This is a genomic window from Janibacter melonis (assembly GCF_020567375.1).
Taxonomy (GTDB): domain Bacteria; phylum Actinomycetota; class Actinomycetes; order Actinomycetales; family Dermatophilaceae; genus Marihabitans; species Marihabitans melonis.
This window is the reverse complement of record NZ_JAJBZM010000001.1, coordinates 727,935-784,071: the sequence shown is the minus strand read 5'-3', so window position 1 is coordinate 784,071 and position 56,137 is coordinate 727,935. Positions and strand designations below refer to the sequence as shown.

The following is a 56,137-nucleotide window of genomic DNA, read 5'->3' as shown; positions in this document are numbered from 1 at the left end:
AGCGCCTGTCGGGCAGCCCGGTCGCCCCGCCGCAGGAGCAGGGCGCGGTCGACCTCCCGCCGGAGGCGCGCGACGCGATCGGGGTGGGTCACCCCTTCGTCACCGTGTCAAAGGCCCCGACCGGCTGGGTGGTCCACGTCTACGACCGCGACCGGCACGGGCTCTTCGCCGACACCGCGGGCGTCCTCGCCGCGCAGGGTCTCACCGTGCGCAGCGCACGGCTGGCGACCCAGGACGGGATCGCGGTCGACCAGTGGGTCGTCGAGTCGCCCGGCGGCGACGCGCCCGAGCCGCGCCGGCTCGCCGCGTCGCTCACCCGGCTCGCCGGGGGTGACCGGGGTGCCCTCGGGGCCCTCGCCCGCAGCCGCTCCACCCGGCCGGCCTTCCCCTCGGCAGCCGGCGCCACCCGCGCCTTCGTCCTGCCCTCCGGCAGCGCCGCGGCGAGCGTGCTCGAGGTGCGCACCCAGGACCGGCCCGGTCTGCTGCACGACCTCGGCATGTGCCTGGCCCAGCAGGGCGTCGGCGTGCGCTCGGCGCACATCGCCACCCACGCGGGCCAGACGCTCGACACCTTCTACGTCACGCTGCCCGGCGGCGGGCCGCTCAGCCCGGCGAAGACGGCCCAGGTCCTGTCCGCCCTCATCGACGCCTGCGACCTCGACGACCGGCCGGTCGGCGGCTAGCGCGCGGGCGACTACCCTGGGCCCGTGTTCACCAGCCTGTCCGACCGCCTGACCGGGACCTTCGCGAACCTCCGCGGCAAGGGCCGCCTGTCCGAGTCCGACGTCAACAAGACGATCCGTGACATCCGGATGGCCCTCATCGACGCCGACGTCGCCCTGCCGGTCGTCAAGGAGTTCACCAGCGCCGTCCGCGAGCGGGCGACCGGTGCCGAGGTCAGCGGGGCGCTCAACCCCGCCCAGCAGGTCATCAAGATCGTCAACGAGGAGCTCGTCGGCATCCTCGGCGGCAACACCCGTGAGCTGACGCTGGCCAAGCGCCCGCCGACCGTCATCATGCTCGCCGGCCTCCAGGGCTCGGGCAAGACGACCTTCGCGGGCAAGCTCGGCGCGCGCCTCAAGGAGCAGGGGCACACCCCGATCCTCGTGGCCGCCGACCTCCAGCGGCCCAACGCCGTCACCCAGCTCGAGGTCGTCGCCGAGCGCGCCGGCGTCTCCGTCTTCGCGCCCGAGCGAGGCAACATCGGCGGGCACGACGCCGGTGCCGCCGGTGAGGGCACGCGCTCCTTCGGCGACCCGGTCTCGGTCGCCCGTGAGGGGATCGCGCACGCGCAGAGCCGCCAGCACGACGTCGTCATCGTCGACACCGCCGGTCGTCTGGCCGTGGACGCGGACCTCATGCAGCAGGCCGCCGACATCCGCACGGCGATCTCGCCCGACGAGGTCCTCTTCGTCATCGACGCGATGATCGGCCAGGCCGCGGTCGAGACCGCCCAGGCCTTCCAGCAGGGCGTCGACTTCACCGGTGTCGTCCTCTCGAAGCTCGACGGCGACGCCCGCGGCGGTGCCGCGCTGTCCGTGGCGCGCACGACCGGCCGCCCGATCATGTTCGCCTCCACCGGCGAGGGGGTGCGCGACCTCGAGGTCTTCCACCCCGACCGCATGGCCAGCCGCATCCTCGACATGGGCGACGTGCTCACCCTCATCGAGCAGGCCGAGCGCGCCTTCGACGCCGGTCAGGCCGAGGAGATGCAGCGCAAGTTCCTCGCCGCCGAGGACTTCACCTTCGACGACTTCCTCCAGCAGATGGCCGCGCTGAAGAAGATGGGCTCGCTGAAGTCGATGCTCAAGATGATGCCGGGCATGGGGCAGATGGCCGCCCAGCTCGACAACCTCGACGAGCGCGAGTTCGACCGCGTCGAGGCCATGGTGCGCTCGATGACCCCCTTCGAGCGCAACCACCCCAAGCAGATCAACGGCTCGCGCCGCGCGCGCATCGCCCGCGGCTCCGGGGTGCAGGTCTCCGAGGTCAACCAGCTGCTCGAGCGCTTCGGCGAGGCGCAGAAGATGATGAAGCAGCTCGCCCGCGGCGGCGGCATGCCCGGCATGCCGGGCCTGCCCGGGATGGGCGGCGGCAAGAAGGCGCGCCAGCCCAAGCAGGTGAAGAAGAAGGGCAAGTCCGGCAACCCCGCGAAGCGGGCCGAGCAGGAGCGCGCGGCGGCGGACCGGGCGGCCGGCAAGGGCCCGGCCGGCAGCGCCTTCGGTGCTGGGAGCGGCCCGGGCGCCGCGCCCGACCTCGACCCGAGCCAGCTGCCGAAGGGGTTCGAGAAGTTCCTCGGGCAGTGAGCGAGATGGGCAGCCCGGTCCTCCACCACGTCTCGAAGGGGGAGCACGGCCCCCGCGTCGCCTTCTTCCACGGACTCTTCGGCCAGGGCCGCAACTGGGGGACGATCGCCAAGGCGGTCGGCGACATCGCCCGCCCGACCCTCGTCGACATGCCCGACCACGGGCGCTCGGGCTGGAGCGAGCGCTTCGACTACGTGCGTGCGGCCGACACCGTCGCCGACACCCTGATGTCCATCGCTGACGACGAGCCGTGGGTCGTCGTCGGGCACTCGATGGGCGGCAAGATCGCCATGCTCCTCGCCCTGCGCCACCCCGAGCTCGTCGAGCGGCTGTGCGTCGTCGACGTCTCGCCGGTCGCCTACCGCGAGGGGCGTGAGTTCGAGGGCTTCGTCGCGGCCATGCGGGCGATGGACCTGCGCAGCACGGGCAGCCGAGAGGAGGCCGACGCCGCGCTCGTCGAGGCGGCGCCCGACCCGGGCGTGCGCGCCTTCCTGCTGCAGAACCTGCGCCGCGAGGGCCAGGGCTGGCGCTGGCAGATGAATCTCGAGGTGCTCGGCGAGGCTATCCCGGCCCTGCGCGGCTGGCCGGCCGAGGCCGTCGAGGGACGCACCTACGACGGTCCCGTGCTGTGGGTCGCCGGCGCCGAGTCGGCCTACGTCCGCGACGAGATGGGACCGGCGATGCGGGGGTACTTCCCGCGCACCCGTCTGCTGACCATCAAGTCCGCCGGGCACTGGGTGCACTCGGAGCAGCCCGAGATCTTCGTGCAGGCGCTGCGCCGCTTCCTCACCGCCTGACCGCCCCGCCCCGCGCGGCGGGCCGGCGACGGCGCGGATAGTGTCGAGGTCCGCTACCGAAGGGGACATGACGTGCACCTGGATCGCACCGCCCACGCCGAGGACCTCGCCGACTTCGTCGAGGCGTCGCCGTCGAGCCACCACGCCGCCGCCGAGGTGGCCCGCCGGCTGCAGGAGTCCGGCTTCACGGCGCTCGACGAGAGCGAGGCCTGGCCGAGCGCGGCCGGGCGCTACCTCGTCGTGCGCGACGGCGCCGTCATCGCGTGGGTCGTCCCGGCCTCGGCGACCGCGACGACGCCGGTCCGCGTCTTCGGCGCCCACTCCGACTCCCCGGGCCTCGTCCTCAAGCCCCAGCCCAGCACCGGCGCCCACGGCTGGCTGCAGGCCGGTGTCGAGGTCTACGGAGGGCCGCTGCTCAACTCCTGGCTGGACCGCGAGCTGCGCCTGGCCGGACGGCTCGTCCTCGACGACGGCTCGAGCGTGCTCGCCGACTCCGGGCCGCTGCTGCGCCTGCCCCAGCTGGCGATCCACCTCGACCGCGACGTCAACGAGGGCCTCGCGCTGGACCGTCAGCGTCAGACCCAGCCGGTCTGGGGCCTCGGCGCGGCGGCCTCGGCCGACCTCGTCGGCGAGATCGCGTCGACCTCGGGCGTCGACGCGGCCCGCGTGCGGGGCTTCGACCTCGTGACCGCCGACGCGGCCCGGGGTCGCATCTTCGGGCAGGACGACGTCTTCTTCGCCTCCGGCCGTCTCGACGACCTCGCGAGCGTCCACGCCGGCGTCGTCGCGCTCGACGAGGTCGCCGGGGCCGACGCGGACCACGTCGCCGTCCTCGCTGTCTTCGACCACGAGGAGGTCGGCTCGGCGAGCCGCTCGGGAGCGGCCGGTCCCTTCCTCGAGGACGTCCTCGCCCGGATCGGCATCGCCCTCGGGGCGAGCCCCGAGGAGCGCCTGCGCGCGACGGCCGCGTCGTGGTGCGTCTCGAGCGACGTCGGGCACTCGGTGCACCCGAACTACCCCGAGAAGCACGACCCGGTCGTGCGTCCGGTGCTCGGCTCCGGCCCGATCCTCAAGGTCAACGCGAACCAGCGCTACACGACCGACGGCCCCGGGACCGCCGCCTGGCACGGGTGGTGCGCGCAGGCGGGGGTGACCTCGCAGACCTTCGTCTCGAACAACTCCGTCCCGTGCGGGTCGACGATCGGCCCGATCACCGCGACACGGCTGGGCATCCGCACCCTCGACGTCGGCATCCCCCTGCTGTCGATGCACTCGGCGCGCGAGCTCGCCGGCACGAGCGACCTCGTCGACCTCACCCTCGCCGCGGCAGCCTTCCTCGGCGGCGACGGCCGCTCGTCCGCGGCGCGCTGAGGCCGACGATGACGACGCTGCACGTCACCGGACGGGTCCTGCTCGACGAGCACGAGGTGGTCGACGAGCTGTGGGTCGTCGGGGGACGCATCACCTTCACCGCCCCGACGACGTCAGGGCCGTGGGAGCACGTCGAGGGCTGGGTCGTGCCCGGATTCGTCGACGCGCACTGCCACGTCGGGCTCGACCGGCACGGCGCCGTCGACGAGGGGACGACGGAGCAGCAGGCGCTCGCCGACCGTGACGCCGGCACCCTGCTCATCCGTGACGCCGGGTCGGCCGCCGACACGCGGTGGGTGGACGAGCGCGACGACCTGCCGAAGATCATCCGGGCCGGGCGGCACATCGCCCGGACCCGGCGGTACATCCGCAACTACGCGTGGGAGGTCGAGCCCGAGCAGCTCGTCTCGCGGGTGCGGGCCGAGGCCCGCGCCGGCGACGGGTGGGTCAAGCTCGTCGGCGACTGGATCGACCGCGAGGTCGGCGACCTCACGCCGTGCTGGCCCGTCGACGTGCTCACCGAGGCGATCGCCGCCGCGCACGAGGAGGGGGCGCGGGTGACCGCTCACTGCTTCGGCGAGCAGTCCCTCCACGACTTCGCCGCAGCGGGCACCGACTGCATCGAGCACGCGACCGGTCTCGACGACGAGAGCATCGCCGCCTTCGCCCGGCAGGGCATCACGGTCGTGCCGACGCTCGTCAACATCGAGACCTTCCCCGCCATCGCCGAGCCGGCCCGCGAGAAGTTCCCCGACTACCACCGGCACATGCTCGACCTCCACCGTCGTCGCCTGCAGACCGTCGCGGCAGCGCACGAGGCAGGGATCCCCGTCATGGTCGGCACGGACGCGGGCGGCTCCATCGCGCACGGCCTCGCGGCGCAGGAGATGCAGCTGCTCACTCAGGCCGGCATGACGCACACCCAGGCCCTGTCGGCGGGCACCTGGGCCGCACGCCGCTGGCTCGGCCGCCCGGCGATCGTCGAGGGCGAGGACGCCGACCTCGTCGTCCTCGCCGCCGACCCGCGCGAGGACGTCCGCGCCTGCGCCACGCCCCGTCACGTCGTCCTGCGGGGCGCCACCGTCGCCTGAGCAGGGGAGCGCTCGCCGTCGCGCCGCGGGTCGCGCGACCCCTACGGTGAGCGCATGTCGAGGATGTGGCGGGACCCGCTGAACGACCTCACCCGGCCCCTGGCACTCGTCCTGGCGGCGCTCATGGCCCCGGCCGGAGCCATGCTCGGACTCGTCCTCGCCGTCGTCGTCAGCGACCGCGTCCCCGGCGTCGAGATGGTCGTCGTGCCGACGCTCTCGCTCGTGCTGCTCGTGGCCGTCGCCACCTGGTACCTGGTCAGCCTGCGCCGCGAGGACGCCCGGATGGCTGCCTCCCTCGCGGCGGGGGCCGACGAGCTCGTCCGCGGCGAGGTGGCCGGGACGACCGTGCCCGCCCGGGTCGTGCAGAGCCTGCCCGACCGCTCGGGCCGGCCGGTCGCGGCGCTCGGCGGTCCTCGCGCCGAGCGGGGCCGCAGGGTCCTCGCCACCGCGCTCACCCCCGCGGGACCCCGCCGGGTGGCGGCCCTCGTGCCCGACCTCGGCCCCCTTCGCCGCGGTTCGCCCGTCGCGCTCGCCCTGCACCCGACCCGCCGCGACCTCGCGGCCCTCGACGCACGCGTCGACGCCGCCGCGCTCGCCGCGGGAGACGCCGACCCGCGCTGGTCGGGCCCGCTGCCGACGCACGGCTCGGTCACCGGCGGCTGGGGCCCGAAGCTCGTTGCGGTCGTCGGCTCGCTCGCCCTCTTCGCCGTGCTCTCGGCAGCGGTGACCGTCACGACCGGCTCCGAGCCCGTCGACCGCTACGGAGCGGCAGCCGCCCCCACCACGTGAGAGCGACCCACCGGCACGCGGGGCGTGGCGGTGGGTCGCTCTTGGACGGCGCGGGGATCAGGCGGGGGAGCCGACCCGCTCGCGCTCGTCCTCGTGCGGGCCCTGGGCCTGCTCGGCGGCCCGCTCGCGACGGTGCTCCTTCGTGCTCCACGCGACCGCGCCGATCCAGGCGGCCCACACGAGGCCGTAGACGACCCACTTCGCGGTGCTGTCGAGGGCGAAGCCGTCCTTGCCCATGAGGGTGCGGGCGTTGGTGAGGACGATGAGACCGCCGACGAGGCTGCCGAGGATGCGCGGGGGCACGATGCGCACGATGTACGCGGCGATGGGGGCGGCGATCGCGCCGCCGACGAGCAGGACGATGACCCAGGACCACTCGATGCCCTGCGAGCCGAGCGCGAAGAGGAAGCCCAGGCTCGCGGCGAGGGCGACGAGGAACTCGCTGGTGTCGATCGAGCCGATGGTCTTGCGGGGCTCGATGCGGCCGCTCGCGAGCAGCGCCGGGGTGCCGACCGGGCCCCAGCCGCCGCCACCGGTCGCGTCGACGAAGCCGGCGAAAAGGCCGAGCGGGCCGAGGAAGCGCTTGCGCAGCGGCTGGCCGAGGCGGTCCTTGCGCAGACCCTTGACGGTGAAGCGGACGAGGACGTAGAGGCCGAGGACGAGCAGGATCCCGCTCATGACCGGCTTCGCGGTGCCGGTGTCGAGCGAGGACAAGAAGGTGGCGCCGGCGAAGGCGCCGACGGCGCCGGGGATGCCGATCTTGGCGACGACGCCCCAGTCGACGTTGCCGAAGCGCCAGTGCGAGGCGCCGGAGAAGAGCGTGGTGCCGATCTCGGCGAGGTGGACGGTGGCCGAGGCCGCGGCCGGGTTGGTCCCGATCGCGAGCAGCAGCGTCGTCGTCGTGACGCCGTAGGCCATGCCGAGCGACCCGTCGACGAGCTGGGCGAGGAAGCCGACGACGGCCAGGAGGACGAGCTTGCGCATCGCTGGGGGACTCTCTGTGGGGGAGGACGAGCGGGGCGGGATGGGGCGTCGTCGTGACGTCCGTGGCGACCCGGCGCTCGGCCGGGCGTATCTCCCACCCGACCAGTGGGAGTTGATCAGAACGTCGCGTTATGAGTCAAGTAACGCGGTGTTATGTCTCAGCGGGTGGTCCTCCGGGCCCCCGCCCGACCGGCGATACTGGGCCCATGGACATCTCCGCGCGGTCGGACTACGCGGTGCGCGCGCTGCTCAGCCTCGTCGCCGCGCAGGACGGTCGGCCGGTCTCGGTCGAGCAGCTGAGCGGCGAGCAAGAGCTGCCACGCAAGTTCCTCGAGGCCATCGTCGCCGACCTGCGCCGGGCCGGCCTCGTGACGAGCCGGCGGGGAGCCGCCGGCGGCTACCTCCTCGCCCGGCCGGCCGACGAGATCTCCGTCGGTGACGTCATCCGGGCCGTCGACGGCCCGCTCGCGGAGATCCGGGGCCAGCGCCCCCAGGACCTCGTCTACACCGGGTCGGCGCAGCGCCTGCCCGTCGTGTGGGTCGCCCTGCGCGCCGCCCTGCGCGACGTGCTCGACGACACGTCCCTGGCGGCCATCGCCTCCGGCCAGCTGCCCGCCCTCGTCCAGGACCTCGCCTCACGGCCCGACGCGATGCACAACAGGTAGGGCGAGCGGTGCCCTACCTGCCCCCTCACGACGAGGTCACCGATCTCGCGGTGCTCGCCCCCTTCGTCGCCCGTCACCCGCTCGCCGCGCTCGTGACGCACGACGGCACGACCCCCGACGTCGACCTCGTGCCGCTCCTGCTCCTCGACGACGCCGACGGTCGCCGTCTCGTCGGGCACGTCGCCCGGGCCAACCCGCTGTGGCGTCCCGGTCGGCAGGAGGGGCCGGTCATGGCGACCTTCGGCCCTGCCGAGCACTACGTCTCGCCGACCTGGTACCCGAGCAAGGCCGTGGACCACCGCGTCGTCCCGACGTGGAACTACCTCGTCGTCCACGGGTGGGGCGAGCTCGTCGTCCACGACGACCCTCGCTGGGTGCGCGGTGTCCTCGCCCGGCTCACCACGGCCATGGAGTCCGGCCGGGAGCGGCCGTGGCGCATGGGCATGGCCCCGGCCGACTACCTCGACGCGCGCCTGAGCGACGTCGTCGGCGTCGAGATCCCGCTCACCCGCCTCGTCGGCCGCTTCAAGGTCTCGGCCGCGCGCTCCGACGCGGACCGTCTCGGCGTGCACGACGGCATCGCAGGGGAGGGCGGCGGACGGGCCGTCGAGGACCTCCTGGCGGCGATGTCCGACCCACCGCAGCGCGCTGCGGCGCCTCGCGACGATTCGTGACGCGGGCCGCGCTCTGGCAGACTGGGTCCAGTACACCTTCCGCCGGCAGCCGCCGGCAGATGTCTACCCTGGGCGCCGGCTCCCCGCACCGACTCATCTCGTGCGGTCTCGCCGCGCCCTCAAGCATGACAGGAGACCACTCACGTGGCCGTCAAGATCCGTCTGAAGCGCATGGGCAAGATCCGCGCGCCGTTCTACCGCGTCGTCGTCATGGACTCGCGCACCAAGCGCGATGGCCGGGCCATCGAGGAGATCGGCAAGTACCACCCCACCGAGGAGCCCTCGCTCATCGACATCGACATGGAGCGCGCTGCCTACTGGGTGGCCAACGGTGCGCAGCCGACCGAGGCCGTCGCGCGCCTGCTCGAGGTCGTCGAGAGCGGCAACCTCAAGGTCAAGGACGCCAAGACCCCCAAGAAGGACCTGTACGAGGCTGCCCTCGCCGCGTCCGGCTCGGAGGAGGAGCAGCACAAGGCCGTCACCGCCAAGAAGAAGGCGGACAAGAAGGCCGCTGACGAGGCTGCCGCCGCCAAGGCCGCCGAGGAGGCTGCCGCCGCGGAGACCGCTGCCGAGGCCCCGGCCGAGGCCGACGCCGAGACCAAGCAGGACTGACCGTGCTCGACGAGGCGCTGGAGCACCTGGTCACCGGGATCGTCGACCACAAGGACGAGGTCGTCGTGCGCCAGAAGGACCTGCGTCGCGGCACCGTCCTCGAGGTCCGGGTCCACCCGGACGACCTCGGTCGCGTCATCGGCCGCTCCGGGCGCACCGCCACCGCCCTGCGCACCGTGCTCGGTGCGCTCTCGGGTGGCGAGAGCGTCCGGATCGACATCGTCGACACCGACCGCGAGGGCTGAGCCCGAGCGACACGAAGGGGGCCCGCACCACCGGTGCGGGCCCCCTTCGTCGTCCCCGGGCGGGACGGGCTCAGAAGAGCCCGGTGAACTGGTGGAAGCCGCGGGGGCGTGCGACCGGCTCGAAGGGGTAGGGAGACGCGACGCTCGCCCGGCCCCGGTAGACGAGCAGGTCGTAGGGCCAGCGGCTGCTCACCGCCGCGATGTCGGGCACCCCGTCACGGGTGAGGTCGCCGATCGCGGTGACGTCGAGGTGCGTGTGCCAGCCGGTCCCGACCCGCGAGCGGTAGCTCACGGTGCCGTCGGGGTTCGTCGCGTAGAGGCGCAGCAGGCCCGAGGTCTTGTCGACGGTGAGCAGGTCGGCGCGCCCGTCGCGGGTGAGGTCGCCGGGGCCGATGACGCGGGAGAAGCGGTTCCAGCCCAGGGCCAGACGGGTCTTGCCGGTGAGGACCGCGCTCGTGCCCGAGGGGGTCACCGTGAAGCGGAAGAGCTGCCCGCCGGGGGTGATGGCCAGGACGTCGGGACGCCCGTCGCCGGTGAGGTCGCCGGGCGAGACGAGCTGGGCGTAGGTGTTCCAGTCCTCGGAGCCGGCGACGAGGACGGGCGGCAGGGTGCCCTTGCCGGTCCCGCGGTGCAGGTGCAGCTCGCCGGTGGCGGCGACCCGGGCGAGGACGTCCTGCCGGCCGTCGCCGTCGGCGTCGAGCCGCAGCAGGCCGTTGTAGGCGGACCAGCCGGAGCCGAAGGTGCTCGGGTTGACGAGCGTGCCGGCCGAGCTGCCGCGGTAGATCGTGATGGCGCCGCCGTTGCGCGACGGGGTGTAGCCCAGGACGTCGGGCCGCCCGTCGCCGGTGAAGTCGCCGGAGCCGGAGATGCTCTGCGCGCTCATCGGCTGGGGCTTCTTCGCGCTGCCGAAGGTGAGGGTGCCGTAGTACGTCGTGAGGATCGAGCGGTGCTCGCGCCCGAGACGCCGGGCGCAGTCCTGGCTGCCCCACTGCGACATCCGCACGCCGTTCGCGGCCTTGCCGCACGTGTCGCGGCTCGAGACGTCGTAGCAGTTCATGTTCGCGCAGAACTGCGAGAGGAAGATCTCGCCCCCGCGGTGCATGTACTGGGACCACGTGGCGTCGACCGCGGCGTCGGTGCGGGGGTGCGCCGAGCCGGGGACGTAGAGCTGGTCGGCGACGGTGTCCTTGACGTCGTAGCACGTGCCCTGGTGGACGTAGGTCGTGCTCTTGCGGTGCAGCACCTGGTGCCACGCGAAGGTCTTGGCCGCCATGGCGCCGGCCTCGAGCGAGCGCGAGTCCCACGAGGGGATCCACTCGCGCGGCAGGACGTCCTTGACGTAGCGCTTGAAGTCGACGACGTCGACGCGGCCGAGCTTCGTGCGGTAGACCCGGATCGTCTTGGGCGGCACCGTCTGCGAGGTGTAGCCGGTGCAGCTCGGCAGCACGGAGCGGGTCGTCGTCTGGGGCTGCGGGCTCACCGGTGTGCGGGCGCTCGCGCCGGACGCGGGCGCGAGGGTCAGCGCGACGAGCGCGGCGAGCACGATGGCGAGTGCGGGACGCAGGGGGCGTCGGCGCATGGCGCGCATGGGGTCTCCTCGGCGGGGGGACAGGAGCGGGCGAAGGGGGGCGCCCGGGACGAGGATGGCGTACCGCAGCTGGGCAGGTCTGCCCCGGGCAGGTCACGATTCGGTGGCGTCCGGCGAGCCGCCGCGGGCGAAGTACCGTGGGGCGCATGAGCACCGGTCACGTCGTCGCCCGTATCGGCAAGCCGCACGCGCTGCGCGGCGAGGTGACCGTGCAGCTGCACACCGACGAGCCCGAGGTGCGTCTCGTGCCCGGCGCGGTCCTCACGACGCGGGCGCAGCCGGGCTCCGGCGTGCCCCGTCAGCTGACGATCGCGACGACCCGTGTGCACCGCGGGATCTGGCTCATCGGCTTCGAGGGCATCCCCGACCGCACCGGCGCGGAGTCCCTGCGCGGCACCCGCCTCGTCCTCGACGACGACGCCGTCCTCGCGCCCGCCGACGACGAGGACGACGAGGGCTGGTACGAGGAAGAGCTCGTCGGGCTCGAGGTCCGCGACACCGCGGGCGTCGTCCTCGGCACGGTCGCCGCGCTCGAGCTCGGCACCGCGCAGGACCGTCTCGTCGTCGACCTCGCCGACGGCGGGCGCACGCTCGTCCCCTTCGTCGAGGAGATCGTGCCGACCGTCGACCCCGAGGCCGGCCACGTCGTGCTCGACGCGCCCCCCGGGCTGCTCGAGCTGGGCCGGGAGGGCTGATGAGGCTCGACGTCGTCTCGATCTTCCCCGACTACCTCGCGCCGCTCGACCTCTCGCTCATCGGCAAGGCGCGCCGCGACGGTCTCGTCGACCTGCGGGTGCACGACCTGCGCGACTTCACCCACGACCGCCACCGCACCGTCGACGACACCCCGTACGGCGGGGGAGCCGGCATGGTGATGAAGCCCCAGCCGTGGAGCGAGGCGCTCGACCACGTCCTCGGCACGGCCGACGACGCGAGCGGCCCGGCCCCGGTCCTCGTCGTCCCCGGCCCGGGCGGCCAGCCCTTCGACCAGGCGACGGCGCGCGAGCTCGCGCAGGCCCCGTGGCTCGCCTTCGCGTGCGGGCGCTACGAGGGCATCGACGAGCGCGTCTACGAGTGGGCGGCGCAGCGCATGGAGGTGCGCGTCCTCTCCCTCGGCGACTACGTCCTCAACGGCGGCGAGGTCGCCGTCCTCGCGATGACCGAGGCCGTCGTGCGCCTGCTGCCGGGCGTCGTCGGCAACGCCGAGTCGCTCGTCGAGGAGAGTCACGAAGGGGGTCTGCTCGAGTACCCGATCTACACCAAGCCCTCGGTGTGGGAGGACGGCGACGGGGTCGTCCGAGCCGTGCCCGACGTCCTGCTGTCGGGCGACCACGCCCGGATCGCGGCCTGGCGCCACGAGCAGCGTCTCGAGCGCACCGCCGCCCGGCGGCCCGACCTGCTCGCCGCCGCGGCGACGACCGGCGCGCTCGCCGATCTCGACGCCTCCGTCGCGACGCCTTCTGACGCCCCGGAGATCGCTGTCGTCCAGCGGGCGTGCTGGGCGCAGATGGTCGCCGTCCCGCAGCACTGGTGGGGCGCGCCGGCCGAGAGCGCGCAGGACGTGCGCGACGGGCTCGCGCACTGGGACATCCACGTCTTCCGCAGCGAGGGCCGCCTCGTCGCGTCCGTGCGCGTGCGCCGCGACCCCGCGGACCCGGCGGTGTGGCAGATCGGACGGCTCATGGTCGTCCCCGACCTCCAGGGGCGCGGGATCGGGCGCCAGCTGCTCGCCCACGCCGAGTCGCTCGCGCCGGCCGACGTCACGACCTACTGGCTCAACACCGCGACCGAGGTGCCCCACCTCATGCGCATGTACAAGAAGGCCGGGTACCGACCCGTCGGCCCCGGCGAGGGGCCGGGGACGACCGATCTCACGAAGAGGCGGGCGGCCACCCCTTCGCGCTGACCGCCCCCTTTCGCCGAGGTATGGCAGACGGTCCTCGGACGGGCCGTCGGGGGCGCAGATCTCCATACCTCGGCGAAGGGGAGGGAGCCGGGGGAGGGGCGGGCGCAGCGCGATTTCAGCTCTGCGCGGGTGCTCTGGCACCATGGACTACTGCGCCCGAGTGCTCTGCCCCTGCCACAGGGGGAGTGCGACCACCTGGTCAGCACGCGGCGGACGGGCGCCGCACCATCTCCGGACACATCATGTGCGGGCGGCCTGTGGCGCTCGCGGGAAGCAGAGCATCATGCAGCGTTTCGACGCGATCGACCAGGCCTCCATCAAGGCCGACATCCCCGACTTCCGCGCCGGTGACACCGTCAAGGTGCACGTCAAGGTCATCGAGGGCAACCGCTCCCGTATCCAGGTCTTCCAGGGCGTCGTCATCCGTCGCCATGGCGGCGGCGTCGGCGAGACCTTCACCGCCCGCAAGATCTCCTTCGGCGTCGGCGTGGAGCGCACCTTCCCGCTGCACTCCCCGAACATCGACAAGATCGAGGTCGCGACCCGCGGCGACGTGCGTCGCGCGAAGCTGTACTACCTGCGCGGTCTGCGCGGCAAGGCGGCCCGTATCCGCGAGCGTCGCGACACCCCGGCCAGCTGATCGCCGGGCCGCTGCCAGGTGCAGCGCCTACGCTGAGGCCTCGATGAGCCACGAGACCGACGAGACGACCCCCACCGCCCAGCGGGAGGGGGTCGTCCCGCGTCGTGGGCGCCGCCTGCTGCTCCAGCTCGGGCTGGCCGTCCTGCTCGTCTTCCTCGTCCGCGGGCTCGTCGCGCAGTCCTACTTCGTGCCGACCGCCTCGATGGAGCCGACGATCCAGGTCGGCGACCGCGTCGTCGTGAGCAAGATCCACGGAGAGCTCGAGCCGGGCGACCTCGTCGTCCTCGACGGCACCGGCACGCTCGCGCCGGCGGACCGCTCGGCCTTCGTCTCCGACGGTCTGATCGGGCGCACCCTGGCCTCCGTCGCGTCGACCTTCGGGATCGACCTCGGCGAGCAGGACTACCTCAAGCGGGTGGGCGCGGTCGGCGGGCAGCGCCTGTCGTGCACGCCCGAGGGCGGGCTCGTGCGCGACGGCGAGCCGGTCGCCGAGCCCTACCTGCCGGCGGGCGAGCGGTCGTGCACCGACCCCTTCGACGTCGAGGTCCCGCAGGACCGGATCTTCGTCCTCGGCGACAACCGCGCCCGCTCGGCGGACTCGCGGTCGCTGCTCGGCAAGCCCGGTGGCGGGATGATCCGCACCGACGACGTCGTCGGCACCGTCGTGTGGCGGTACTGGCCGCTCTCGGCGCTCGGCTCCCCGTGACCTGGGCCGATGCCTGACCCCGACGACGGTGCGCCGGACGGCTCGCGATGTGCGAGCCCGCCGCAGCGTCGGTGATACTGGCCGTGCCAGGCGTCCTGCCGCCGGCCGGACGAGCAAGGAGACCACGTGGGTACTGACGCCGACTCGGCACGCGCCGAGGCGAAGGACGAGACGCCGGAGGGCGAGCGACGACCCGGTGTCGGTGCCCGCATCGGCGGCGCCGTGCGCGAGCTGGTCATCGTCCTCGCGATGGCCCTCACCCTCTCCTTCGTCGTCAAGACCTTCCTGCTCCAGGCCTTCTACATCCCCAGCGAGTCGATGGAGGACACCCTCCTCGTCGGGGACCGGGTCGTCGTCTCGAAGCTCACGCCGGGCCCCTTCGACCTCCAGCGCGGTGACGTCGTCGTCTTCGGCGACCCGGGCGACTGGCTCAACGAGACGCCTCCCGTCAACCACGGGGCCGCGCTCAACGCGGTGCGCGACACGATGACCTTCGTCGGGCTGCTCCCCGACACCTCAGAGGGACACCTCATCAAGCGCGTCATCGGGCTGCCCGGCGACCGCGTCCAGTGCTGCGGCAGCGACGGCAAGCTCATGGTCAACGGCGCGACGATCGACGAGGCGAGCTATCTCAAGCCCGGGTCGAGCCCGAGCAGCGTCGACTTCGACATCACCGTGCCCGAGGGCAAGGTGTGGGTCATGGGCGACAACCGCGACGACAGCTCGGACTCGCGCTTCCACGACCCGAGCGGCACGGGTCGCGACGGCGCCGTGCCGATCGACCTCGTCGTCGGGCGTGCGCGCTTCACCGTGTGGCCCCTCGACCGCGCGTCGAGCCTGTCGAACCACTCCGAGGTCTTCGCCGACGTGCCGCGGACCCGCGTCGCTGCTGGCCCCGGCGGCCAGGTCGTCGCCGCGCGGTGATCGCGTGAGCGCTCCCGCCCGGCTGCCCGCCCGCCGCACGAAGGGGGGCCGCCCCACCTCGACCAAGCCCAGCCTGCGCGTCGAGCGCGACCTGCAGCGGCAGGGCTTCCGCGTGCTCGCGGGCATGGACGAGGTCGGCCGGGGCGCGCTCGCCGGTCCGGTGAGCGTCGGGGTGGTCGTCGTCGACGAGACCGTGCGCTCCGCACCCCAGGGGGTGCGCGACTCCAAGCTCATGACGGCCGCCGCCCGCGAGCAGATCGTGCCGCGGCTGCGGCGGTGGGCGGTCGCGAGCGCGGTGGGCCACGCGAGCGCCGCCGAGATCGACGAGATCGGCATCATGGCCGCGCTGCGGCTCGCCGGGTGCCGGGCCCTCGCCGCCCTCGACGTCGTGCCCGACCTCGTCATCCTCGACGGCAACCACGACTGGCTCACCGCCCCCGAGGAGGTCGGGCTCTTCGCCGAGCTGTCCGAGGGGCCCGCGACCCCGCCGGTGACGACGATGATCAAGGCCGACCTCGCGTGCTCGTCCGTCGCCGCGGCGAGCGTGCTCGCCAAGGTCGAGCGCGACACGCAGATGGTGGCGCTGGCGCAGGAGCACCCGCAGTACGGGTGGGCCGAGAACAAGGGCTACTCGGCGAGCGCGCACATGGACGCCCTCGCCGCGCACGGCCCGTGCGTGCTCCACCGCCGCTCCTGGAGCCTGCCGGGCGTCGGGCATGATGACCAGGTGCCCGCACCCGACCCTGAGCAGGTGAGCTCATGAGCGCCGAGGACCTCGAGAAGTACGAGACCGAGATGGAGCTCGCGCTCTACCGCGAGTACCGCGACGTCGTGCACCTCTTCAGCCACGTCGTCGAGACCGACCGCCGCTTCTACCTCGCGAACTCCGTGCAGGTCGACGTCCGCGGCGAGGGTGCCGAGGTGTACTTCGAGGTGACGATGGAGGACGCGTGGGTGTGGGACATCTACCGCCCCGCCCGCTTCGCCAAGCACGTCCGTGTCGTCACCTTCAAGGACGTCAACGTCGAGGAGCTCGCCAAGAGCGACCTCGAGGTGCCGAAGACCGGCTTCTGAGAGGTCCGAGTCCTCCGGTGCCGGAGGGCCGCCGGGGCCTCGGTCGGGGAGGTCGGTCGGCGCCGTGTGGTGAGGACCGACCGGGAAACCTCGGCGTGACCGGGACACCTCTGCCTGACCTGGTCATGACCCGGTCCTCCACGGGTGTCCCGGTCACGGGCGGGTGTCCCGGACCGCACCCGGGACCCTGCCGTCCGAAGGGGGGAGCCCGGGACCCAGCCGTCCGAAGGGGGAGCCCGGGCTCGTCGTCCACAGGCCGCTCGTCGCTGCGGTCGTCGTCCACAGGGCGGCGCCCACCCCTTCGTGACGGGGGAGCGCCGCCGTTGACTGGCGGCGGAGGTGGTCGAGATGACCGAGATCCCGACGGATCGACGGCAGGTGGGGGCCGAGGGCGAGCGGGTGGCCGAGCGCTATCTCGTCGCGCGGGGCATGGAGGTGGTCGACCGCAACTGGCGGTGCCCCACCGGTGAGGTCGACCTCGTGCTGCGCGACGGCGACGACCTCGTCGTGTGCGAGGTCAAGACGCGGCGCAGCACGCGCTTCGGACAGCCGGTCGAGGCGATCACCCGCGCGAAGCTCGCCCGCCTGCGCCGGCTCGCCGGGTGCTGGCTCGAGGCCCACGAGGTGCCCACGCGTCGGGTGCGGCTCGACGTCGTCGCGCTGCTGCGCCACCCGGACGGCACGTACGCCGTGACCCACGTGCGAGGGGCCGGCGCATGAGCATCGCCGTGACCCGGGCCGTCGCCCTGCGCGGCATCGCCGGCCATGTCGTCGACGTCGAGTGCCACATCGGCCACGGTCTGCCGTGCTTCGAGCTCGGCGGTCTGCCGGACACGGCGCTGCGTCAGGCCCCGCAGCGGGTCCGGGCGGCCGCGCTGTCGGCGGGCTGCTCGCTCAACGCGCGCCAGCTCACCGTCAACCTCTCGCCGGCCGCGATCCCCAAGCACGGCACCGGATTCGACCTCGCCATCGCGGTGGCCGCACTGGCGGCGGCCGAGGCGATGCCCGCCGACGCGGTCCGGCCGGTCGTGCACGTCGCCGAGCTCGGTCTCGACGGTCGGCTGCGCCACGTCACAGGCGTCCTGCCGGCGGTCCTCGCGGCGCGCGAGGCCGGCTGCCGCCACGTCGTCGTGGCGCCCGAGGACGTCGTCGAGGCACGGCTCGTCGACGGGGTGCGCATCTCGACGGCGCAGCGCCTGGGCGATCTCGTCGGTGCGTACCGGGCGCTGCGCGGTGGGTCCCGGCTCCCCGAGGCGGACGAGCCGGTCTCGCCGGCGGCGAGGGAGCCGGCTCGCGCGCTGGACCTCGCCGACGTCAGCGGGCAGCACGAGGCCCGCGCCGCGCTGACCCTCGCAGCTGCCGGCGGGCACCACCTCATGCTCACGGGGCCGCCCGGCTCGGGCAAGACGATGCTCGCCGAGCGCCTCGTGACGATCCTCCCGCCGCTCACGTCGGCCCAGGCCCTCGAGACCCTGGCGGTGCGCTCCCTCGTCGGGGCGGTGCTGCCGGGCCGTCTCGACCTGACGCCCCCCTTCGTCGCCCCGCACCACTCGGCCTCCACCGCGGCCCTCGTCGGCGGCGGCTCGGGAGCGGTGCTGCCCGGCGCGGTCTCGCAGGCCCATCACGGCGTGCTCTTCCTCGACGAGGCGGCGGAGTTCGCCGGCTCGGTCCTCCAGGCCCTGCGTCAGCCGCTGGAGTCGGGCCAGGTCGTCGTCGCCCGGGCGCGCGAGCGGGTCACCTACCCGGCGCGCGTCCAGCTCGTCCTCGCGGCCAACCCCTGCCCGTGCGGCGAGGGCTACGGCAAGGCGCTCGCCTGCCGCTGCCGCCCGACGGAGCGTCGGGCGTACGCCGCCCGGCTCAGCGGTCCGCTCATGGACCGCGTCGACATCCAGGTGCAGGTGCCGAAGGTGAGCCTGGCCGACCTCAGCGAGGTGCCGCCCGACACGAGCGCCGAGATCGCCGCGCGGGTGCAGGTCGCCCGTGACGCGCAGCGGGCTCGCTGGCAGCAGCACGGATGGACGCTCAACTCGCAGGTGCCCGGCCCGGTCCTGCGACGGGCACCGTGGCGGCTGCCGCGCGGGGTCACCGCGACCCTCGACCGCGCGCTCGAGCTCGGGCAGATCACCGGCCGCGGCTACGACCGGGTGCTGCGCCTGGCGTGGACGAGCGCCGACCTCTTCGGGCGTGAGGTGCCGACCTCGTCCGACGTCGGCCTGGCGCTCATGTACCGCACCCAGGGCGCGGTGGCGGCATGAGCGCCCCGCTGCGCACGCCCAGGCCGGGTGAGCAACGGGTCGCCCACGACATGGTGGGCACCGACGAGCGGCGGGCCCGGCTCGCCTGGGCCACCGTGCTCGAGATCGGGCAGGAGCGGGCGTCGCACGACCCGCCCGCGCTCTGCCGCTCGATCCGGGAGCACGGCCACGTCGGGGCGTGGCACCGACTGGTCGCCGGCGAGCTGCGCGGTGCGGACGGCGCCCGGGCACGGGTGCTCCAGACCGACGTCGACGCCGAGCTCTCGCGGGTCGAGCGCGTGGGCGCGCGGGTCGTCGTGCCCGGTGACGACGAGTGGCCCGACGGCCTTGCCGACGAGCGGGTCGAGCCCCACGTGCTGTACCTGCGCGGCACCGGCCACCTCCGTCACGTCGCTGCGCGTGCGGTGGGGGTCGTCGGGTCGCGGGCGAGCACCGGCTACGGCGAGGCGGTCGCGCGCGACCTCGGCGCCGGGCTGTCGTCCCGGGGGTGGGGCGTCGTGTCCGGCGCAGCCTTCGGGATCGACGCCGCCGCGCACCTCGGAGCCCTCGCGGTCGGCGGGCCAGGGGTCGCCGTCCTCGCGTGCGGGCCGGACCAGGTCTACCCCCAGGCGCACCGCCGGCTCGTGGACGAGATCGCCCAGACGGGCGTCGTCGTCACGGAGCAGCCCGTCGGGCGCGTCGCCCGTCGGCACCGCTTCCTCACCCGCAACCGGCTCATCGCCGCGCTGTCGCGCTGCGTCGTCGTCGTCGAGGCCGGCCCGAGATCGGGCTCGCTCAACACCGCAGGCTGGGCCGAGGCGCTCGGACGCCCGGTCGGTGCCGTGCCGGGCCCGGTGACCTCGATGGCCTCTGCCGGGTGCCACGAGCGGATCTCGCGGGGCGAGGCCCACCTCGTCACCGACGCCGAGGACGTGCTGCGGCTCGCGGCGCCGATCGGAGACCCCGACCTGCTCGCGCGCGAGGACGTCGGCGCGCTCGGTCCGGCCCGGGAGGCCGATGCGCTCACCCAGCACCAGCGTCAGGTCTACGACGTGCTCGCGCCACGACGCGAGTCCAGCGTCGGGCACATCGCGACCGAGCTCGCGCTGCCCGTCACCGAGGTGCTCACCCAGCTCGCGGCGCTGCAGCTCGAGGGCTTCGCCGCGCAGGGCGAGTCGGGGTGGGTGCGGCGGCACCCAGCGGGGTCGCCGCACCGGTAGGGCCACCGTCCGGGGGCGTCCCCCTCCGCCCCCGGCCGGTGGTCATCGCGCTGCGGTCGTCCCGCCCCGCTGATGGCCCGGGACCGCTCTCGTCCGCCGCCGCCCAGTCACCCGGTACCGAGGTCGCCCGCTGGCCGCTCGGTGGGGGAGCGCCACCGGCCGCGTGCCGCTGCGCGTCCCGGCGTCTCGCAGGTGCGACCGTGGGGGAGTGAGCACACGGACGGCACCGGCCTGGGCGCAGCGTCATCTCGACGACTTCGTCGGGCATCTCGCCGCGGAGCGCGACCGTTCCGAGCACACGGTGCGCGCCTATCGCGGCGACGTCGGGGCCTGCCTGGCCTGGTGCGCCGAGCACGGCGGCACCGGCTCCCTGCGCGAGATCACGCTCGCGGACCTGCGCTCGTGGCTCGGCGAGATGTCGCAGCAGGGGGTCGCCCGCAGCACCCTGGCCCGGCGCGCGGCGGCGGTGCGCACCTTCTTCGGATGGGCGCGACGAACCGGTCTCGTCGACACCGACCCGGCCCTGCGCCTGGCGAGCCCGCGCCGTGAGCGCACCCTGCCCGACCTGCTCACCGCGACGAGCGCGGGCGAGCTCCTCGACGTCGCCGAGGTCGCCGCCGACGACGACGACCCCGTGCACCGGCGCAACCGCGCCGTCCTCGAGCTGCTCTACGCGACAGGGATCCGGGTCGGCGAGCTCGTCGGGCTCGACGTCGACGACCTCGACGCCGACCGACAGGTCGTGCGCGTGCTCGGCAAGGGGCGCAAGGAGCGGGTCGTGCCCTACGGCGCGCCGGCCGCCCGCGCCCTCGAGGAGTGGCTGCGCGACGGCCGACCCCGCCTGGCGGTGCCCACCTCGGGGCCCGCGCTCTTCCTCGGCCGTCGGGGCCGCAGGGTCGACCCGCGTCAGGTGCGCACCGTCGTCCACGACCTGCTGCGGCACGTCCCTGACGCCCCCGACCTCGGCCCCCACGGGCTGCGCCACAGCGCGGCCACCCACCTCCTCGACGGCGGCGCCGACCTGAGGATGGTCCAGGAGCTGCTCGGCCACGCCTCGCTCGCGACGACCCAGATCTACACGCACGTCTCGGCCGAGCGGCTGCGGCGCTCCTACGACCAGGCCCACCCCCGGGCCTGAGGGTCACGGCGCCGAGAGCGAGGCGACCGGCCTCAGCCCCTCGGCACCGGCAGGAGGATCACCCGCACCCCGCCGAAGAAGGGGCGCGGGTCGAGGTAGTCACGCCCTCGCAGGGCGCCGACGTGCAGGCAGGTCGACGGGGCGCAGTGACCGGGCTCGGGGCTCAACGTGCCCAGTCGCTGACCGCGGCCGACGCGATCGCCCGTCTCCACCGCCGGGGCCACCGGCTCGTAGGTGCTGCGCACCCCGTCGGCGTGGTTCACGGTGACCGTGCCGCGCCCCGCCACCCGGCCGCGGTGGGTGACCACGCCGTCGGCCGTCGCCCGGACGGGCTCCCCGGTGGACCCGGCGAGGTCGATGCCGCGGTGACCCGGCCCCCACCGAGACGTCGGGGCCTCGAAGGGGGCGACGACCTCGGGCCGCGGGCGCAGCGGCCAGGCCCAGCGGGCCCCCTTCGCGCTCGTCTCGACCTCGCTGCTCGGCGTGCTCGCGACCGCACGAGGCGGGGTGGTCGCCGAGGGAGAGGTGACGGCAGAGGCACCCGCGAGGGCGACGAGCGCGAGAGCGGCAGCGGGCGCGACGGAGGAGACCATGAGGCCCACCGTCCCGCTCGCAGGACGGCCACGGGACCCCGGTCGGGCGGGTGTGGACGACAGCCCCACGCCCCGTGCCCCTGTGGATCAGGCGCGCAGCCGGGCGGTGCCCTCGCGGATCCTGTCCTCGCTCTTGCAGAAGGCGAAGCGCACGAGGCTCTCGACGCCGGCGGGGCTCTCGCAGAAGGCGCTCACCGGCACGGCGGCGACGCCGAGCCGCTGCGGGATCTCCAGGCACCAGGCCATCGCGTCGCTCACCCCGATCGGCGCCGCGTCGGCGACGACGAAGTAGCCCCCCTGCGGCACGAGCGGCTCCAGGCCTGCGGTGCGCAGGCCGTCGACGAGCAGGTCCCGGCGGCGGCCGAGCTCGCGCGTCAACGGGTCGACGAGCTCGCCGATGCGCCCGAGGCCCTCCGCGACGGCCGGCTGGTAGGCCGCACCGCCGGAGAAGGTCAGCCACTGGCTCGTGCTGGCGACGACCTCGACGAGCTCGGGGGCGCCGCTCGCCCAGCCGACCTTCCACCCCGTGACCGAGAAGGTCTTGCCGGCCGAGGAGATCGTGATCGTGCGCTCCCACATGCCCGGCAGGCTCGCCATCGGCACGTGCTGCACCCCGTCGAAGGTCATGTGCTCGTACACCTCGTCGGTGACGACGACCGCGTCGTGCCGGCGCGCCTGCTCCGCGACGAGCTCGAGCTCGGCCGGCGTGAAGACCTTGCCCGTCGGGTTGTGCGGGCTGTTGAGCAGGATGACCGCCGTCCGCGGGCCGCAGGCGGCGGCGAGCGCGTCGGCGTCCACCGCGAGGTCCGGGGCGCGAAGGGGGACCCGCCGCAGCGTGCCGCCGGCGAGGTCGACGAGGGCTGCGTACGCGTCGTACGCGGGCTCGAAGGTGACGACCTCGTCACCCGGCTCGACGAGCCCGAGGACGCTCGCGGCGAGCGCCCCCGTCGCACCGGTCGTCACGGCGACGCCCGTCGCCGGGTCGACCGGCAGGTCGTAGTGCTCGCGCTGGTGGCGGGCGACCGCCTCGCGCAGCTCGGGCACGCCGCGCGAGGGCGGGTACTGGTTGTGCCCTGCGGCCAGCGCCGCGCGCGCCGCCTCGACGACGGCCTGTGGCGCCGGGTCGTCGGGGAAGCCCTGCCCGAGGTTGACCGCGCCGTGCTCGAGCGCCAGGCCCGACATCGTCGCGAAGACGGACTCGCCGTGCGGGCGCAGCCGCCGCACGAGCCGCCCGCTCATGACCGGACCTCGCCGTCGGCCCCAGATCCCAGACCGGCCAGGCCCGAGTCGAGGGCCGTCGCGGCGAGCGTGAGCAGGAGACGGTCGCGCGGGGCGTCGAGCGAGAGGCCGGTGAGCTCCTCGACCCGCTTGACGCGGTAGATGACGGTGTTGCGGTGGCACACGAGGTCCTCCGCCGCGTACGTCGCGGAGCCGCCGTGGCGCAGCACGGCGACGAGGGTCTCGAGGAGCACCTCGCGGGTCACGCCGCCCACCGACAGCAGCGGGCCCAGCGTGGCCTCGACGAGCTGGGTCGTGAGCGACGGGCTGGCCGCGAGGAGCGCCTCGGGGAGGCGCTCGGAGATGTCGACGACGGCGTCGCTGCCGCGGGGGAGCGACACCGCGGCGGCGAGGGCGCTGTCCTGGGCGGCGAGGACCCCGGAGAGCCCGTCGCGGCAGGTCGCCGAGCCGACGCGCCCCCGGACGGTGCGCTCGAGCACCTTGCGCACGCGGGTCCCGTCGTCGGGGCTCGGCACGAGACCGAGGACGTGGGCGCCCTGGCGGCGCCAGTGCGAGAGGTACCCGGCGTCCTGCAGGCGCTCGCGCACGAGGTCGGGCGTCGAGGGCCCGTCCGCGGGCGGGAGCCAGACGAGGACGAGGAGGGCGGAGTCGTGGTCGAGGCCGAGCACCGAGCGCGCCCGGGCGGCGAAGTCGGCCTCGGCGCCACGACCTTGGCTCAGCCCCTCGAGGACCTCGGCGACCCGGGCCGGGTCACGCTGATCGCGGGCCAGCTCCTCGCGTCGGTAGCTGTCGCGCAGCACCGTCCCCTGCACGTCGAGGGTCGACCACAGCAGCCGTCCGGCCCGCATGAGCGCCCGGTCGGGCACGTCGAGGCGGTGGCCGGCCTCGAGCAGGGCCTCCCACATGAGGCGGCTGCCGATCATGTACGTCGTGAGGACGATCTCCATCGGCACGCCCTGCTGGGCCCGGCGCCGACCGGTCTCGCGCCACAGGTCGATGGCCCGGCGCTGGGCCGGGCGCTGGTCGGCGAGGCGCTCGATCCCGGCGCGCACGTGGTCGCGGATGCTCGCCCGCAGCTCGGCGGCGCGGCCGGGCTCGTCGAGCCCGTAGCCGAGGTCACCGCCGTCGAGCAGCTGAGCCGCGACGGCCTCGGCGATGTGATCGGCCCGTGATCGCAGCGCGTCGAAGGCGGGGGCGAGGACCTCGCGCTCGGCGCTCGTCAGCAGCACCGTGCCGTCGCCCTGCTCCGCGGCCTGGTCCGGCCCGGGTCGGTGGCTGGTCTGCGTCATGACCCCAGCATGTCAGTCTCCTGCCGCCGACCGTCGACGACAACGGGCGCAGGGCACTGGGTGTCTTGTGCGGTGCGCCCATAGCGCCGGAGCGCTGCGCACGTCAGGGTCGCTGCAACCTCACAGCGACGTGAGGTCGTCGTCGAGGAGGACTCGTGCCCACCCCTGTCATGACTGAGCCCGTGCTCGAGATGGACGCCATCACCGTCCGCTTCGGGGGCGTGGTCGCCCTCTCGGACGTCAGCCTCGACGTCCGCCCCCGCGAGGTCCTCGGGGTCATCGGGCCCAACGGCGCCGGCAAGACCACCCTCTTCAACGTCGCCTGCGGCTTCGTCACCCCGACGCAGGGCCGGCTGACCTTCGAGGGCGCCGACGTCACCGGGTGGGGACCGAGCTCGCTCGTCGAGCGCGGCGTCGCCCGCTCGCTGCAGGGCCTGGGTCTCTTCGACCGTCTCAGCGTCCTCGACAACGTCCTCGTCGGCGCCGACGTCCACTCGCGCGCCGGCTTCTTCTCCTCGCTGCTGGCCCTGCCGCGCGGGGCCCGTGACGAGCAGGCGCTCGTCGAGCGCTCGATGGACGTCCTCGAGCGGCTGGGCATCCGCGATCGCGCGGCCTCGGTCGTCGGGGGGCTGCCCTACCCCCTTCGCAAGCGGGTCGCCCTGGCTCGCGCCCTCGTCGCCGAGCCCCGTCTGCTCCTCCTCGACGAGCCGGCCTCCGGTCTGTCCGAGGGGGAGATGAGCGAGCTCGGAGACATCATCCGCGACCTCGCCGGCGACGTCTGCGTCATGCTCGTCGAGCACCACATGGACCTCGTCATGCGCGTGTGCGACCGGCTCACGGTCCTCGACTTCGGGCGCACCATCGCGACCGGCACGCCCGAGGAGGTCCGCGACGACCCGGACGTCCTCGAGGCCTACCTCGGCGGCGCCGTCGACGACGGGCCCGCGCAGACGACGGGGGGCCACGGTGCTTGAGCTCGTCGGAGTCACCAGCCGCTACGGCCCGGTGACCGCTCTCCACGACGTCGACCTCGTCGCCGAGGCCGGGCGGATCACCGCGGTCCTCGGGGCCAACGGCGCCGGCAAGACGACCCTGCTGCGGACGATCTCGGGTCTGCACCGCGCGGACAAGGGGACGATCCGCTTCGACGGGCGCGACATCACCCGCCTGTCGACCGACGCGATGACCCGGGCCGGGATGGCGCACGTGCCCGAGGGGCGCGGCGTCATCACCGAGCTCACCGTCCGCGAGAACCTGCGCCTGGGCCAGCTCGGCCGGTCACGCTCGGGGACCGCGATGAGCATCGACGACGTCGTCGACCTCTTCCCCGTCCTCGGCGACCGCTCCGCGGCCCTCGCGCACACCCTCTCCGGCGGCGAGCGCCAGATGCTCGTCATCGGGCGCGCCCTGCTCGCCACCCCCCGGATGCTCCTGCTCGACGAGCCGAGCCTGGGGCTCGCGCCGCGCATCGTCACCCAGATCTTCGGGATCGTCCGTCAGCTCGTCGAGTCGCAGGGCCTCACCGTCCTGCTCGTCGAGCAGAACGCCCGCAGCGCGCTGTCCATCGCCGACGTCGGCGTCGTCCTCAACCTCGGGCGGGTGGTGGCCCAGGACAGCGCGGCCGTGCTGTCCGCCGACGAGGGCCTGCGCCATGCCTACCTCGGCTACTGAGAAGGAGATGCCGTGCAGCTGATCAACACCGTCCTCGGAGGCCTGTCCGTCGGGGTCGTCTACGCGGCCTTCGCCCTGGCCCTCGTGCTCATCTGGCAGTCGACGCGCATCGTCAACTTCGCCCAGGCGCCGATGGCCATGGTGACGACCTTCGTCGCCCTGACGCTCATCGACGCGGGCGCGAGCTACTGGGTGGGCTTCGCCGTGGCGCTCGCCGCCGGCTTCGTCCTCGGCGCGCTCGTCGAGCGGCTCGTCATCCGCTACGTCGACCACGACAACCACATCAACCCGGTGATCCTCACCCTCGGGCTCTTCATCGTGCTGCACGCGCTCGCGGCGGTGATCTTCGGCAGCAGCTTCACCTCCTTCCCCGCCCCCTTCGGGCTCTCCGGGGTCCAGGTCGGCGGCACGACGCTCGCCCTCACGCCCTTCAGCATCTTCAGCGTCCTGTGCGTCCTCGCGGTCATGGCGCTGCTGCGGCTGCTCTTCCTCAAGACCGACCTCGGCCTGACGATGCGCGCCGCGGCCTTCAACCAGGAGGTCGCCCGCATCCTCGGCGTCCGGGTGACGCGCACCCTCACCCTCGGCTGGGCCCTCGCCTCGCTCGTCGGCTCGCTGTCTGGTCTGCTCATCGCCGGAGGCGGTCTGGTCCACCCGTCCTACATGGACGGCGTCGTCGTCTACGGCTTCGTCGCCGCCGTCCTCGGCGGGCTCGACAGCGCCGGGGGAGCGGTCGTCGGAGGCCTGCTCATGGGGGTGACGCTCTCGCTCGTCAGCGGCTACCTCGGCTCCGGCCTCGTGCCCCTCGCGGCGCTCGTCGTCCTCGTCGTCGTGCTGCTCGTCAAGCCCGGCGGTCTCTTCTCCACCTCGGTCGAGCGGGCCGTCTGATGCGCCGCCTGCTCGCCTCGCCGCTCCTGCGCCGGGCCCTCGCCTCGCTCGCCGTCCTCGTCGTCGCCGTCTTCGTCATCGACCTCCTCTCGGGCTACCGGCAGGGCCAGGTCGCCTCGGTCGCCTACTTCGCCGTCGCAGCCGGTGGCCTCACGCTGCTCATCGGCGTCAACGGCCAGCTCTCGCTCGGGCACGGCGCCTTCATGGCGATCGGGGCCTACACGACGGCCCTGCTCCTCCAGGAGGGCCGAGAGCTGCCGGTCCTCGTCCTGCTCGTCGCCGCCGTGCTCGTGACGATGCTCGTCGGCCTCGTCGTCGGCATCGCCGCCGCCCGGCTCCACGGCCCCTACGTCGCCGGTGCCACCCTCGCCCTGGCGATCGCGGTGCCCTCGCTGGCCATCCACTTCCGCGAGGCGCTCGGCGGCGAGCCGGGCCTGCGGGTGTCGACGCCGGACGTGCCGCAGGTCGCCGACGACGCGATCTTCTTCCTCACCGGCACCGACGTCGAGCCGACGCAGTGGCTCGCGACGATCTCGGTCACCTGCCTCGTCCTCACCTTCTTCCTCCTGCGCAACCTCAGCCAGTCGCGGGTGGGACGGCGGTGGCGGGCGGTGCGCGACGACCCGGTCGCCGCCCAGCTCGCCGGCATCGACCTCGGGCGCAACCGCGTCCTGTGCTTCGTCGTCAGCACCGCGTGCGCCGGCCTCGCGGGCGGCCTCATGGCGCTCGTCACCCGGATCGCGGCGCCGAGCGGCTTCACCCTCACGCTCTCGCTGTCGTTGCTCATGGCCGTCGTCCTCGGCGGCCTCGGGACCCTTACCGGGGCCCTGCTCGGCGCGGTCCTGCTCACCCTCCTGCCGACCGTCGTCACCAACCTCGGCTCGAGCGCCGGGCTGTCGGACCTGCAGTCCGCCGAGCTCGCCCCGCTCGTCCTCGGGCTGACGACCATGGTCGTCGTCCTGCTCGCCCCGTCCGGTCTCGTGGGGTCGCTGCTGCGGCTGCGCGCCCGGAGCCGGGTCACCCGTCCGACCCCGTCCGTCACCTCTCACCCCACCCCTGGAGGCACATCATGAAGCGCATCTCCCTCAGGGCGGCGGTCGCCGCGAGCACCGCAGCCCTCGTCCTCGCCGGATGCGGTGCCGGAGGGCGCGACGGCGACTCCGGCGGCGGATCTGGCGAGGAGGCCGGCGACACCACCGGCATCACCGACACGACGATCAAGATCGGCACCCACCAGCCGCTCACCGGCGTCGCGGCCCCGGGCTACTCCGAGATCAACACCGGCTTCAAGTCCTACCTCGACTACGTCAACGAGGCGGGCGGCGTCCACGGCCGCACCATCGAGTACTCGGTCAAGGACGACGCGTACAACCCGACGAACACCTCGAAGGTCGTCGACGAGCTCGTCCTCAAGGACGAGGTCTTCGCGGTCGTCGGCGGGCTCGGCACCCCGACCCACAGCGCGGTCGTCGACTTCCTCAACCAGGAGAAGGTCCCCGACCTGCTCGTCTCCTCGGGCGCCCAGCTGTGGGGCAACGACCCCAAGGAGCGCCCGATGACGTTCGGCTGGCAGCCGGACTACGAGATCGAGGGCAAGATCATGGGGCAGTACATCAAGGAGAAGATGCCCGACGCGAAGGTCGGCCTCTTCCTCCAGGCCGACGAGCTCGGCGCGGACGGCGAGAAGGGTCTGCGGATGTACATCGACGACCAGATCGTCGAGCGCACCGAGTACGCGTCGGGCAACACCGACATCGGCCCCCAGATCTCCAAGCTCAAGGAGTCCGGCGCCGACCTCGTCATCGGCTTCAACACCCCGAGCTACACCGCGCTCAGCCAGCTCGCCGCGATGAAGCTCAACTACAAGCCCAAGTGGATGTACACGAACGTCGGCTCGGACGCGAAGCTCGTCGGCGACCTGCTCTCGACCTTCTCCAAGGGCAAGGTGACCGACGGCAGCAGCACCCTCGACGGGATGATGACGACCGAGTACATCCCGGGTCTGGACACCCCGGACAGCCCCTGGGTGAAGCTGTGGCAGAAGGTCTGGGACGAGCACGGCGCGAAGGGGGAGCTGACGAACTACCGGATCTACGGCATGTCGCAGGCCTACGCCTTCGTCTCCGCGCTGCAGGCCTCCGGCAAGGACCTCACCCGTGAGCGGGTCGTCGAGGTCATCGAGAAGGACGGCGCGACGTGGCCCGGCCCGGGCCTGGCGCCCTTCCGCTGGTCGGCCGACAGCCACCTCGGCATGTCGGGGATGGCGGTCTCGCAGGTCAAGGGCGAGGACTACGAGAACCTCACCGAGGTCCTCGTCACCGACATCGGCGACGCCGAGATCACCCCGGCCGACAAGGCCGTCGCCGAGGACGCACCGCCGGAGAGCGGCATCCCGGACGTGCCCGAGACGGAGTGACCGCGACGCGGTGACACCACGAGCACCTGCGCGAAGGGGGGCGGCCCGGCCGCCCCCCTTCGTCATGCTCCGCGGTCGTCGGGTCGGGCAGCCGCCGACGATTTCGGGCGGGGGCACCCCCCGGCGTACGATGAGGGGCACATCCGGTCTGTCCGGATGAATTCGCGCGTCTTCTCGCCCGTGACGAGATCCATCTCCGAACGGGGGCGCACCACGGCAGTCCCGAGCGATCGGGCGGGGTGCGTACGCAGGCGCCAGGACACAACTGACAACCACGAGCACAGGAGGACACGGCATGGCCGTCGTCACCATGCGCCAGCTCCTCGAGAGCGGCGTCCACTTCGGGCACCAGACCCGTCGCTGGAACCCCAAGATGAAGCGCTTCATCATGACCGAGCGCAACGGCATCTACATCATCGACCTCCAGCAGTCGCTGACCTACATCAACGACGCCTACGAGTTCGTCAAGCAGACCGTCGCCCACGGCGGCACCATCCTCTTCGTCGGCACGAAGAAGCAGGCTCAGGAGCCCATCGCCGAGCAGGCGACGCGCGTCGGGATGCCCTACGTCAACCACCGCTGGCTCGGTGGCATGCTGACCAACTTCCAGACGATCTCCAAGCGCCTCACGCGCCTGAAGGAGCTCGAGGAGATCGACCTCGACACCGTCGCCGGCTCGGGCTACACGAAGAAGGAGCTCCTCCTCTTCCAGCGCGAGAAGGACAAGCTCGAGAAGACCCTCGGCGGCATCCGCTCGATGAGCAAGGTCCCCTCCGCGGTCTGGATCGTCGACACGAAGAAGGAGCACCTCGCCGTCGACGAGGCGCGCAAGCTCGGCCTGCCGGTCATCGCGATCCTCGACACGAACTGCGACCCGGACGAGGTCGACTACAAGATCCCGGGCAACGACGACGCGATCCGCTCCGTCACGCTGCTGACCCGCGTCGTCGCCGACGCCGTCGCCGAGGGCCTCATGGCCCGCTCCGGTGGCCGCTCCGGTGCGACCGAGGGCCAGGCCGACTCCGAGCCGATGGCCGAGTGGGAGCGCGAGCTGCTCGCCGGTGACGCCGAGGCTGCCGCCCCGGCCGCCGAGGCTGCTGCCCCGGCCGCCGAGGCCCCCGCCGCCGAGGCGCCGGCCGCCGAGGCTCCTGCCGCCGACGCCGCCCCGGTCGAGGCCCCCGCCGCCGACGCCGCCCCGGCCGAGGCCCCCGCCGCCGACGCCGCCCCGGCTGCCGACGCGTCGACCGAGGCCTGAGCCACCACCCCCATCACGACCGAAGGAGTGCACCACACTCATGGCGAACTACACCGCCGCTGACATCAAGGCGCTGCGCGAGTCCACCGGCGCGGGCATGCTCGACGTCAAGAAGGCGCTCGACGAGGCCGACGGCGACACCGGCAAGGCCACGGAGATCCTGCGCGTCAAGGGCCTCAAGGGCGTGACGAAGCGCGAGGGTCGCACGACCTCCAACGGCCTCGTCGCCGCTCAGGCGGACGCCGGCGTCGGCACCCTCGTCGAGGTCCTGTGCGAGACCGACTTCGTCGCCAAGGGCGAGAAGTTCGGCGCCCTCGCCGACCAGGTCCTCCAGGCCGCCGTCGAGTCCAAGGCGTCCTCCGCCGACGAGCTGCTCGCGGCGACCGTCGACGGCAAGACCGTCAAGGACCTCCTCGACGAGTCCAACGCCACCATCGGCGAGAAGATCGAGGTCAAGCGGGTCGCCCGCGTCGAGGCCCCGACCGTCGCGGCCTACCTGCACAAGACGAGCCCCGACCTGCCCGCGCAGATCGGTGTCCTCGTCGGCGCGCAGGGTGGCGACGAGCAGGTCGCGCGCGACGTGGCCATGCACATCGCGGCCTTCAGCCCGAGCGTCCTCACCCGCGACGAGATCGACGCCTCGACCGTCGAGAACGAGCGTCGGATCGCCGAGGAGACGGCCAAGGAGGAGGGCAAGCCCGAGGCTGCCCTGCCCAAGATCGTCGAGGGTCGGGTCAACGGCTACTTCAAGGAGAACGTCCTCCTCGAGCAGCCCTTCGCCAAGGACGCCAAGAAGACCGTCGGCAAGGTCCTCGACGAGGCAGGTGCGCAGGCCACGGCCTTCGCGCGCTTCCGCGTCGGCGCCTGAGCCAGGCACCGACGAAGGGGGCGTCCACCCATCGGGTGGGCGCCCCCTTCGTCATGCCCGGGGACGGCCCGGCTCAGCCGGCCCGGCGCGGGTGGGTCCACGGCGAGAAGAGGCGCGTGACGAAGGGGAGGAAGACGTAGGTCATCCACGGGATCGCGACGGCGCAGGTGAGCAGCACGCGTCCCCAGCCGGGCCAGCCCGCCGTCGGACCGGCGAGCGCGTAGGTGAGCACCACGCTGGTGGGGAAGAAGGCGCAGAAGATGACGACCATCTGCTTCCACCGCGGTGGCGCGGCGACCGTGTCCCCGACCTCGATCTCGGTCGGCTCGTCGAACCAGCCCTCGATGCCCGTGCGGTGCTCGACCCGGGTGGCGCGCACGAGCCGTGCCCCGGCGCCGAGCCACTGGGTGCGCTCGCGTGAGCCCTCCCACCGGCGCAGGCTCTCCGCGGAGTCGAAGCGGTAGAGCATGTGCCACTCGTGGGAGCCGGCGGAGGGGCGCACCCAGCCCGAGCCGAGGAAGCCCGGGAAGCGCTGGGCCATCGTCGTGCCCGCGTCGGCCCAGGCCTGCATGAGGATCTCGTCCTGGGGGTCGACCTGACGGGTGATGGCGACGGTCACCGGGTGCGAAGGGGGAGTGCTCACGCCCAGATCATGCCGTCGCCGGGGCGAGGTCACCGCATCGGGCGACCCGACGGGCGGGGGCGATCAGGACGCGTGGCGCTCGCCGGCGATCGTGCAGCGCACGAGCCAGGCGACCTGGGCAGCGGTGCGCTGCGGGGTGTCGGTGGGGTGCATGACGTGCGAGAGGAGCGTGCGCACGACGACGTCGACGAGGGTCTCGACCTGCTCCGGGGCGAGGTGGTCGTCCTCGAGGCCGACCATGCCGACGACGACGTCGCGGGTGGTCGAGATGAGCAGCGCGGGCTCGGTCCGGAGGAGAGGCAGGACCGCGGTGTCGGCCCCGTGCGAGGAGCACACGAGGCGGCGCAGCAGCGGGCTCTCGTCGGCGAGCTCGAGGACGGCACGCACCCCGGCCTCGACGGCGGCGGGCAGGTCGCCCTGATGGCGGCCGAAGGAGTCACGGGCCCGGCTGAGGAAGGCGCGCATCTCGGCGACGAGCACGGCGCGACCCAGGTCGTCCTTCGTGCCGATCTCCGCGTGCACCGTCTGACGGCTCACCCCGACGTCCTTCGCCAGCCGGCTCATCGTCAGCCGTGGCCACCCGTGCGCCGCGGTCCGCTCGGCCGCGGCGACGACGATCCGGTCCCGCAGCGTCTCTGGCACATGGTGAGTGTACGAATGTTCCTGTGCCGCAGCGACTTCAGGGGTGCGATGGGGGCGTGCGCCCGCGCATGGCGTCCCGAGGTCTGCGTCGTGTGCAAGGATCGCTGTCGGCCAGACCGCTGCGTCCCGTGAGGGCCGTGCACCACCCGAGGAGATCGTCCGTGACCGACACGACCCCCGCCCGTCCCTATCGCAGGGTCCTCCTCAAGCTCTCGGGCGAGGTCTTCGGCGGCGGCAAGGTCGGGCTCGCGCCCGACGTCGTCCGCGCGATCGCCGAGCAGATCGCGGCCGCGGTGCGCGAAGGGGTCCAGGTCGCCATCGTCATCGGCGGCGGCAACTTCTTCCGCGGGGCCCAGCTGCAGGAGCAGGGCATGGACCGCACGCGGGCCGACTACATGGGCATGCTCGGCACGGTGATGAACTGCCTCGCGCTGCAGGACTTCCTCGAGAAGGCCGGCATCGACACCCGGGTGCAGACGGCCATCACCATGGGCCAGGTCGCCGAGCCCTACATCCCTCGTCGGGCGATCCGTCACCTCGAGAAGGGCCGCGTCGTGATCTTCGGCGCCGGCGCCGGCATGCCCTTCTTCTCCACCGACACCGTGAGCGCCCAGCGCGCCCTCGAGATCGGCGCGGACGCGGTGCTCATGTCCAAGAGCGGCGTCGACGGCGTCTACGACTCCGACCCGCGCACCAACCCCGGGGCGACGAAGTACGACCACGTCACCTACGCCGACGCGCTGCGCGACGGGCTCAAGGTCGTCGACGCCGCGGCCTTCAGCCTCTGTGCCGAGAACGGCCTGCCGATGGTCGTCTTCGGCATGGAGGGCGAGGGCAACGTCACCCGCGGCCTGCTCGGCGAGCACATCGGGACGCTCGTCCATCCCTGATCTGGGAGACTGGCCCCGACGACGTGACGTCGCGGCGCCACCACGCACGAGGTGCCGCCCGGCGGCACCGCAGACCACCGGCGCACAGCCGCGAGCAGAAGGAGCCGCAGGATGATCGAGGACGCCCTCCTTGAGGCCGAGGAGAAGATGGACAAGGCCGTGGAGGTTGCGAAGGACAACTTCGCCGGCATCCGCACCGGCCGGGTCAACCCCGGTCTCTTCAGCAAGGTGACGGTCGACTACTACGGGGCCCCGACGCCCCTGCAGCAGCTCGCCTCCTTCGCCACCCCCGAGGCACGCACGCTGCTCATCACCCCCTTCGACAAGGGCTCGATGGGCGCCATCGAGGCGGCCCTGCGCGACAGCGACATCGGCGCCAACCCGAGCAACGACGGCCAGGTCATCCGGATCGTCATGCCCGAGCTCACCGCCGAGCGGCGCCGCGAGTACATCAAGCTCGCGCACACCCAGGGCGAGGACGCGAAGGTCTCCATCCGCCACGTGCGCCGTGCCGCCAAGGACACGATCGACAAGCTCGTCAAGGACGGCGAGGTCGGCGAGGACGACGGCAACCGGGGCGAGAAGGAGCTCGACGCGCTCACCAAGCGCTACACCGAGACCGTCGACTCGCTGCTGAAGTCCAAGGAAGCCGAGCTCTCCGAGGTCTGACCCCGCGGGAGAGAGGCGCTCATGGACCAGATCGGGCCGGTCGAGGCACCCGTCGTCGAGGACCCGCCGCAGCGGCGGGCCGAGAGACGTACCCAGCCGCCGAAGCCGACGAGCCGCGCGGGTCGTGACCTGCCGGCCGCCGTCGGCGTCGGCGTGCTCCTCGGGGCGGTCGTCGCCGCGGGCCTGTTCATGCGGCGCGAGATCTTCGTCGGCATCGTCGCCCTGGCGATGATCATCGCCGTGTGGGAGCTGCGCCAGGCGCTCGCCGAGCGCTCGATCTACATGCCGCTCGTGCCCGTGGGCATCGGCGCGGTGAGCATGACGGTCGCGGCCTACCTGCGCGGTCCTGAGGCGCTCGTCCTCGCGACGACGCTCTCGCTCGTCGCGGTCGTCGTCTGGCGGGTCGCCGACGGGCTCGACGGGGCCCTGCGCGACGTCTCCGCCGGGGCCTTCACCCTGCTCTACCCGTGCTTCCTCGCGGGCTTCGCCGCACTCATGGTCGCCGAGCCCGAGGGGCAGTGGCGCATCCTCGCCTTCATCCTCATCACCGTCTTCTCCGACATCGGCGGCTACGCCGTCGGCGTCGTCTTCGGCAAGCACCCGATGGCGCCCGCGCTGTCGCCGAAGAAGTCGTGGGAGGGCTTCGCCGGCTCGGCGCTCACGTGCTCGCTCGTCGGCGCGATCACCATCCCCCTGACCTTCGAGACCGGGCAGTGGTGGCACGGCGCGCTGCTCGGTCTCGTCGTCGCACCCGTCGCGACGATCGGCGACCTCGTCGAGTCGAGCATCAAGCGCGACCTGCGGATCAAGGACATGTCCAACATCCTCCCCGGCCATGGCGGGCTCATGGACCGGCTCGACTCCCTCGCGCTCGTGGCCCCCGTGGTCTGGGCCGCCCTGCGACTGATCTCACCGGTGAGCTGATGACCGACCTGCCCGACCCCAGCACCCGCCGACCGGTCCCCGGTCAGCTGACGATGACGGCCCCGCGCCGCGGGAAGCCGCCGCGGCACTGGGCCGACCTCGACGTCGACGAGCGGGCCGACGCCGTGCGCGAGCTCGGCCTGCCGGCCTTCCGCGCGAAGCAGCTCTCGACGCATTACTACGTGCACCACACCGACGACGCCGCGGCGATGACCGACCTGCCCAAGGACGGCCGCGACGAGCTCGTCGCCGCCCTCATGCCGACCCTGCTCACCCCGGTGCGCTCGATCACCGCCGACCAGGGCGCGACGATCAAGTCGGTCTACCGGCTGCACGACGGCGCTCTCGTCGAGTCGGTCCTCATGCGCTACCCCCGCCGGGCGACGATCTGCATCTCCAGCCAGGCCGGCTGCGGCATGAACTGCCCCTTCTGCGCGACCGGCCAGGAGGGCCTGACCCGCAACATGTCGGCGGCCGAGATCGTCGACCAGGTCGTCGCGGCCAACCGTGTCCTGCGCGAGGCCGGCCCGGTCGCCGCGAGCGGCGGGGTCGAGCTCGGGGCCGAGGCCGGGGAGGCCGAGGCCCCCGCCGACGGCGGCCGCGGCTCGCAGCGGGTCACCAACGTCGTCTTCATGGGCATGGGCGAGGCGCTGGCCAACTACAAGGCGGCCATCGGCGCCATCCGCCGGATGACCGACCCCGCCCCGCACGGCCTGGGCATGAGCGCCCGCTCGCTGACGATGAGCAGCGTCGGTCTCGTGCCCGGCATCGACCGCCTGGCCGCCGAGGGCATCCCGGTGACCCTCGCCCTCTCGCTCCACGCCCCCGACGACGAGCTGCGCGACGAGCTCGTACCGATCAACACGCGCTACAAGGTCGACGAGGCCATCGACGCCGCGTACCGCTACTTCCGGGCCACCGGTCGCCGGGTCTCCATCGAGTACGCGCTCATCCGCGACATCAACGACCAGGCCTGGCGCGCCGACCTCCTCGGGGAGAAGCTCACCGCCCGCGGCAAGGGCTGGGTGCACATCAACCCGATCCCGCTCAACCCCACCCCGGGCTCGAAGTGGACCGCCTCGCGTCGCGGTGTCGAGCAGCAGTTCGTCGAGCGGCTGCGCGCCCACGGCATCCCGACGACGGTCCGTGACACCCGCGGCAGCGACATCGACGGCGCCTGCGGCCAGCTCGCCGCCGCCACCGCCTGACCGCCCTCCCTTCGCCCCACCCCCCTTCGCCCCACCCCCCTTCGCCCCACCCCCCTTCGCCGAGGTATGGCGATCTGCACCTCATGAGCCTGCTGAGGGAGCAATCCTCCATACCTCGGCGAAGGGGGAGTCAGCCGGCGAGCAGCGCGGCAGCCTCCTCGACCGTGCCGACGACGTGGGTGCTCGCCCCGAGGCCGCGCTGCGCGCCGAGCGCCCGCAGCGCCGGCAGCACGGGGATGGTGCGCTCCCAGTGGGTCTCGTCGACGAGGACCAGCGGGGGCACGGGCACGCCCTCCGCGGCGTAGTACAGCGGGGTGACGGCCTGGAAGATCTCCTGCACCGTCCCCGCCGCGCCCGGCAGCACGACGAGACCCGCGGTGCACCGCGAGAGCAGGGCGTCCTCCCGCAGCGCGTTGGAGAAGTACTTCGCGACCCCCTGGCCGAAGACGTTCGGCGGCTCGTGGCCGTAGAACCACGTCGGCACGCCGACGGAGCGGACCGGTCCCTCGTCGTGGAGGCCCTCGCGCACCTCGAGCGCGAGAGCAGCCCAGGCCTGGACGTCCGGCCGGAAGGACGGCACGGCGCCCAGCGCCTCGAGCGCCGCGTCGAGCGCGCGGACGTCGGAGGCGAGGGCGCCGAGGTTGGCCGCCTCCATCGCCCCAGGGCCGCCGCCGGTGAGCACGACGTCGCCGGCCCGGGCGAGCAGGTGGCCCAGCCGTGCCGCGCCCGCGTACTCCGGCGTGCCGCGCAGCAGCGCGTGACCGCCCATGACCCCGACGACGCGACGGCCGTCGAGCACCTCGGTCAGCGCGTCGGAGACCGAGTCGTCGTGGATCGCCCGCACGAGCGTGACGAAGACGTCGTGCGCCTGGTCGGCCTCACGGCTCCACGCGTAGGCGAGCGCGTCGGGGGTGCTCGCGTAGCCCCGGTCGAGCATCCCGTCGTAGAGCTCCTCGGGCCGGTAGAGCGTCGCGCGGTAGGGGTTGACCGGGCACGTCGGGTCGGTGGGGAAGACGAGGGCGCCATGCAGGCGCAGGTGGTGCGCGAGCCGGTCCGAGACCTCGCCCCCGAGGACGACGAGCCCGGCGAGGTCCTCACGTGCGAGCAGGTCCGCCTCGTACGGTCCGAGGTCGACGTCCTGGATCCGCGCGCCGTGCAGCGAGACACCCGCGGACAGGACGGCGCGAAGGGCGATCGGCCGGGTGATCTCGCGGTGGGCCGGGTGGGGGCGCACCTCGTCGCTGGCGACCTGCGGGCGGTGCTCGGTGGTCATGCCCGGCAGCGTCGCACAGCCCTCGCTCACCGACCGGGCGGGTGGGCCCCCTTCGCCGCCGTGAGCGCCGACCACTCGTGGGCGAGGAGCGACATGACGTGCTCGTCGTGGCGCTCGCCGTCGAGGACGACGCTCTCGCGCAGCGTGCCCTCGTGCACGAAGCCGAGGGTCTCGTAGACGTGGCGGGCGCGCGGGTTGTGGCTGATGACGTGCAGGCTCACCCGGTGCAGACCGACGCGCTCGAAGGCGTGGGCGAGCGTCAGCCGCATCGCCTCGGTGCCGAGCCCGCGCCCGCGACCCTGCGGTCCGAGGAGGACGCGGATGTTGGCGGTCGCCGCGGCGGGGTCGAGCTCGTTGAGGACGACCTCGCCGACGAGCCGCCCGCTCGCGCGGTCCTCGACGCCGAGGTCGAGCCGGTCGTCCTGGTCCTCGCGGCTGCCGTACCAGGCGCGGAGCCCGTCGAGGTCGAAGGGGGAGGTGCCGGTGCTCGAGACGACGCTCCCCGTGAGCACCTGCACCTCGGGGTCGGCGAGCACCTCGTGCATCGCCTCGGCGTCGCCCTCGACGAACGGGCGCAGACGGACGAGCTCGCCCTCGAGGACGGGGGTGCGGCTGAGCGCGCCGAGGTCGAGGATCATCCGACGTCCTCGTCGCGGCGGCGGTAGGTGAGGAGCACGACGTCGCCGGGCAGCCGCTCGACGTCGGCGAGGCGCCAGGCCCGTCCCGCGTAGCCGAGCCGGGCGAGGGGCACGCCCTCGCCGAGCAGCACGGGGTTGACCTTGAGCTGCAGCTCGTCGACGAGGTCGACGAGCTGCCCCGCGAGGTCGCCGCCGCCGCACAGCCAGATGTCGCGACCCGGCGCCGACCGCAGCGCCGCGACGTGCGCGACGACGTCGCCCTCGACCAGTGTGACGCTCGGGTCGTCGGGCAGCTCGCGGTGGGTGACGACGTGCTGGTCGAGGTGCGGGTAGGCGCTCGTCAGCCCCGCGTCGAGCGCCGGCTGGTGGGTCCGCGCGCCCATGACGACGGCGTCGAAGCGGCGTGCCTCGCCCGTGACGCCGAGCGGCTCGCGCAGGTGCGCCGGGCAGGTCTCGGGGTAGCGCTCGAAGAGCTCGGCGAGCAGCCCCGGGTCGAGCGCGAAGTCGTCGACCTCGCCCCGCGGACCGGCGACGAAGCCGTCGAGCGAGGTCGCGACGTAGTAGACGAGATCACGCACGGGCGTCCTCCTGGTGGTGGTCGAGCCGGCGGCGCAGGTCGCGCTCCTGCTCGTCGGTGAGCCCGCACGCGCGGGGGGTGGTGCGGGTCTGCTCGTGCGCGAGGGCACGGGCGAGGGTCTGGCGCAGGGGGCGGGTGACGAGCCCGGCGGCGCGCGCTCGCGAGCTGTCGAGCGTGGAGAAGAAGCGCCACTCGGGGTCGTCGACCCACAGCGGCAGCGAGGGGGTGCCCGCCCACGCCTCGACGCCCGCATCGTCGAGGACCTCGGCCGGCACCGGTCGCAGCGCCGCGTCGCTGCCGGCGACCTCGCGGGCGAGGTCGAGCAGGTCGCCGAGGCGGTGCGTCGGTCCGGTCGCGTTGAGGGCGCCGTGGACCTGCTCCTGCGCGCACGTCACGAGCCAGTCGGCGAGGTCGTCGACGTCGACGACCGCGACCGGGTGGTCGAGGTCGGGCGGCACGAGGACGCCGGCCCCGGTCGGGTGCGCGAGCCGCCACGGGTAGTAGCCCAGTCGGCCGGAGTCGTCGCCGGGGCCGCAGATGAGCCCGGCGCGCACGGCGGTCCAGCTCGCCGTCGTCGCCACGGCCTGCTCGCAGGCGACCTTCGCCTCGCCGTACCGGCTCATGTCGGGCATGACGTCGTCGGCGAGGGGGTCGAGCAGCGGGCCGTCCTCGTCCTGCTCGAGGTGGTCGAAGCGGGCGTAGACGTTCGCCGAGGAGACGAGGACCCAGTGGTCGGCGGTGAGCTCGGCGACGGCCCGGCGCACCTGCCCGGGCTGGCGCGAGACGTCGACGACGGCGTCCCACCGCTGCCCGCGCAGCGGCGCGAGGCCGTCCGGGTCGTCGCGGTCGACGACGACGAGGCCGGCTCCGTCGGCCACCGGCGCGCTGCCCCGCGCGGCGCACACGACCTCGTGCCCGCGCGCGAGCGCGGCGCGGCTCACGGCCCGCCCGAGGAAGGCCGTCCCACCGAGCACGAGGATCCGCATGCCCGCGATCCAACTCGTGCGCGGCCGACCGGGCAACCGGTTATGCCGAGGGCGCACCCCGCGGCCGGGTCTGCTCGTGGGGCGCCGGCTCGGGTCGTCCGGCGACCATGACGAAGCTCTCGCGGCGGGTGAGGGCCGAGGCGGCCGTCGCCCCGAGGACGAGCAGGCCCAGCGCCCCGGGGACGGTGAGGAGGAGCACCCCGGCGGGGGTGGAGGTCCAGCTGTCCTGCGCGGGCGCCGTGCGGGTCGGCAGCCGGCCTGCGGGGTCGCGCAGGACGTCGACCCGGTCACCCACCCGCGGCACGAGGTAGGTCCGCGAGCCCCGGTCGGCGAGGGTCGAGATGGCGTCCTGCGTCGACCCGTCGGCCGGCGCGACGGTGAGCAGCACGGGCCCCTGACCGCGACCGGGGTCGACGTCGACGACGGTGGCGGTCGTGCGCTCCGTCGCGAGCTCGCCGTAGAGCGACATCGTGGCGACGGCGGCGTAGACCGGCGCGGGCCAGAAGAGGGCGAGGACCATCCCGACGACGACCGCGGGGACGCGAGAGCTCACCTGCAGCGCGAGGGCGACGAGCAGCACGAGCCACAGGCCCACGACCAGCGGGTGGGGCACGCCGACGCCGAGCCACCCGCTGCGGAGGTCCGGGCGCAGCGCCGTCCACAGGCTGAGAGCGAAGGCGGCCGCCGTGAGCGCGACGAGGAGAGCGCGTCGTGACCAGCGCATCCCGGGGTGGTCCGGTGGTGGTGAGGTCATCGGCGCGACCCTAGCGACCCGCCGGGGCGGCTGCCATCGCCGGGCTGCGACGGGGCGTCAGGTCGTCAGCGCGAGGGCGAGGGTCGTCGCCGGCACGACGACGGCCACGCAGAGCAGACCGCCGGCGGCCAGGCGCCACGGCCGCCAGGTCACGCCGGCGGCGCGGCACCGGTCGAGCCAGAGCAGCGTCGCCAGCGAGGCCCACGGGGTGACGAGCGGGCCCGCGTTCGCGCCGACGAGGACGGCGAGCAGACGGGCCGGCTCGCCCTGGGCGGCCGGCTCGAGGGCGAGGTAGCCCGGCAGGTTGTTGACGGCGTTGGCGGTGAGCGCGCTGACCCCGGCGACCTGGAGCAGGTCGCCGGCGCCGGTGCCCCGGCCGGCGAGGTCGACGAGCGGGTCGAGCAGGCCCGCGCGGTGGGCACCGGTCACAACGACCATGAGCAGGCTGAAGCCGACGGTCATCGCCCACGGCAGGCGCAGCGTGCGGACGGTCCCGGGCGCGCGCACCGCCGTGACCCCCGCGAGGACGAGCGCGGCGAGACCGGCGACGAGCCACGGCGCAGCCCCGAGCGCGAAGGCGGGCCCGATGACGAGGCAGGTCGTCGCGGCGACCCGGAGCAGGACGTGGTCGTGCGTGGCCGCCGGCGGGTCGACGACGTAGCGCGCCGAGAGCTCGCGCCGGTGCAGGAGCGCGACGAGGGCGAGGGTGAGCACGACGGCGACGAGCGCCGGCGCCGCGGCGAGCCGGACGTACCCGCCGTGGTCGACGCCCATCTGCTCCAGGCGGGGCAGGGCGAGGAGGTTGGTGAGGTTCGAGACCGGCAGGAGCAGCGACCCGGTGTTGGCCACCCACAGCGTCGTCAGCGCGAAGGCCCGCGGCGCAGCACCCACCTGCCGGGCGATCGTCAGCCCGACCGAGGTGAGCAGCACGGCGGTCGTGTCGAGCGAGAGGAAGACGGTGCACGCGACGGCGAGCGCGGAGAAGCTCAGCCACAGCAACCACATCCGGTGCCGGCCCAGCCGCGCCATCGCGTGACCGGCGACGTCGAAGACGCCCGCGCGGTCGCTCAGCTCGGCGACGGCCGAGATCGCGAGGAGGAAGGCGGCGACGGGCAGGGCCCGCCCGAGCGCCTCGGTGACGACGTCGAGCACGCTCAGTGCCCGGTGAGCCGGTCGAGCACGGGGGCGATCCGCGCGGGGGACCCGGTGCGCCGCTCCTCGTGGTCGGCGAGCACTGCGGCGCGCAGACCGGTGTTGACCCCCAGCCAGCGCAGCGGCTCGGGCTCCCAGTCGGGGGAGCGGTGCCCCACCCACGGCAGCTCGGTGCGCGAGGTCGTCGCCCCGGTGACGAGCTCGGCGAGGGTGCGCCCCGCGAGATGGCTCGTCGCGACCCCGTCGCCGACGTACCCGCCGGCCCAGCCGACCCGCGCCGCCCGGTCGTAGCCGACGGACGGGTGCCAGTCGCGGGGGATGGCGAGCGGCCCGCCCCACGCGTGGGTGAAGTCGAGCTCGACCTGCGGCAGGAGCTGGCGAAGGGTGGTCCGCAGGGCCGCGAAGACCGCGTCGTCGTGGTCGAAGGAGGGGCGGATCCGCGAGCCGTAGTGGTAGGGCGCCCCCCGCCCGCCGAAGGCGATCCGGTCGTCGACGGTGCGCTGGCCATAGACGACGAGGTGCCCGTGGTCGGCGAAGACCTCGCGGTCGGCCAGACCGACCTCGTCCCACTGCTGCGACGTGAGCGGCGCGGTGGCGACCATGAGCGAGTAGACGGGCGCGAGCCGTCGACGCAGCCGGGGCAGCGTCGCCGTCCACGCCTCGGTGGCGCGCACGACGGTCCCGGCCGACAGCTCGCGCCCGTCGTCGAGCAGCAGCCGGTGCGTGCGTCCCTCGCGCACGACGTCGGCCACCCGCGCCTGCTCGACGACGACGCCGCCGCGCCGGCGCACGGCCGCGGCCAGCCCGTCGGCGAGACGGCGGGGGTGGACCCGGGCGCAGTGCGGGCTCGCGGTCGCGCCGAGCACGGTGCGACCGGGCCGGTCGGCCGCGGCGAGCCGCTCGAGCGCCTCGTCACGCTCGAGCCAGCGGGTGCCGCCGCCCCACCGGGCGTCGGCCGCCACCTCCGAGCGGGCCCGCGCCTCCTGGGCCCGGCCCCGGGCGAGGACGAGGGTGCCGCCACGCACGTAACCGGCATCCACCCCTTCGTCCGCGGTCGTGCGACCGATCTCCTCGACGCTCTCGCGCAGCGCGGCGAGCATCGCGTGGGCGGCCGGTGCCCCGTGACGGGCGGCGAGGGCGTCGCCGGAGACGGGGAAGAGCGCGCTCACCCAGCCGCCGTTGCGCCCGCTCGCGCCGAAGCCGACGTGCTCGGCCTCGAGGACGACGACCTCGATGCCGGGCTGCTCGCGCAGCAGGTGGTACGCGGTCCACAGACCCGTGTACCCGCCGCCGACGACCGCGACGTCGGCGCGCGCGGGCAGCTCGGGCGGGGTCGGGCTCGGCGCCGCGTCGTCCCACCACAGGGGGTGGACCACGGGGCTAGAGCAGCTTCTCGCCGGCGACGAGCACCGAGCGCAGGCGCTGCTCGATGTCGTCGAACTCGGCCGGCCCGATGGTGAGCGGCGGGCTGAGCTGGATGACGGGGTCGCCCCGGTCGTCGGCTCGGCAGTACAGGCCCGCCTCGAAGAGCGCCTTCGAGAGGTAGCCGCGCAGCAGGCGCTCGGACTCGGCCTCGTCGAAGGTCTCCTTCGTCGCCTTGTCCTTGACGAGCTCGATCCCGTAGAAGTACCCCTCGCCGCGCACGTCGCCGACCATCGGCAGGTCGAGCAGTCGCTCGAGGGTGCGGCGGAAGGTCGGGCCGTGCTCGCGCACGTGCTCGACGATCCCCTCGCGCTCGAAGATGTCGAGGTTCTCCATCGCGACCGCCGCGGCGACGGGGTGCCCGCCGAAGGTGTAGCCATGGGCGAAGGACGCGGTGCCGTGCTTGAAGGGCTCGAAGAGGCGCTCGCTGGCGATCATCGCGCCCATCGGCGCGTAGCCGGAGGTCAGCCCCTTCGCGCACGTGATGATGTCGGGCTGGTAGCCGAACTGCTCGGCGCCGAACATCGACCCGACCCGTCCGAAGGCGCAGATGACCTCGTCGGAGACGAGCAGGACGTCGTAGGTGTCGCAGATCTCGCGGACCCGCTCGAAGTACCCGGGCGGGGGAGGGAAGCACCCGCCGGCGTTCTGGACCGGCTCGAGGAAGACGGCGGCGACGGAGTCGGGGCCCTCGGTCTCGATGGCGACGGCGATCTGGTCGGCGGCCCAGCGGCCGAAGGCCTTCTCGTCCTCGCTGTAGACGTCGGGGGCGCGGTAGAAGTTCGTGTTCGGCACCTTGTGGGCCCCGGGCACGAGCGGCTCGAACATCTCCTTGAGCGGCGGGATGCCGGTGATCGACAGGGCGCCGTGCGGGGTGCCGTGGTAGGCGACCGAGCGTGAGATGACCTTGTGCTTGCCCGGCTTGCCGGTGAGCTTGAAGTACTGCTTCGCGAGCTTCCACGCGGACTCGACGGCCTCGCCGCCGCCGGAGGTGAAGAAGACTCGCTCGAGGTCGCCCGGGGCCATCCGGGCGAGCCGCTCGGCGAGCTCGATCGCGGCCGGGTGGGCGTAGGACCACAGCGGGAAGAAGGCGAGCTGCTCGGCCTGCTTCGCCGCGGCCTGGGCGAGCTCGGCCCGGCCGTGGCCGACCTGGACGACGAAGAGCCCGGCGAGCCCGTCGATGTACTCGCGCCCGCGGTCGTCCCAGATGCGGTGGCCCTCGCCGCGCACGATGACCGGCACCTCGCCGCCCTCCTCGAGCACGGAGTGGCGGGTGAAGTGCATCCACAGGTGGTCGCGGGCGGCGTCGGCGTGCCGGCTGCCCGACCGGGTCGTCATCGGCCCGGTCTGCGGGGTGGTGGTCATGCTGCTCCTGTCGCGGGGCTCATCGCGTGCCCCAGTCGTAGTGCTGCTTGTCGAGACGCAGGTAGACGAAGGTCTCGGTGCTGCGGACGCCGGGGATGGTGCGCAGCCGGGTGGTGAGCAGCTCGAGGAGCTGCTCGTCGTCCTCGCAGACCATCTCGACGAGGACGTCGAAGCTGCCGGCCGTCGTCACGACGTAGGCGGCCTCGGGCATCGCGGCGATCTGCTCGGTGACCGGGCGCAGGTCGCCCTCGACGGTGAGCCCGATCATCGCCTGGCGGGTGAAGCCGACCTGGAGGGGATCGGTGACGGCGACGATCTGCATGACGCCGGCCTCGAGCATCTTCGTGGCCCGCTGCCGCACCGCGGCCTCGGACAGACCCACCTCGCGGGCGATGGTCGCGTAGGACTGGCGGCCGTCGACCTGGAGGTGCTCGATGATCTGCTTGCTCACCTCGTCGAGCCGCACCCGTCCCCGGGGCTCTGACGCGTCGGGCGAAGGGGTGGCCATGCGCCCCATCGTGCGCCCAGATGGTCGCTCTGACAAGCCTGCTTCGACGATATCCGTACGAAACACGGGCGTGATCAGAAGTTTTCGCACCTTCTTCACCATGGGTCTGTCGAGATCGACATCTGCCGTCTATCGTCTGTCTCACCCATCCCCCTTCGCAAAGGACGCACCAGTGACCGAGACCCGGACCCTGCGCAACTTCGTCGGCGGCGAGTACGTCGACACCGAGAGCGAGGGCAGGACCGACCTGGTCAGCCCGGCGACCGGTGAGGTCGTCGCGTCCGCGCCCGTCTCCGGCCAGGCGGACGTCGACGCCGCCTACGTCAGTGCCGCCACCGCGTTCGAGGAGTGGGGCCAGACCACCCCGGGGGAGAGGCAGACCGCGTTGCTGCGGTTCGCCGACGCCCTCGAGGCCCGGGCCCAGGAGTTCGTCGAGCTGGAGGCCGAGAACACCGGCAAGCCCTTCGCGCTCACCGCCAGCGAGGAGGTGCCGGTCATGTGCGACCAGCTGCGCTTCTTCGCCGGCGCGGCCCGGGTCCTCGAGGGCAAGGCGTCCGCGGAGTACATGCGTGGTCACACGAGCTGGATCCGGCGCGAGCCGATCGGCGTCGTCGGCCAGGTGACCCCGTGGAACTACCCGATGATGATGGCCGCCTGGAAGATCGGGCCGGCCCTCGCCGCGGGCAACACCATCGTGCTCAAGCCGAGCGACACGACCCCCGAGACCACCCTGCTCATGGCCGAGATCGCCGCCGAGCACATGCCCGCGGGTGTCTTCAACGTCATCACCGGTGACCGCGAGACCGGTCGGATGCTCGTCGAGCACACGACCCCGGGTCTCGTGGCCATCACCGGCTCCGTGCGCGCCGGTGTCGAGGTCGCGGCCTCCGCCGCGCGCAACCTCACCCGCGCGCACCTCGAGCTCGGTGGCAAGGCCCCGGTCGTCGTCTTCGACGACGCCGACATCGAGGCCGCGGTCGAGGGCATCGGCACCGCCGGGTACTTCAACGCCGGCCAGGACTGCACCGCCGCGACCCGTGTGCTGTGCACCCCCGGCATCCACGACGACTTCGTCGCCGCGCTCGCCGACTTCGCCCGCACGCAGGCCAAGGTCGGCCGGCCCGACGACGAGGACGCGCTGCTCGGCCCGGTGAACAACGCCGACCAGCTCGCGAAGGTCTCCGGCTTCCTCGAGCGGCTGCCCGACCACGCCTCGCTCGACGCCGGCGGCACCCGCCTCACCGAGCTCGGGGGCGGCTTCTACCTCAGCCCCGCCGTCGTGTCGAACCTGCGACAGGACGACGAGGCCGTGCAGCAGGAGATCTTCGGCCCCGTCATCACCGTGCAGCGCGTCGCCGACGAGGACGAGGCCGTGCGCTGGGCCAACGACGTCGAGTACGGCCTGGCCTCCTCCGTGTGGACCCGCGACTTCGGTCGCGCCATGCGGATGAGCAAGCGGCTCGACTTCGGCTGCGTGTGGATCAACACCCACATCCCGCTCGTCGCCGAGATGCCGCACGGCGGCTTCAAGAAGTCCGGGTACGGCAAGGACCTGTCGATGTACGGCTTCGAGGACTACACCCGGATCAAGCACGTCATGGCCAACATCGACAGCTGAGCCGGGCACCCCTTCGCCGCCGGCCGGTCCACCCGGCCGGCGGTACCCCTCCACCCCGCGACCGCCCGCGGTCCCGTCCCGTGAAGAAGGCCACCATGACGCCTCTGCGGCCCCCCTCCGACCCGATGACCGCCGCGCTCGTGCGGGCCGCGCAGGCCTCGCAGCGCTCACGGCTGACGCGTCGCTCGGTCCTCACCGGCGGTCTGCTCGGCGGCGCGGCGCTCGCCGCCGCCGGGTGCGCACCGCCGCCCCCGCCGTCGGCCGAGGGCGGCACGGTCGCGCTCGACCTGCCCGACGACCTCTCCGACGAGGAGAAGGTCGTGCGGTGGGCGAACTGGACGGCCTACCTCGACATGGACGACGACGGCAAGCGCTACCCGACGCTCGACGCCTTCAAGAAGAAGACGGGCATCTCGGTGACCTACACCGAGGACATCGACGACAACGACACGTACTTCAACAAGATCGCGCCGCAGCTGCGCGCCGGTCAGGACATCAAGCGCGACATCTTCACCTTCACCGACTGGATGGCCAACCGGATCATCCGTGAGGGGCTGTGCCAGCCGCTCGAGCTCATCCAGATGCGCAACGCCGGCAACCTCCTCGAGCCGCTGCGCGAGGTGAGCTTCGACCCGGGCCGGCAGAACTCGCTGACCTGGCAGTCCGGCTTCGCCGGGATCGGCTACCACAAGAAGAAGGTCGGCCGGGAGCTGAAGTCGCTCGAGGACCTGTGGGCCGACGACCTCAAGGGCCGGATCTCGGTGCTCTCGGAGTTCCGCGACACCGTCGGTCTCATCCTGCTGCAGCAGGGGGTCGACATCGACCAGGGCATCACCAAGGAGCAGTTCGAGACCGCCGTCGCCGAGGTCGACAAGCGTGTCACCGACGGCTACATCCGCCGGATCAAGGGCAACGCCTACCTCAACGACCTCAAGAGCGGCAACGCGATCGCCGGCATCGTGTGGAGCGGCGACCTCTTCGTGCTGCGGGCCGAGACCGAGGACGACAACTGGGAGTTCGTCATCCCCGAGTCCGGCGGCACGCTGTGGAGCGACAACATGATGGTGCCGATCACCTCGACGCACCGCCGCAACGCCCAGCGGGTCATGGACTACTACTACGACCCGAAGGTGGCCGCGGAGGTCGCCGCCTGGGTCAACTACATCTGCCCCGTCGAGGGCGCTCGTGAGGAGATGGAGAAGATCGACCCCGAGCTGGCGAAGTCGCCCTTCATCTTCCCCGGGGCCGACTACATCCGCGACAACAACGTCCAGGGCTTCGCCGCGCTGTCGGCGCAGGACGACGCCGAGTTCAGCGACATCTGGTCGCGGACGGTGGGCAACTGATGGCCCGCCGCTCCGGGTCCGGCTTCCGTGAGGCGCACGGCGACCTCGAGCTCGAGTCGGTGACGAAGTCCTTCGGCGACTTCACCGCCGTCGACGACCTCGACCTCACCATCCCGCGCGGGTCCTTCTTCGCCCTCCTCGGCCCCTCGGGCTGCGGCAAGACGACGACCCTGCGCATGGTCGCCGGGCTCGAGCAGCCGACCTCCGGTCGGGTCCTCATCGGCGAGACCGACCTCACCGGGTCGCGCCCCTACGAGCGCCCGGTCAACACCGTCTTCCAGAGCTACGCGCTCTTCCCGCACCTCACCGTGCGCGACAACGTCGCCTTCGGCCCGCAGCGGCGCGGCGAGAAGGACGCGCGCACGAAGGCCGACGAGGCGCTCGAGCTCGTGCAGATGGGCCACCTCGCCGGGCGCAAGCCGACCCAGCTCTCCGGTGGTCAGCAGCAGCGCGTCGCGCTCGCCCGGGCCCTCGTCAACCGCCCCGAGGTGCTCCTGCTCGACGAGCCGCTCGGCGCGCTCGACCTCAAGCTGCGTCGCGAGATGCAGGTCGAGCTCAAGCGCATCCAGACCGAGGTCGGGCTCACCTTCGTCCACGTCACCCACGACCAGGAGGAGGCCATGACGATGGCCGACACCGTGGCCGTGATGAACCAGGGCCGGATCGAGCAGATGGGCCACCCCGAGGCGCTCTACGACCTGCCGCGCACCGCCTTCGTCTCGACCTTCCTCGGCCAGTCCAACATCGGGGCCGGCCGGGTCGTCGACCGCGACGGCGACTTCGAGGTCCTCGAGGTCGCGGGTACCCGGGTCAAGGTGCACCGGGAGCGCTCGGGCGGCGAGGGCGACGACGTCCTCTTCGGCGTGCGCCCCGAGAAGGTGACGATCCACGAGCACCGCCCCGACGGCGCCGGCAGCGACGTGCGCGCCGTCGTCCAGGACGTCTCCTTCACCGGGGTCGCGACGCAGTACCTCGTCGAGGTACCGAGCGGCTCCGTGTGGTCGGTCTACGAGCAGAACCTCGACGTCGAGCGCAACACGATCCGCCGCGGCGACGAGGTGTGGCTGTCGTGGAAGGACGCGCACGCCTTCGCCGTGCCCGCCGACGCGCAGGCCGCCGAGGCCGGTCGCGTCGCCGCGGGGGAGCCGGCGTGAGCATCGCCCACGGTCTCGGCGCCGCCGCCGGGACCGGCGGTGACGGGGCGGACCACGCGAAGGGCGGGCGCCGCTCGAGCCGGACGGCCTACCTGCTGCTCCTGCCGGGCGTGCTGTGGCTCGTCGTCTTCTTCGTCGTGCCGCTCGTCCAGCTCTTCACCGTCTCGCTGCAGAGCGACTTCCCGGGCTACCCGGGGTACTACTACCGCGACGTCAACCTCGGCAACTACGTCGACGCCTTCGTGGAGTTCTGGCCGCACATGGTGCGCTCGCTGCTCTTCGGCGGGCTCGCGACCTTCTTCGCCTTCGTCCTGGCCTACCCGCTCGCCTACGCGATGGCCTTCAAGGCCGGGCGCTGGCGCAACGTCATGCTCATCTGCGTCGTCGCGCCCTTCTTCACGAGCTTCATCCTGCGCACGATCGCGTGGCGCCAGATCCTCTCCGACGAGGGTCCCGTCGCGAGCACCCTGCGCACCCTGCACCTGCTCCCCGGCGGGCACATCACCGAGACCTGGGTCGCCGTCGTCGCCGGTCTGACGTACAACTTCTTGCCCTTCATGGTGCTGCCGATCTACGCCTCGCTCGAGCGGGCCGACCCGCGGGTCATCGAGGCCGGCGGCGACCTCTACGCGAACGGCTTCACGACCTTCCGCACCGTCACCCTGCCGATGTCGCTGCCCGGCGTCCTCGCCGGCACGCTGCTCACCTTCATCCCCGCAGCGGGCGACTACGTCAACGCCGAGCTGCTCGGCTCGGACCGGAGCACGAAGATGGTCGGCAACGTCATCGAGAGCCAGTTCTTCCGGGTGCCCGGCGGCTTCGACACGGCGGCCGCGCTGTCCTTCACCCTCATGGCGATCATCCTCGCCCTCGTCTTCGTCTACGTCCGCCGCTTCGGGACCGAGGAGCTGCTGTGAGCGCCACGTCCACCCCCTTCGTGCGCCGGGTCCGCTTCTGGATCGGCGAGCGCTTCGCGATGATCGCGGCGCTGCTCGCGCTCTTCTACCTCTTCCTGCCGGTGGCGTACACCTTCGTCTTCTCCTTCAACGACTACAAGAAGTCGAACATCACGTGGAACTCCGAGGCGGGGCCGACGCTCAAGCACTGGCAGAACCCGTGCGGTGCGCCCGGGGTGTGCGAGTCGCTCGTGAAGTCCATCCAGATCGGCGCGATCGCGACGCTCGTCGCCACCGTCCTCGGCACGATGATCGCCTTCGCCCTCGTGCGGCACCGCTTCCGCGGGCGCGGCACGGGCAACTTCCTCGTCTTCATCCCGATGGCGACGCCGGAGATCGTCCTCGGTGCGAGCCTGCTGACGATCTTCGTGCAGGGCTTCTCGCGGGTGGGGCTGCAGCTGGGCTTCTGGACGATCGTCATCGCCCACATCATGTTCTGCGTGAGCTTCGTCGTCGTCACGGTCAAGGCCCGGCTGCAGAGCCTCGACCCCCGGCTCGAGGAGGCGGCGCAGGACCTCTACGCCGGGCCCGGCGGGACGTTCTGGAGGGTGACCTTCCCGCTGGTCCTGCCGGGCATCGTCGGCGCCGCGCTCCTCGCCTTCAGCCTGTCCTTCGACGACTTCATCATCACCAACTTCGTGTCCGGCGACGAGACGACCTTCCCGAAGTTCGTCTACGTCAGCTATCTGCGCGGCATCCCCGCGCAGGCCAACGTCATCGGCTTCTCGATGTTCGTCATCGCGGTGCTGCTCGTCGTCCTCGCGCAGGTCGTCGGCAACCGCCGCAAGAGCGCCTGACCCGCGCGAGAGCGCGGCGGGCGGAGGAGGAGACCCCGTGCGAGTGCTCATGATCGGTGCTGGGGGCGTCGGCGACGCCGCGGCGAAGATCGCCGTCGACCGCGACTACTTCGAGCGGTGGGTGGTCGCGGACTACTCGCTGGAGCGGGCCGAGTCGACCGTGGCCGCGGCGAGCGGGCGAAGGGAGGGCGAGTCCCGTCTCGTGGCCGCCCAGGTCGACGCCTCCGACCCAGGGGCGGTCGCGGCGCTCGCGCGCGAGCACGGGGCGACCCACGTCTTCAACGCCGTCGACCCGCGCTTCGTCATGCCGATCTTCACGGGGGCGCTCGCCGCTGGGGCGGACTACCTGGACATGGCGATGTCGCTGTCGCGGCCACACCCGGAGCGCCCGTACGAGGAGGTCGGGGTCAAGCTCGGCGACGAGCAGCTCGCCCAGGCGGGGGAGTGGGAGTCGGCGGGCCGGCTCGCGCTCGTCGGGATGGGCGTCGAGCCCGGGCTGTCCGACGTCTTCGCCCGGTACGCCGCCGACGAGCTCTTCTCCTCGATCGACGAGCTCGGCACCCGCGACGGGGCGAACCTCGTCGTTCGCGACGCGGAGGGGCGCGAGGTCTTCGCGCCCGGCTTCTCGATGTGGACGATCATCGAGGAGTGCCTCAACCCGCCGGTCGTGTGGGAGCGGGAGCGGGCGCAAGCCGCCGGCGGCGACGTCGAGGCGGGCTTCTTCACGCTGCCCCCCTTCGCCGAGCCCGAGGTCTTCGACTTCCCCGAGGGGATCGGCCCGGTCGAGTGCGTCCACGTCGAGCACGAGGAGGTGCTCCTCATGCCGCGGTGGGTCGACGCGCAGCGGGTGACCTTCAAGTACGGGCTCGGCGCCGAGATGATCGCCATGCTGCGCCAGCTGCACGCGCTCGGGCTCGACTCGACGCAGCCGGTGGACGTCAAGGGCGTGCAGGTCAGCCCTCGCGACGTCGTCGCCGCCGTGCTGCCCGACCCCGCGAGCATCGGCCCGCGGATGGAGGGCAAGACGTGCGCCGGGCTCTACGTCACCGGCACCGGCACCGACGGGCAGCCGCGCGCGGTCTACCTCTACCACGTCGTCGACAACGCCGACTCGATGCGGGACTTCGACGCCCAGTGCGTCGTGTGGCAGACCGCGATCAACCCCGTCGTCGCCCTCGAGCTCCTCGCGACGGGGGAGTGGTCCGGCACCGGCGTGCTCGGCCCGGAGGCCTTCCCCGCGCGCCCCTTCCTCGACCTCCTCGCAGCCCCCGCGCCGGCCGGGTACGGCTCGGCCTGGGGGATGGAGGAGCGATGAGCGCGGTGGCGCGATGAGCGAGAGCCCCGTCGCCGGTCGAGGTGCGAGGGCCCGCCAGGGCCTGAGCCCCGAGACCACCGTGCCGCCCCCCGAGACCCTGCGGGTCGCGGTCTGGCAGTGCCACCCCGAGCCCCGCGACCCGGCGGCGAACCTCGCCCGCCTGCGCGCCGCGGCGACGTCAGCCGCGGTGCAGGGCGCGCGGGTGGTCGTCGCCCCCGAGGCCGTGCTCACCGGGTACGACGTGGGGGTCCTCGAGCCGGAGGACGTCGACGGCGCCGTCGACGCAGTCGCCGAGGTCGCTCGCTCGACCGGGGTCGCGGTCGTCGCGGGCGTCCTGCGCGTCGACCCCGCGGGGACGTGGCGCAACAGCGGGGTCGTCGCCTCCGCCGAGGGCGTCGTCGTCCACGACAAGGCGCACCTCTTCGGCGGTCTCGACGCGACCCGGGTCGAGGCGGGCGACCACCCCTTCGCCCTCGGCTCGGTCGACGGGGTGCCGGTCGCGACGATGGTCTGCTACGACGTGGAGTTCCCCGAGGCGGTGCGTGCGGCGGCGCTCGCCGGGGCACGCGCCGTGCTCGTGCCGACGGCCAACATGGAGCCCTACGTCGCGGTCAACGACATAGTGGTGCGCTCACGGGCGATCGAGAACGCGACGCCCGTCGTCTACGCCAACCACTGCGGGAGCGAGGGCGAGACCCGCTACGTCGGGGCGAGCGTCGTCGTCGGGCCGGACGGCGCCGTCCTCGCCCGCGGAGGACCCGACGGCGAGGAGCTCCTCGTCGTCGACCTGCCGCTGCGCGCCGCGCGCCCGCCGGACGGGGCGACCTACCTCGCCGACCGCAGGCCCGAGATCTACGACGCCGGAGGCGAGCGATGAGCCAGACCACCCTCTTCACCGGACGCATCTGGTCGGCGTGCACCGGCGACCTCGACGCGCTGCTCGTCGACGACGGGCGGGTCGTCGCGACGGGCGACCGGGCGCGCGAGCGCGCGGGCGAGATCGGGGCCGTCGAGCACGAGGTCCCGACCCTGCTGCTGCCCGCCTTCGGCGACGGCCACGCCCACCCGCTCTTCGGCGGGCTCGAGTCCGAGGGGCCCGCGATCCGGGGGTGCACGAGCGTCGAGGAGATCGTCGCCGAGGTCGCGCGGTACGCCGCGGCCCACCCCGACCTCGACGTCATCCGCGGCGCGTCCTACGACGCGAGCCTCGTCGACGGGGGGCTCTTCGACGCGCGCTGGCTCGACGAGGCCGCACCCGGCCGGCCGGTCGTCCTGCGGGCCTGGGACTACCACACGGTCTGGGTGAGCACGGCGACCCTCGAGCGCTGCGGCATCACCGCGCAGACGCCCGACCCGCCGCTGGGCGAGATCGCGCGACGACCCGACGGCTCGCCGCTGGGCACGCTGCGCGAGTGGGGGGCCGTCGACCTGGTCATCGACGTGGTCGGCGAGTGGGACGTCGAGACGATGGTCCGCTCGGTGGAGCGGGCCGGTCGCGCCTACGCGGCCCTCGGCGTCACGTGGGTGCAGGACGCATGGGTCACCCCGACCGAGCTGCCGGCCTGGCTGCGCGCCGCCCGTGAGGACCGGCTGCCCGTGCGCTTCGACCTCGCGCTGCACGCCGACCCGCGGCGCTGGCCCGACCAGCTCGAGGAGATCCTCGCGATGCGCGAGCAGGTGCGGGCGCTGGGCCATCCGCACCTGAGGGCCGAGTCGGTGAAGTTCTTCGCCGACGGGGTCGTCGAGAACGCCACGGCCGCGCTGCTCGAGCCCTACGCCACGCTGCTCGACGGCAGCCTCCCGGAGGAGCACGCCGCGTGCGGGTGCCCGGTCGACGGGATGATGGTCTGGCCGCCCGAGCAGCTCGCCGAGGCCGTCACCGCGGTGGACGCCCACGGGCTGCAGCCGCACATCCACGCGATCGGCGACCGGGCCGTGCGGGCCGCGCTCGACGCGGTCGCGGCCGCCGAGGCCGCCAACGGTCCGCGTGACCGACGTGCCGTCATCGCCCATGTGCAGCTCGTCGACGCGGCCGACCGGGCCCGCTTCGCCGAGCTCGGCGTCATCGCCAACGCCGAGCCGTTGTGGGCCCAGCTCGACGACCTCATGACGGTGCTCACCGTGCCGCGGCTCGGCCAGCCGCGGGTCGACGAGCAGTACTGCCTGGCCGACCTGCACGCGCTCGGCGCGCCGCTGAGCTTCGGGTCGGACTGGCCGGTGAGCTCCGCGGACCCGCTGGAGGGGATGGCGGTCGCGTGCTCGCGGCAGACGCAGGACCGCGTGCCGGAGGGCGGGTGGGTGCCCGAGCAGCGCCTGCCGGTCGAGGCGGCGCTCGCCGCCTACACCCTCGGCAGCGCGCACCAGGCGCGCCGCGACGCGGGCTGCCTCGACCCCGGGTGCGTCGACGGCGGGCCGGTCGCCGATCTCGTCGAGCTCACCGCCGACCCGCGCGACCTCCCTTCGCCGCGTGACATCGACGGCATCCGGGTCCGACGGACCTGGCTGGCTGGCCGAGCCGTCCATCCCTCCCCAGCCACCGACGAGGCAGGAGCCCCGAGATGAGCACGACCCCTCGACCCACGCCCGCGAGCCGGCAGGACGTCACCCTGCGCCGCGCTCTCGGGCTGCCCTCGCTCGTCCTCTTCGGGCTGGCCTACCTCGTGCCGCTCACGGTCTTCACGACGTACGGCATCGTCACGCAGGAGACCGGCGGGCGGGTCGCCCTCGCGTACTGCGTGACGACCTTCGCGATGATCTTCACCGCCTTCAGCTACGCGCGGATGGTGCGCGCCTTCCCCGTGGCGGGGTCGGCGTACACGTACTCGCAGCGCACCTTCGGCAGCCACGCGGGCTTCCTCACCGGGTGGTCGCTCATGCTCGACTACCTCTTCCTGCCGATGATCAACTACCTCGTCATCGGCATCTACATGGAGGCGCAGTTCCCCGCCGTGCCGCTGTGGGTGTGGGTGGTGCTCGCGATCGCGCTCGTCACCGTGCTCAACGTCGTCGGCATCACGAGCATCGCGCGGGCCAGCTCGATCATCATCGCCGTGCAGGCCGTCTTCATCGTCGTCTTCGTCGCGCTCGCGCTGCGGGCCGCCGGTGGTGTCGAGACGGTCGTCAACCCCTTCGTCGGGGATGCCTCGGTCGAGGGGATCGGGCCGGTCCTCGCCGGGGCGGCGATCCTGTGCCTGAGCTTCCTCGGCTTCGACGCGGTGTCGACGATGGCGGAGGAGGCGCGCGACCCGCGGCGGGACATCCCCCGGGCGATCCTGCTCGTCACCGTCGCCGGCGGCGTGATGTTCGTGCTGCTCTCCTCGGTCGCCCAGCTCGCGGCGCCCGCGACGACCTTCGCCGACCCGGACTCGGCGACGCTCGACGTCATGGCGGCGGTGAGCGGGTCGTGGCTGGGCACCTTCTTCACCGCCGCGTACGTGGCGGGCTGCATCGGCAGCGCGCTCACCTCGCAGGCCTCGGTCACCCGGATCATGTACGTCATGGGCCGCGACGGGGTGCTGCCCCGCCCGCTCGCGCTGCTGTCACGACGGTGGCGCACGCCGGTTGTCGCCATCGTGCTCGTCTCGGTGATCTCGCTGCTCGCCACGGTCATCAGCCTCGACCTGCTCGCGTCGGTCGTGAGCTTCGGCGCGCTCGCCGCCTTCTCGACCGTCAACCTCGCGGTCGTCAAGCACTACGTCGTCGACGAGGGTCGGCGTGCTGGGGCCGATCTCGTGCGCTACCTCGTCATGCCGCTCGTCGGCTTCGCGATGTCGGTGTGGCTGTGGACCTCGCTCAGCGGTCAGTCGCTGCGGCTGGGCCTGATCTGGCTCGCCGTGGGCATCGCCTACCTCGCCTGGCTCACCCGCGGCTTCCGCCGCCCGCCCCCGGAGATGGACTTCGCCGAGGCCGACGTCGAGAGCGGGATGGCGCGGTGACGCAGGCCCGGTGACGGGGATGGGGACGGTTGGTGGATGAGGTGCGAAGGCCCGCCAGGGCCTGAGCCTCGAAACCGCGCGGGGTGGTGGTCTCGGCCCCCCCTTCGCCGAGGTATGGCAATGCGCCCGGATCCTGGGGGATCGACGATGCTCGGCGCGATGACCGCGTCGCCGCCGTGCAC

57 protein-coding genes (1 of these 57 running past the window's edge) are annotated in these 56,137 nt (G+C 73.3%); 41 read left to right on the top strand and 16 right to left on the bottom strand.

The genetic code is table 11. From position 1 onward, the window contains the following. From LIV55_RS03655 to LIV55_RS03630, 6 genes are all read left to right on the top strand, one after another. On the top strand, positions 1-683 hold the end of the coding sequence (locus LIV55_RS03655; RefSeq protein ID WP_201467353.1) for a [protein-PII] uridylyltransferase. Its footprint begins 1,702 nt before the window's first position; the window shows 683 of its 2,385 coding nt (coding positions 1,703-2,385); its start codon lies beyond the left edge, outside the window; its stop codon occupies positions 681-683. A gap of 24 nt (positions 684-707) precedes the next feature. After that, positions 708-2,306, top strand: coding sequence for a signal recognition particle protein (ffh, locus tag LIV55_RS03650; protein ID WP_229299213.1), 1,599 nt, complete (start codon positions 708-710; stop codon positions 2,304-2,306). A gap of 5 nt (positions 2,307-2,311) precedes the next feature. After that, positions 2,312-3,103 carry an alpha/beta fold hydrolase gene (locus tag LIV55_RS03645; RefSeq protein WP_229299571.1) on the top strand — a complete coding sequence of 264 codons (792 nt, stop codon included), beginning with the start codon at positions 2,312-2,314 and terminating at the stop codon, positions 3,101-3,103. Between the two features lie 72 nt (positions 3,104-3,175). After that, positions 3,176-4,474 (top strand): M18 family aminopeptidase, encoded by a 1,299-nt coding sequence (locus LIV55_RS03640; RefSeq protein WP_229299212.1) that lies wholly within the window; start codon positions 3,176-3,178, stop codon positions 4,472-4,474. Positions 4,475-4,482: 8 nt separating this feature from the next. After that, positions 4,483-5,565: an amidohydrolase family protein gene (locus LIV55_RS03635; protein WP_229299211.1), complete on the top strand. Its 1,083-nt coding sequence runs from the start codon at positions 4,483-4,485 to the stop codon at positions 5,563-5,565. A 54-nt stretch (positions 5,566-5,619) separates the two neighbouring features. Beyond that, on the top strand, positions 5,620-6,354 hold the full coding sequence (locus LIV55_RS03630; RefSeq protein ID WP_229299210.1) for a hypothetical protein: 735 nt from the start codon (positions 5,620-5,622) through the stop codon (positions 6,352-6,354). A 57-nt stretch (positions 6,355-6,411) separates the two neighbouring features. On the opposite strand, the gene LIV55_RS03625 is transcribed toward LIV55_RS03630, so the two are convergent. Next, complete coding sequence (locus LIV55_RS03625) at positions 6,412-7,338, bottom strand: sulfite exporter TauE/SafE family protein (RefSeq protein ID WP_229299209.1); 927 nt, start codon at positions 7,336-7,338, stop codon at positions 6,412-6,414. Between the two features lie 206 nt (positions 7,339-7,544). Between LIV55_RS03625 and LIV55_RS03620 the strand changes: the two genes are divergently transcribed. The 4 genes from LIV55_RS03620 (at position 7,545) to LIV55_RS03605 (ending at position 9,534) form a co-directional block, all read left to right on the top strand. Next, entirely contained in the window at positions 7,545-8,003 is a 459-nt protein-coding gene (locus LIV55_RS03620; protein WP_229299208.1) for an RrF2 family transcriptional regulator, read from the top strand. 8 nt (positions 8,004-8,011) lie between these two features. After that, positions 8,012-8,677 (top strand): FMN-binding negative transcriptional regulator, encoded by a 666-nt coding sequence (locus LIV55_RS03615; RefSeq protein WP_229299207.1) that lies wholly within the window; start codon positions 8,012-8,014, stop codon positions 8,675-8,677. Between the two features lie 144 nt (positions 8,678-8,821). Continuing rightward, entirely contained in the window at positions 8,822-9,289 is a 468-nt protein-coding gene (gene rpsP, locus LIV55_RS03610; RefSeq protein ID WP_229299206.1) for a 30S ribosomal protein S16, read from the top strand. A gap of 2 nt (positions 9,290-9,291) precedes the next feature. Further along, the gene (locus LIV55_RS03605; RefSeq protein WP_068274642.1) at positions 9,292-9,534 is read left to right on the top strand and encodes an RNA-binding protein; all 243 of its coding nucleotides are present in this window, start codon (positions 9,292-9,294) and stop codon (positions 9,532-9,534) included. 70 nt (positions 9,535-9,604) lie between these two features. On the opposite strand, the gene LIV55_RS03600 is transcribed toward LIV55_RS03605, so the two are convergent. Further along, positions 9,605-11,122, bottom strand: coding sequence for an FG-GAP-like repeat-containing protein (locus LIV55_RS03600; protein WP_229299205.1), 1,518 nt, complete (start codon positions 11,120-11,122; stop codon positions 9,605-9,607). A 146-nt stretch (positions 11,123-11,268) separates the two neighbouring features. Here LIV55_RS03600 and rimM point away from each other — a divergent pair, with 146 nt between their 5' ends. From rimM to LIV55_RS03545, 11 genes are all read left to right on the top strand, one after another. Continuing rightward, positions 11,269-11,817: a ribosome maturation factor RimM gene (rimM, locus tag LIV55_RS03595; RefSeq protein ID WP_191564515.1), complete on the top strand. Its 549-nt coding sequence runs from the start codon at positions 11,269-11,271 to the stop codon at positions 11,815-11,817. Next, on the top strand, positions 11,817-13,028 hold the full coding sequence (trmD, locus tag LIV55_RS03590; protein ID WP_229299204.1) for a tRNA (guanosine(37)-N1)-methyltransferase TrmD: 1,212 nt from the start codon (positions 11,817-11,819) through the stop codon (positions 13,026-13,028). Before rimM ends, trmD begins: the two co-directional genes overlap by 1 nt. 283 nt (positions 13,029-13,311) lie before the next feature. Beyond that, positions 13,312-13,668 (top strand): 50S ribosomal protein L19, encoded by a 357-nt coding sequence (rplS, locus tag LIV55_RS03585; RefSeq protein ID WP_123093266.1) that lies wholly within the window; start codon positions 13,312-13,314, stop codon positions 13,666-13,668. A 43-nt stretch (positions 13,669-13,711) separates the two neighbouring features. Then, complete coding sequence (lepB, locus tag LIV55_RS03580; protein WP_068274659.1) at positions 13,712-14,374, top strand: signal peptidase I; 663 nt, start codon at positions 13,712-13,714, stop codon at positions 14,372-14,374. Between the two features lie 126 nt (positions 14,375-14,500). Beyond that, on the top strand, positions 14,501-15,298 hold the full coding sequence (gene lepB, locus LIV55_RS03575) for a signal peptidase I (RefSeq protein WP_229299203.1): 798 nt from the start codon (positions 14,501-14,503) through the stop codon (positions 15,296-15,298). A gap of 4 nt (positions 15,299-15,302) precedes the next feature. Beyond that, positions 15,303-16,061 (top strand): ribonuclease HII, encoded by a 759-nt coding sequence (gene rnhB / locus LIV55_RS03570; protein ID WP_372456486.1) that lies wholly within the window; start codon positions 15,303-15,305, stop codon positions 16,059-16,061. Then, a complete protein-coding gene (locus tag LIV55_RS03565) occupies positions 16,058-16,372 on the top strand; it encodes a DUF2469 domain-containing protein (RefSeq protein WP_068274666.1) in 315 nt (104 codons plus the stop codon). Before rnhB ends, LIV55_RS03565 begins: the two co-directional genes overlap by 4 nt. A gap of 348 nt (positions 16,373-16,720) precedes the next feature. After that, positions 16,721-17,092: a YraN family protein gene (locus tag LIV55_RS03560; RefSeq protein WP_229299202.1), complete on the top strand. Its 372-nt coding sequence runs from the start codon at positions 16,721-16,723 to the stop codon at positions 17,090-17,092. Further along, positions 17,089-18,627: a YifB family Mg chelatase-like AAA ATPase gene (locus LIV55_RS03555; RefSeq protein ID WP_229299201.1), complete on the top strand. Its 1,539-nt coding sequence runs from the start codon at positions 17,089-17,091 to the stop codon at positions 18,625-18,627. The genes LIV55_RS03560 and LIV55_RS03555 overlap by 4 nt, the downstream gene beginning before the upstream one ends. After that, the gene (gene dprA, locus LIV55_RS03550) at positions 18,624-19,826 is read left to right on the top strand and encodes a DNA-processing protein DprA (RefSeq protein WP_229299200.1); all 1,203 of its coding nucleotides are present in this window, start codon (positions 18,624-18,626) and stop codon (positions 19,824-19,826) included. The genes LIV55_RS03555 and dprA overlap by 4 nt, the downstream gene beginning before the upstream one ends. Before the next feature lie 208 nt (positions 19,827-20,034). Beyond that, positions 20,035-20,964 carry a tyrosine recombinase XerC gene (locus LIV55_RS03545; protein WP_229299199.1) on the top strand — a complete coding sequence of 310 codons (930 nt, stop codon included), beginning with the start codon at positions 20,035-20,037 and terminating at the stop codon, positions 20,962-20,964. A 32-nt stretch (positions 20,965-20,996) separates the two neighbouring features. Here LIV55_RS03545 and LIV55_RS03540 read toward each other — a convergent pair whose 3' ends face one another. The 3 genes from LIV55_RS03540 to LIV55_RS03530 form a co-directional block, all read right to left on the bottom strand. After that, a complete protein-coding gene (locus LIV55_RS03540; RefSeq protein ID WP_229299198.1) occupies positions 20,997-21,557 on the bottom strand; it encodes a murein hydrolase activator EnvC family protein in 561 nt (186 codons plus the stop codon). 87 nt (positions 21,558-21,644) lie between these two features. Next, complete coding sequence (locus LIV55_RS03535) at positions 21,645-22,796, bottom strand: aminotransferase class I/II-fold pyridoxal phosphate-dependent enzyme (RefSeq protein WP_229299197.1); 1,152 nt, start codon at positions 22,794-22,796, stop codon at positions 21,645-21,647. Next, complete coding sequence (locus LIV55_RS03530) at positions 22,793-24,085, bottom strand: PucR family transcriptional regulator (protein WP_229299196.1); 1,293 nt, start codon at positions 24,083-24,085, stop codon at positions 22,793-22,795. The genes LIV55_RS03535 and LIV55_RS03530 overlap by 4 nt, the downstream gene beginning before the upstream one ends. Positions 24,086-24,240: 155 nt before the next feature. On the opposite strand from LIV55_RS03530, the gene LIV55_RS03525 reads away from it, so the two are divergent. The 7 genes from LIV55_RS03525 (at position 24,241) to tsf (ending at position 31,183) form a co-directional block, all read left to right on the top strand. Continuing rightward, a complete protein-coding gene (locus tag LIV55_RS03525) occupies positions 24,241-25,059 on the top strand; it encodes an ABC transporter ATP-binding protein (protein WP_224766986.1) in 819 nt (272 codons plus the stop codon). Further along, complete coding sequence (locus tag LIV55_RS03520; protein WP_123093258.1) at positions 25,052-25,756, top strand: ABC transporter ATP-binding protein; 705 nt, start codon at positions 25,052-25,054, stop codon at positions 25,754-25,756. Before LIV55_RS03525 ends, LIV55_RS03520 begins: the two co-directional genes overlap by 8 nt. 12 nt (positions 25,757-25,768) lie before the next feature. Further along, positions 25,769-26,644 (top strand): branched-chain amino acid ABC transporter permease, encoded by an 876-nt coding sequence (locus LIV55_RS03515; RefSeq protein ID WP_229299195.1) that lies wholly within the window; start codon positions 25,769-25,771, stop codon positions 26,642-26,644. After that, complete coding sequence (locus LIV55_RS03510; protein ID WP_123093256.1) at positions 26,644-27,717, top strand: branched-chain amino acid ABC transporter permease; 1,074 nt, start codon at positions 26,644-26,646, stop codon at positions 27,715-27,717. The genes LIV55_RS03515 and LIV55_RS03510 overlap by 1 nt, the downstream gene beginning before the upstream one ends. After that, positions 27,714-29,060 (top strand): ABC transporter substrate-binding protein, encoded by a 1,347-nt coding sequence (locus tag LIV55_RS03505; protein ID WP_229299194.1) that lies wholly within the window; start codon positions 27,714-27,716, stop codon positions 29,058-29,060. Before LIV55_RS03510 ends, LIV55_RS03505 begins: the two co-directional genes overlap by 4 nt. A gap of 295 nt (positions 29,061-29,355) precedes the next feature. Beyond that, entirely contained in the window at positions 29,356-30,315 is a 960-nt protein-coding gene (rpsB, locus tag LIV55_RS03500; RefSeq protein ID WP_229299193.1) for a 30S ribosomal protein S2, read from the top strand. 40 nt (positions 30,316-30,355) lie between these two features. Then, complete coding sequence (tsf, locus tag LIV55_RS03495; protein ID WP_229299192.1) at positions 30,356-31,183, top strand: translation elongation factor Ts; 828 nt, start codon at positions 30,356-30,358, stop codon at positions 31,181-31,183. 73 nt (positions 31,184-31,256) lie between these two features. Here tsf and LIV55_RS03490 read toward each other — a convergent pair whose 3' ends face one another. Both LIV55_RS03490 and LIV55_RS03485 read right to left on the bottom strand, forming a co-directional pair. Then, a complete protein-coding gene (locus LIV55_RS03490) occupies positions 31,257-31,826 on the bottom strand; it encodes an antibiotic biosynthesis monooxygenase (RefSeq protein ID WP_229299191.1) in 570 nt (189 codons plus the stop codon). A gap of 63 nt (positions 31,827-31,889) precedes the next feature. Next, the gene (locus LIV55_RS03485) at positions 31,890-32,468 is read right to left on the bottom strand and encodes a TetR/AcrR family transcriptional regulator (protein ID WP_229299190.1); all 579 of its coding nucleotides are present in this window, start codon (positions 32,466-32,468) and stop codon (positions 31,890-31,892) included. A gap of 161 nt (positions 32,469-32,629) precedes the next feature. On the opposite strand from LIV55_RS03485, the gene pyrH reads away from it, so the two are divergent. The 4 genes from pyrH (at position 32,630) to rlmN (ending at position 36,159) form a co-directional block, all read left to right on the top strand. Beyond that, positions 32,630-33,358 (top strand): UMP kinase, encoded by a 729-nt coding sequence (gene pyrH / locus LIV55_RS03480; protein WP_068274708.1) that lies wholly within the window; start codon positions 32,630-32,632, stop codon positions 33,356-33,358. A gap of 111 nt (positions 33,359-33,469) precedes the next feature. Next, positions 33,470-34,027 carry a ribosome recycling factor gene (gene frr / locus LIV55_RS03475; protein WP_068274711.1) on the top strand — a complete coding sequence of 186 codons (558 nt, stop codon included), beginning with the start codon at positions 33,470-33,472 and terminating at the stop codon, positions 34,025-34,027. Between the two features lie 21 nt (positions 34,028-34,048). Beyond that, a complete protein-coding gene (locus LIV55_RS03470) occupies positions 34,049-34,951 on the top strand; it encodes a phosphatidate cytidylyltransferase (RefSeq protein ID WP_229299189.1) in 903 nt (300 codons plus the stop codon). Beyond that, on the top strand, positions 34,951-36,159 hold the full coding sequence (gene rlmN / locus LIV55_RS03465) for a 23S rRNA (adenine(2503)-C(2))-methyltransferase RlmN (protein WP_229299188.1): 1,209 nt from the start codon (positions 34,951-34,953) through the stop codon (positions 36,157-36,159). Before LIV55_RS03470 ends, rlmN begins: the two co-directional genes overlap by 1 nt. A gap of 130 nt (positions 36,160-36,289) precedes the next feature. Here rlmN and LIV55_RS03460 read toward each other — a convergent pair whose 3' ends face one another. Genes LIV55_RS03460 through LIV55_RS03420 form a run of 9 tightly spaced genes read right to left on the bottom strand, consistent with a single transcriptional unit; the run spans position 36,290 to position 44,834 of the window. Further along, a complete protein-coding gene (locus LIV55_RS03460) occupies positions 36,290-37,432 on the bottom strand; it encodes an LOG family protein (protein ID WP_229299187.1) in 1,143 nt (380 codons plus the stop codon). Positions 37,433-37,458: 26 nt separating this feature from the next. Continuing rightward, positions 37,459-38,070, bottom strand: a complete 612-nt coding sequence (locus LIV55_RS03455) for a GNAT family N-acetyltransferase (RefSeq protein ID WP_229299186.1) — start codon at positions 38,068-38,070, stop codon at positions 37,459-37,461. Then, on the bottom strand, positions 38,067-38,648 hold the full coding sequence (locus tag LIV55_RS03450) for a dihydrofolate reductase family protein (protein ID WP_229299185.1): 582 nt from the start codon (positions 38,646-38,648) through the stop codon (positions 38,067-38,069). Before LIV55_RS03450 ends, LIV55_RS03455 begins: the two co-directional genes overlap by 4 nt. Beyond that, positions 38,641-39,633: an NAD-dependent epimerase/dehydratase family protein gene (locus tag LIV55_RS03445; RefSeq protein WP_229299184.1), complete on the bottom strand. Its 993-nt coding sequence runs from the start codon at positions 39,631-39,633 to the stop codon at positions 38,641-38,643. The genes LIV55_RS03450 and LIV55_RS03445 overlap by 8 nt, the downstream gene beginning before the upstream one ends. 40 nt (positions 39,634-39,673) lie before the next feature. After that, complete coding sequence (locus tag LIV55_RS03440; protein WP_229299183.1) at positions 39,674-40,387, bottom strand: hypothetical protein; 714 nt, start codon at positions 40,385-40,387, stop codon at positions 39,674-39,676. 57 nt (positions 40,388-40,444) lie between these two features. Then, entirely contained in the window at positions 40,445-41,539 is a 1,095-nt protein-coding gene (locus LIV55_RS03435) for an SLC13 family permease (RefSeq protein WP_229299182.1), read from the bottom strand. 2 nt (positions 41,540-41,541) lie between these two features. Then, a complete protein-coding gene (locus LIV55_RS03430; protein WP_191563103.1) occupies positions 41,542-42,915 on the bottom strand; it encodes an NAD(P)/FAD-dependent oxidoreductase in 1,374 nt (457 codons plus the stop codon). Between the two features lie 4 nt (positions 42,916-42,919). Next, a complete protein-coding gene (locus tag LIV55_RS03425; RefSeq protein ID WP_191563104.1) occupies positions 42,920-44,326 on the bottom strand; it encodes an aspartate aminotransferase family protein in 1,407 nt (468 codons plus the stop codon). Positions 44,327-44,345: 19 nt separating this feature from the next. Continuing rightward, a complete protein-coding gene (locus LIV55_RS03420) occupies positions 44,346-44,834 on the bottom strand; it encodes an Lrp/AsnC family transcriptional regulator (RefSeq protein ID WP_068274735.1) in 489 nt (162 codons plus the stop codon). Positions 44,835-45,006: 172 nt separating this feature from the next. Between LIV55_RS03420 and LIV55_RS03415 the strand changes: the two genes are divergently transcribed. The 9 genes from LIV55_RS03415 (at position 45,007) to LIV55_RS03375 (ending at position 55,955) form a co-directional block, all read left to right on the top strand. Beyond that, the gene (locus LIV55_RS03415) at positions 45,007-46,452 is read left to right on the top strand and encodes a gamma-aminobutyraldehyde dehydrogenase (protein ID WP_123092767.1); all 1,446 of its coding nucleotides are present in this window, start codon (positions 45,007-45,009) and stop codon (positions 46,450-46,452) included. Between the two features lie 95 nt (positions 46,453-46,547). Then, positions 46,548-47,798, top strand: coding sequence for an ABC transporter substrate-binding protein (locus LIV55_RS03410; protein WP_123092871.1), 1,251 nt, complete (start codon positions 46,548-46,550; stop codon positions 47,796-47,798). After that, the gene (locus tag LIV55_RS03405; RefSeq protein WP_123092768.1) at positions 47,798-48,952 is read left to right on the top strand and encodes an ABC transporter ATP-binding protein; all 1,155 of its coding nucleotides are present in this window, start codon (positions 47,798-47,800) and stop codon (positions 48,950-48,952) included. Before LIV55_RS03410 ends, LIV55_RS03405 begins: the two co-directional genes overlap by 1 nt. Next, on the top strand, positions 48,949-49,869 hold the full coding sequence (locus LIV55_RS03400) for an ABC transporter permease (protein WP_224766768.1): 921 nt from the start codon (positions 48,949-48,951) through the stop codon (positions 49,867-49,869). Before LIV55_RS03405 ends, LIV55_RS03400 begins: the two co-directional genes overlap by 4 nt. Before the next feature lie 59 nt (positions 49,870-49,928). Beyond that, positions 49,929-50,705: an ABC transporter permease gene (locus tag LIV55_RS03395; protein WP_229299569.1), complete on the top strand. Its 777-nt coding sequence runs from the start codon at positions 49,929-49,931 to the stop codon at positions 50,703-50,705. 37 nt (positions 50,706-50,742) lie between these two features. Continuing rightward, complete coding sequence (locus tag LIV55_RS03390) at positions 50,743-52,020, top strand: saccharopine dehydrogenase family protein (protein WP_229299181.1); 1,278 nt, start codon at positions 50,743-50,745, stop codon at positions 52,018-52,020. 13 nt (positions 52,021-52,033) lie between these two features. Then, the gene (locus LIV55_RS03385; RefSeq protein WP_229299180.1) at positions 52,034-52,897 is read left to right on the top strand and encodes a nitrilase-related carbon-nitrogen hydrolase; all 864 of its coding nucleotides are present in this window, start codon (positions 52,034-52,036) and stop codon (positions 52,895-52,897) included. Next, positions 52,894-54,582, top strand: a complete 1,689-nt coding sequence (locus tag LIV55_RS03380; protein WP_229299179.1) for an amidohydrolase — start codon at positions 52,894-52,896, stop codon at positions 54,580-54,582. The genes LIV55_RS03385 and LIV55_RS03380 overlap by 4 nt, the downstream gene beginning before the upstream one ends. Next, entirely contained in the window at positions 54,579-55,955 is a 1,377-nt protein-coding gene (locus tag LIV55_RS03375; protein ID WP_229299178.1) for an APC family permease, read from the top strand. Before LIV55_RS03380 ends, LIV55_RS03375 begins: the two co-directional genes overlap by 4 nt. Positions 55,956-56,137: the final 182 nt, after the last annotated feature.

Excerpts from the sequence above, each read along its gene's own strand:
- LIV55_RS03380 (WP_229299179.1), top strand. The coding sequence starts at position 52,894 with ATGAGCCAGACCACCCTCTTCACCGGACGCATCTGGTCGGCGTGCACC.
- LIV55_RS03455 (WP_229299186.1), bottom strand. The coding sequence starts at position 38,070 with ATGATCCTCGACCTCGGCGCGCTCAGCCGCACCCCCGTCCTCGAGGGC.
- LIV55_RS03395 (WP_229299569.1), top strand. The coding sequence starts at position 49,929 with ATGATCGCGGCGCTGCTCGCGCTCTTCTACCTCTTCCTGCCGGTGGCG.
- LIV55_RS03630 (WP_229299210.1), top strand. The coding sequence starts at position 5,620 with ATGTCGAGGATGTGGCGGGACCCGCTGAACGACCTCACCCGGCCCCTG.
- rpsB (WP_229299193.1), top strand. The coding sequence starts at position 29,356 with ATGGCCGTCGTCACCATGCGCCAGCTCCTCGAGAGCGGCGTCCACTTC.
- frr (WP_068274711.1), top strand. The coding sequence starts at position 33,470 with ATGATCGAGGACGCCCTCCTTGAGGCCGAGGAGAAGATGGACAAGGCC.
- LIV55_RS03445 (WP_229299184.1), bottom strand. The coding sequence starts at position 39,633 with ATGCGGATCCTCGTGCTCGGTGGGACGGCCTTCCTCGGGCGGGCCGTG.
- LIV55_RS03625 (WP_229299209.1), bottom strand. The coding sequence starts at position 7,338 with ATGCGCAAGCTCGTCCTCCTGGCCGTCGTCGGCTTCCTCGCCCAGCTC.
- LIV55_RS03375 (WP_229299178.1), top strand. The coding sequence starts at position 54,579 with ATGAGCACGACCCCTCGACCCACGCCCGCGAGCCGGCAGGACGTCACC.
- LIV55_RS03555 (WP_229299201.1), top strand. The coding sequence starts at position 17,089 with ATGAGCATCGCCGTGACCCGGGCCGTCGCCCTGCGCGGCATCGCCGGC.
- LIV55_RS03460 (WP_229299187.1), bottom strand. The coding sequence starts at position 37,432 with ATGACCACCGAGCACCGCCCGCAGGTCGCCAGCGACGAGGTGCGCCCC.
- LIV55_RS03420 (WP_068274735.1), bottom strand. The coding sequence starts at position 44,834 with ATGGCCACCCCTTCGCCCGACGCGTCAGAGCCCCGGGGACGGGTGCGG.
- LIV55_RS03530 (WP_229299196.1), bottom strand. The coding sequence starts at position 24,085 with ATGACGCAGACCAGCCACCGACCCGGGCCGGACCAGGCCGCGGAGCAG.
- LIV55_RS03405 (WP_123092768.1), top strand. The coding sequence starts at position 47,798 with ATGGCCCGCCGCTCCGGGTCCGGCTTCCGTGAGGCGCACGGCGACCTC.
- LIV55_RS03385 (WP_229299180.1), top strand. The coding sequence starts at position 52,034 with ATGAGCGAGAGCCCCGTCGCCGGTCGAGGTGCGAGGGCCCGCCAGGGC.
- LIV55_RS03505 (WP_229299194.1), top strand. The coding sequence starts at position 27,714 with ATGAAGCGCATCTCCCTCAGGGCGGCGGTCGCCGCGAGCACCGCAGCC.
- LIV55_RS03510 (WP_123093256.1), top strand. The coding sequence starts at position 26,644 with ATGCGCCGCCTGCTCGCCTCGCCGCTCCTGCGCCGGGCCCTCGCCTCG.
- LIV55_RS03535 (WP_229299197.1), bottom strand. The coding sequence starts at position 22,796 with ATGAGCGGGCGGCTCGTGCGGCGGCTGCGCCCGCACGGCGAGTCCGTC.
- LIV55_RS03560 (WP_229299202.1), top strand. The coding sequence starts at position 16,721 with ATGACCGAGATCCCGACGGATCGACGGCAGGTGGGGGCCGAGGGCGAG.
- dprA (WP_229299200.1), top strand. The coding sequence starts at position 18,624 with ATGAGCGCCCCGCTGCGCACGCCCAGGCCGGGTGAGCAACGGGTCGCC.
- LIV55_RS03635 (WP_229299211.1), top strand. The coding sequence starts at position 4,483 with ATGACGACGCTGCACGTCACCGGACGGGTCCTGCTCGACGAGCACGAG.
- LIV55_RS03425 (WP_191563104.1), bottom strand. The coding sequence starts at position 44,326 with ATGACCACCACCCCGCAGACCGGGCCGATGACGACCCGGTCGGGCAGC.
- rimM (WP_191564515.1), top strand. The coding sequence starts at position 11,269 with ATGAGCACCGGTCACGTCGTCGCCCGTATCGGCAAGCCGCACGCGCTG.
- lepB (WP_068274659.1), top strand. The coding sequence starts at position 13,712 with ATGAGCCACGAGACCGACGAGACGACCCCCACCGCCCAGCGGGAGGGG.
- LIV55_RS03540 (WP_229299198.1), bottom strand. The coding sequence starts at position 21,557 with ATGGTCTCCTCCGTCGCGCCCGCTGCCGCTCTCGCGCTCGTCGCCCTC.
- LIV55_RS03600 (WP_229299205.1), bottom strand. The coding sequence starts at position 11,122 with ATGCGCGCCATGCGCCGACGCCCCCTGCGTCCCGCACTCGCCATCGTG.
- LIV55_RS03440 (WP_229299183.1), bottom strand. The coding sequence starts at position 40,387 with ATGACCTCACCACCACCGGACCACCCCGGGATGCGCTGGTCACGACGC.
- tsf (WP_229299192.1), top strand. The coding sequence starts at position 30,356 with ATGGCGAACTACACCGCCGCTGACATCAAGGCGCTGCGCGAGTCCACC.
- LIV55_RS03565 (WP_068274666.1), top strand. The coding sequence starts at position 16,058 with ATGAGCGCCGAGGACCTCGAGAAGTACGAGACCGAGATGGAGCTCGCG.
- LIV55_RS03410 (WP_123092871.1), top strand. The coding sequence starts at position 46,548 with ATGACGCCTCTGCGGCCCCCCTCCGACCCGATGACCGCCGCGCTCGTG.
- trmD (WP_229299204.1), top strand. The coding sequence starts at position 11,817 with ATGAGGCTCGACGTCGTCTCGATCTTCCCCGACTACCTCGCGCCGCTC.
- LIV55_RS03470 (WP_229299189.1), top strand. The coding sequence starts at position 34,049 with ATGGACCAGATCGGGCCGGTCGAGGCACCCGTCGTCGAGGACCCGCCG.
- LIV55_RS03620 (WP_229299208.1), top strand. The coding sequence starts at position 7,545 with ATGGACATCTCCGCGCGGTCGGACTACGCGGTGCGCGCGCTGCTCAGC.
- rplS (WP_123093266.1), top strand. The coding sequence starts at position 13,312 with ATGCAGCGTTTCGACGCGATCGACCAGGCCTCCATCAAGGCCGACATC.
- LIV55_RS03645 (WP_229299571.1), top strand. The coding sequence starts at position 2,312 with ATGGGCAGCCCGGTCCTCCACCACGTCTCGAAGGGGGAGCACGGCCCC.
- rlmN (WP_229299188.1), top strand. The coding sequence starts at position 34,951 with ATGACCGACCTGCCCGACCCCAGCACCCGCCGACCGGTCCCCGGTCAG.